This window comes from Shewanella sp. MBTL60-112-B2, from assembly GCF_019655055.1.
Classification (GTDB): domain Bacteria; phylum Pseudomonadota; class Gammaproteobacteria; order Enterobacterales; family Shewanellaceae; genus Shewanella.
The window spans coordinates 57,672-115,342 of sequence record NZ_BPFA01000003.1 but is presented as its reverse complement, the minus strand read 5'-3'; the positions used below and the strand labels follow the sequence as shown (position 1 = coordinate 115,342).

General features: G+C 45.0%; 48 protein-coding genes (2 of these 48 cut by a window edge). 21 read left to right on the top strand and 27 right to left on the bottom strand.

Going from position 1 to position 57,671, the window contains the following annotated elements:
• Positions 1-201, bottom strand: partial view of a DUF5062 family protein gene (locus K5Q73_RS02885; RefSeq protein ID WP_220759030.1) — the 5' portion only. It extends 60 nt beyond the left edge of the window; only the first 201 of its 261 coding nucleotides appear in the window; it begins with the start codon at positions 199-201; its stop codon lies beyond the left edge, outside the window.
• A gap of 232 nt (positions 202-433) precedes the next feature.
• Between K5Q73_RS02885 and K5Q73_RS02880 the strand changes: the two genes are divergently transcribed.
• Positions 434-1,312: a universal stress protein gene (locus tag K5Q73_RS02880; RefSeq protein WP_220759031.1), complete on the top strand. Its 879-nt coding sequence runs from the start codon at positions 434-436 to the stop codon at positions 1,310-1,312.
• Between the two features lie 74 nt (positions 1,313-1,386).
• Here K5Q73_RS02880 and K5Q73_RS02875 read toward each other — a convergent pair whose 3' ends face one another.
• The 8 genes from K5Q73_RS02875 to K5Q73_RS02840 form a co-directional block, all read right to left on the bottom strand.
• Positions 1,387-1,812 (bottom strand): nitrate reductase cytochrome c-type subunit, encoded by a 426-nt coding sequence (locus K5Q73_RS02875; protein ID WP_220759032.1) that lies wholly within the window; start codon positions 1,810-1,812, stop codon positions 1,387-1,389.
• Positions 1,809-2,717, bottom strand: coding sequence for a quinol dehydrogenase ferredoxin subunit NapH (gene napH, locus K5Q73_RS02870; RefSeq protein ID WP_220759033.1), 909 nt, complete (start codon positions 2,715-2,717; stop codon positions 1,809-1,811). The genes K5Q73_RS02875 and napH overlap by 4 nt, the downstream gene beginning before the upstream one ends.
• Entirely contained in the window at positions 2,714-3,448 is a 735-nt protein-coding gene (gene napG, locus K5Q73_RS02865; RefSeq protein WP_220759034.1) for a ferredoxin-type protein NapG, read from the bottom strand. Before napG ends, napH begins: the two co-directional genes overlap by 4 nt.
• Before the next feature lie 60 nt (positions 3,449-3,508).
• Complete coding sequence (gene napA / locus K5Q73_RS02860) at positions 3,509-5,989, bottom strand: nitrate reductase catalytic subunit NapA (protein ID WP_220759035.1); 2,481 nt, start codon at positions 5,987-5,989, stop codon at positions 3,509-3,511.
• A complete protein-coding gene (locus tag K5Q73_RS02855; RefSeq protein ID WP_220759036.1) occupies positions 5,979-6,254 on the bottom strand; it encodes a chaperone NapD in 276 nt (91 codons plus the stop codon). Before K5Q73_RS02855 ends, napA begins: the two co-directional genes overlap by 11 nt.
• Positions 6,255-6,747: 493 nt before the next feature.
• Complete coding sequence (locus tag K5Q73_RS02850; protein WP_220759037.1) at positions 6,748-7,845, bottom strand: lipocalin-like domain-containing protein; 1,098 nt, start codon at positions 7,843-7,845, stop codon at positions 6,748-6,750.
• Positions 7,842-10,379, bottom strand: coding sequence for an FtsX-like permease family protein (locus K5Q73_RS02845; RefSeq protein WP_220759038.1), 2,538 nt, complete (start codon positions 10,377-10,379; stop codon positions 7,842-7,844). The genes K5Q73_RS02850 and K5Q73_RS02845 overlap by 4 nt, the downstream gene beginning before the upstream one ends.
• A complete protein-coding gene (locus tag K5Q73_RS02840) occupies positions 10,372-11,040 on the bottom strand; it encodes an ABC transporter ATP-binding protein (RefSeq protein WP_220759039.1) in 669 nt (222 codons plus the stop codon). Before K5Q73_RS02840 ends, K5Q73_RS02845 begins: the two co-directional genes overlap by 8 nt.
• Before the next feature lie 407 nt (positions 11,041-11,447).
• Between K5Q73_RS02840 and K5Q73_RS02835 the strand changes: the two genes are divergently transcribed.
• Together K5Q73_RS02835 and K5Q73_RS02830 are read left to right on the top strand one after the other, a co-directional pair.
• Positions 11,448-16,757: a PAS domain S-box protein gene (locus tag K5Q73_RS02835; RefSeq protein WP_220759040.1), complete on the top strand. Its 5,310-nt coding sequence runs from the start codon at positions 11,448-11,450 to the stop codon at positions 16,755-16,757.
• 141 nt (positions 16,758-16,898) lie between these two features.
• Entirely contained in the window at positions 16,899-17,918 is a 1,020-nt protein-coding gene (locus K5Q73_RS02830; RefSeq protein ID WP_220759041.1) for a two-component system response regulator, read from the top strand.
• A gap of 64 nt (positions 17,919-17,982) precedes the next feature.
• Here K5Q73_RS02830 and ygfZ read toward each other — a convergent pair whose 3' ends face one another.
• Both ygfZ and serA read right to left on the bottom strand, forming a co-directional pair.
• Entirely contained in the window at positions 17,983-18,954 is a 972-nt protein-coding gene (gene ygfZ / locus K5Q73_RS02825) for a tRNA-modifying protein YgfZ (RefSeq protein ID WP_220759042.1), read from the bottom strand.
• Between the two features lie 186 nt (positions 18,955-19,140).
• Positions 19,141-20,370, bottom strand: a complete 1,230-nt coding sequence (gene serA, locus K5Q73_RS02820) for a phosphoglycerate dehydrogenase (protein ID WP_220759043.1) — start codon at positions 20,368-20,370, stop codon at positions 19,141-19,143.
• Between the two features lie 254 nt (positions 20,371-20,624).
• On the opposite strand from serA, the gene K5Q73_RS02815 reads away from it, so the two are divergent.
• The 7 genes from K5Q73_RS02815 to katB all read left to right on the top strand — a co-directional run bounded on the left by K5Q73_RS02815 (position 20,625) and on the right by katB (position 28,170).
• Positions 20,625-21,239: a DUF2238 domain-containing protein gene (locus K5Q73_RS02815; protein ID WP_220759044.1), complete on the top strand. Its 615-nt coding sequence runs from the start codon at positions 20,625-20,627 to the stop codon at positions 21,237-21,239.
• Positions 21,240-21,488: 249 nt separating this feature from the next.
• On the top strand, positions 21,489-22,163 hold the full coding sequence (locus K5Q73_RS02810) for a response regulator transcription factor (protein ID WP_220759045.1): 675 nt from the start codon (positions 21,489-21,491) through the stop codon (positions 22,161-22,163).
• A gap of 804 nt (positions 22,164-22,967) precedes the next feature.
• Positions 22,968-24,194 carry a NupC/NupG family nucleoside CNT transporter gene (locus K5Q73_RS02805; RefSeq protein ID WP_220759046.1) on the top strand — a complete coding sequence of 409 codons (1,227 nt, stop codon included), beginning with the start codon at positions 22,968-22,970 and terminating at the stop codon, positions 24,192-24,194.
• Positions 24,195-24,276: 82 nt separating this feature from the next.
• Entirely contained in the window at positions 24,277-24,990 is a 714-nt protein-coding gene (gene deoD, locus K5Q73_RS02800) for a purine-nucleoside phosphorylase (protein WP_220759189.1), read from the top strand.
• Positions 24,991-25,356: 366 nt separating this feature from the next.
• Positions 25,357-25,794, top strand: a complete 438-nt coding sequence (locus tag K5Q73_RS02795; protein ID WP_220759047.1) for a PaaI family thioesterase — start codon at positions 25,357-25,359, stop codon at positions 25,792-25,794.
• 192 nt (positions 25,795-25,986) lie between these two features.
• Positions 25,987-26,241 (top strand): YgjV family protein, encoded by a 255-nt coding sequence (locus tag K5Q73_RS02790; RefSeq protein WP_220759048.1) that lies wholly within the window; start codon positions 25,987-25,989, stop codon positions 26,239-26,241.
• 465 nt (positions 26,242-26,706) lie between these two features.
• Entirely contained in the window at positions 26,707-28,170 is a 1,464-nt protein-coding gene (gene katB / locus K5Q73_RS02785) for a catalase (RefSeq protein WP_220759049.1), read from the top strand.
• Between the two features lie 288 nt (positions 28,171-28,458).
• On the opposite strand, the gene K5Q73_RS02780 is transcribed toward katB, so the two are convergent.
• Positions 28,459-29,013 carry a TMEM165/GDT1 family protein gene (locus K5Q73_RS02780; protein WP_220759050.1) on the bottom strand — a complete coding sequence of 185 codons (555 nt, stop codon included), beginning with the start codon at positions 29,011-29,013 and terminating at the stop codon, positions 28,459-28,461.
• A gap of 686 nt (positions 29,014-29,699) precedes the next feature.
• Here K5Q73_RS02780 and K5Q73_RS02775 point away from each other — a divergent pair.
• The 3 genes from K5Q73_RS02775 (at position 29,700) to K5Q73_RS02765 (ending at position 34,524) form a co-directional block, all read left to right on the top strand.
• Positions 29,700-30,899, top strand: a complete 1,200-nt coding sequence (locus K5Q73_RS02775) for an amino acid permease (protein WP_220759051.1) — start codon at positions 29,700-29,702, stop codon at positions 30,897-30,899.
• Positions 30,900-31,182: 283 nt separating this feature from the next.
• Positions 31,183-33,339 (top strand): S46 family peptidase, encoded by a 2,157-nt coding sequence (locus tag K5Q73_RS02770; protein WP_220759052.1) that lies wholly within the window; start codon positions 31,183-31,185, stop codon positions 33,337-33,339.
• A gap of 693 nt (positions 33,340-34,032) precedes the next feature.
• A complete protein-coding gene (locus K5Q73_RS02765) occupies positions 34,033-34,524 on the top strand; it encodes a hypothetical protein (protein WP_220759053.1) in 492 nt (163 codons plus the stop codon).
• Between the two features lie 763 nt (positions 34,525-35,287).
• Here the strand turns inward: K5Q73_RS02765 and K5Q73_RS02760 are convergent.
• The 3 genes from K5Q73_RS02760 to K5Q73_RS02750 all read right to left on the bottom strand — a co-directional run bounded on the left by K5Q73_RS02760 (position 35,288) and on the right by K5Q73_RS02750 (position 38,243).
• Positions 35,288-36,025 carry an RNA pseudouridine synthase gene (locus K5Q73_RS02760; protein WP_220759054.1) on the bottom strand — a complete coding sequence of 246 codons (738 nt, stop codon included), beginning with the start codon at positions 36,023-36,025 and terminating at the stop codon, positions 35,288-35,290.
• Between the two features lie 13 nt (positions 36,026-36,038).
• A complete protein-coding gene (locus K5Q73_RS02755; protein ID WP_220759055.1) occupies positions 36,039-36,752 on the bottom strand; it encodes a DUF998 domain-containing protein in 714 nt (237 codons plus the stop codon).
• A gap of 138 nt (positions 36,753-36,890) precedes the next feature.
• Complete coding sequence (locus K5Q73_RS02750; RefSeq protein WP_220759056.1) at positions 36,891-38,243, bottom strand: Na+/H+ antiporter NhaC family protein; 1,353 nt, start codon at positions 38,241-38,243, stop codon at positions 36,891-36,893.
• Between the two features lie 410 nt (positions 38,244-38,653).
• Between K5Q73_RS02750 and K5Q73_RS02745 the strand changes: the two genes are divergently transcribed.
• The 3 genes from K5Q73_RS02745 (at position 38,654) to K5Q73_RS02735 (ending at position 42,856) form a co-directional block, all read left to right on the top strand.
• On the top strand, positions 38,654-39,178 hold the full coding sequence (locus K5Q73_RS02745; protein WP_220759190.1) for a DUF3087 domain-containing protein: 525 nt from the start codon (positions 38,654-38,656) through the stop codon (positions 39,176-39,178).
• A 398-nt stretch (positions 39,179-39,576) separates the two neighbouring features.
• Positions 39,577-41,466 (top strand): tetratricopeptide repeat-containing diguanylate cyclase, encoded by a 1,890-nt coding sequence (locus tag K5Q73_RS02740; RefSeq protein ID WP_259650683.1) that lies wholly within the window; start codon positions 39,577-39,579, stop codon positions 41,464-41,466.
• Positions 41,467-41,689: 223 nt separating this feature from the next.
• Complete coding sequence (locus K5Q73_RS02735; protein WP_220759057.1) at positions 41,690-42,856, top strand: porin; 1,167 nt, start codon at positions 41,690-41,692, stop codon at positions 42,854-42,856.
• 161 nt (positions 42,857-43,017) lie between these two features.
• Here the strand turns inward: K5Q73_RS02735 and K5Q73_RS02730 are convergent, their stop codons facing one another.
• The 3 genes from K5Q73_RS02730 to K5Q73_RS02720 form a co-directional block, all read right to left on the bottom strand.
• Entirely contained in the window at positions 43,018-43,728 is a 711-nt protein-coding gene (locus K5Q73_RS02730; RefSeq protein ID WP_220759058.1) for an oxidative stress defense protein, read from the bottom strand.
• 157 nt (positions 43,729-43,885) lie between these two features.
• The gene (gene bluB, locus K5Q73_RS02725) at positions 43,886-44,527 is read right to left on the bottom strand and encodes a 5,6-dimethylbenzimidazole synthase (RefSeq protein WP_220759059.1); all 642 of its coding nucleotides are present in this window, start codon (positions 44,525-44,527) and stop codon (positions 43,886-43,888) included.
• Positions 44,528-44,660: 133 nt separating this feature from the next.
• The gene (locus K5Q73_RS02720; protein WP_220759060.1) at positions 44,661-45,977 is read right to left on the bottom strand and encodes an anaerobic C4-dicarboxylate transporter; all 1,317 of its coding nucleotides are present in this window, start codon (positions 45,975-45,977) and stop codon (positions 44,661-44,663) included.
• 348 nt (positions 45,978-46,325) lie between these two features.
• Between K5Q73_RS02720 and mpl the strand changes: the two genes are divergently transcribed.
• The 5 genes from mpl to K5Q73_RS02695 all read left to right on the top strand — a co-directional run bounded on the left by mpl (position 46,326) and on the right by K5Q73_RS02695 (position 50,770).
• Positions 46,326-47,711 (top strand): UDP-N-acetylmuramate:L-alanyl-gamma-D-glutamyl-meso-diaminopimelate ligase, encoded by a 1,386-nt coding sequence (gene mpl, locus K5Q73_RS02715; protein ID WP_220759061.1) that lies wholly within the window; start codon positions 46,326-46,328, stop codon positions 47,709-47,711.
• Between the two features lie 6 nt (positions 47,712-47,717).
• Positions 47,718-48,371, top strand: coding sequence for a flavin prenyltransferase UbiX (locus tag K5Q73_RS02710; protein ID WP_220759062.1), 654 nt, complete (start codon positions 47,718-47,720; stop codon positions 48,369-48,371).
• Positions 48,372-48,378: 7 nt separating this feature from the next.
• On the top strand, positions 48,379-48,912 hold the full coding sequence (gene hpt / locus K5Q73_RS02705; protein ID WP_220759063.1) for a hypoxanthine phosphoribosyltransferase: 534 nt from the start codon (positions 48,379-48,381) through the stop codon (positions 48,910-48,912).
• 140 nt (positions 48,913-49,052) lie between these two features.
• Positions 49,053-49,997, top strand: a complete 945-nt coding sequence (locus K5Q73_RS02700; RefSeq protein WP_220759064.1) for an ABC transporter ATP-binding protein — start codon at positions 49,053-49,055, stop codon at positions 49,995-49,997.
• A gap of 2 nt (positions 49,998-49,999) precedes the next feature.
• Positions 50,000-50,770 (top strand): ABC transporter permease, encoded by a 771-nt coding sequence (locus K5Q73_RS02695; protein ID WP_220759192.1) that lies wholly within the window; start codon positions 50,000-50,002, stop codon positions 50,768-50,770.
• Positions 50,771-50,858: 88 nt separating this feature from the next.
• Here the strand turns inward: K5Q73_RS02695 and K5Q73_RS02690 are convergent, their stop codons facing one another.
• From K5Q73_RS02690 to sfsA, 9 genes are all read right to left on the bottom strand, one after another.
• Positions 50,859-51,185, bottom strand: coding sequence for a DUF4144 family protein (locus tag K5Q73_RS02690; RefSeq protein ID WP_220759065.1), 327 nt, complete (start codon positions 51,183-51,185; stop codon positions 50,859-50,861).
• 123 nt (positions 51,186-51,308) lie between these two features.
• The gene (locus tag K5Q73_RS02685) at positions 51,309-51,824 is read right to left on the bottom strand and encodes a DUF4124 domain-containing protein (protein ID WP_220759066.1); all 516 of its coding nucleotides are present in this window, start codon (positions 51,822-51,824) and stop codon (positions 51,309-51,311) included.
• Positions 51,825-52,173: 349 nt separating this feature from the next.
• The gene (panC, locus tag K5Q73_RS02680; RefSeq protein ID WP_220759067.1) at positions 52,174-53,025 is read right to left on the bottom strand and encodes a pantoate--beta-alanine ligase; all 852 of its coding nucleotides are present in this window, start codon (positions 53,023-53,025) and stop codon (positions 52,174-52,176) included.
• A 70-nt stretch (positions 53,026-53,095) separates the two neighbouring features.
• Positions 53,096-53,890, bottom strand: coding sequence for a 3-methyl-2-oxobutanoate hydroxymethyltransferase (panB, locus tag K5Q73_RS02675; RefSeq protein ID WP_220759068.1), 795 nt, complete (start codon positions 53,888-53,890; stop codon positions 53,096-53,098).
• 130 nt (positions 53,891-54,020) lie between these two features.
• The gene (folK, locus tag K5Q73_RS02670) at positions 54,021-54,515 is read right to left on the bottom strand and encodes a 2-amino-4-hydroxy-6-hydroxymethyldihydropteridine diphosphokinase (protein ID WP_220759069.1); all 495 of its coding nucleotides are present in this window, start codon (positions 54,513-54,515) and stop codon (positions 54,021-54,023) included.
• Positions 54,515-55,819 (bottom strand): polynucleotide adenylyltransferase PcnB, encoded by a 1,305-nt coding sequence (gene pcnB, locus K5Q73_RS02665; RefSeq protein ID WP_220759070.1) that lies wholly within the window; start codon positions 55,817-55,819, stop codon positions 54,515-54,517. Before pcnB ends, folK begins: the two co-directional genes overlap by 1 nt.
• A gap of 180 nt (positions 55,820-55,999) precedes the next feature.
• Positions 56,000-56,878, bottom strand: a complete 879-nt coding sequence (gluQRS, locus tag K5Q73_RS02660; RefSeq protein ID WP_220759071.1) for a tRNA glutamyl-Q(34) synthetase GluQRS — start codon at positions 56,876-56,878, stop codon at positions 56,000-56,002.
• 58 nt (positions 56,879-56,936) lie between these two features.
• On the bottom strand, positions 56,937-57,380 hold the full coding sequence (gene dksA / locus K5Q73_RS02655) for an RNA polymerase-binding protein DksA (RefSeq protein WP_220759072.1): 444 nt from the start codon (positions 57,378-57,380) through the stop codon (positions 56,937-56,939).
• A gap of 158 nt (positions 57,381-57,538) precedes the next feature.
• Positions 57,539-57,671, bottom strand: partial view of a DNA/RNA nuclease SfsA gene (gene sfsA, locus K5Q73_RS02650; RefSeq protein WP_220759073.1) — the 3' portion only. 572 nt of this gene lie beyond the right edge of the window; the window shows 133 of its 705 coding nt (coding positions 573-705); the start codon falls outside the window, past its right edge; its stop codon occupies positions 57,539-57,541.

The window sequence follows — 57,671 nt, the reverse complement described above, 5'->3', positions numbered from 1 at the left end:
CTTCATATTCGGGCCGTCTTCTTTGTCTTTTGAAAGAGCTTGAATAAGCTTGTCTTGCACTAATAATCGATAGATACATTCGACTTTATCTTTAGGAGAGATCCCTTGCTCAAAATCGCCAAAGCCTCTTTTCTTGGCGTAGCCAACACCAATTTCTAACGCGAGCTTCAGTAGTTGTGCATCGTGCTTACCTGACTTCATATAGACGCTTCTTATGTCGATTAATGTAGTTATAACGTTACCTGAAATAAGCTCGAAGGCAATAGCTTTCTTGAGCAATTTCAAAGTGGAACAGGATAGATTCGACTAGGTAAGATTCGTTATGTTTACTCAGAGTTTTCTCTTGATGCAGATCATAATTTAAGCAACTTTTTAACTGTTAATGGTTAAGTTTAGCTAAGCTAAGAATAGGTAGTTGCAACTGGAGAGTGCGATGGACAAAGTATTTATTATTTCCCCTAGAGATGAGGCGCATGTTGATGCTATTTCGGCAGGAGTTGAGCTTGCCAGAGTATTAGGCAAACGTGCCGAAGTATTTGCTTATAGCTTTGAATACTTTGGTAATGCCGAGTACTACAATCCTAAGTTTGTCGCGGTTGCGCAAAAGCATGTGATGAAGCAGCGCATGGCTAAGGTAGAGTTGGAGCTAGAGAGTATTCATGCCGAAGATACGCCAACTCACAGCGTATGGAGTAAAGATCTTTATGAGCATGCTTGTCATCACTCAGACCGCCATGGTTTCGATCTTATCGTTAAAGCCGTGCACCATGCCGATCATTATCTACCCGTAGATTGGAACCTTATTCGCCATACCCGAGTGCCATTAATGCTGCTGACTGACAACCCAGTACAGAAGAATAACACCGTAATGATGGCATTAGATCTCGATAGCAAAAAAACCTTAAAGCAGCAATTGAACCAAGCCGTTATTCGTCAAGCTCGCGAGTTGGCTACAGCAACTGGTTGCGAACTACATCTGGCATTTGTGGTTCGCTTACCTCAAGTTATCCATGATATGGAGATAGTTGATACTCACGCCATGGTCAGAGAGGCAAGAGCGAAGCACCAAGCCTTGTTTGATGAGCTAAATATCGATGCTAAGTGTCTGCATATCACCGTGGGTGATCCGGATCTTTGTATTTATCAATTGGCTTGTAAGCACAAGGTGCGTTACTTAGTGCTGGGAGCGGTGCAGCGACAAGGTCTGTACGCCTTTGTGGTGGGTAATATGGCGGAATCAATTTTGAGCCGCATTCGCAGTAATGTGCTGGTGGTGCCTGCGCGCGAAGGGCAACTGTTACCGATAGAGTGAGCATTCCATAAGATAACAAACAAAAAAACCACCTCAAATGAGGTGGTTTTTTATGTTTTAAAACCCGCTAGCACTTACTGAGCTGAAAAGTCGTTCTCGACTAATTCTTGCTTATTTTCAGCTTGAGGCGTGTGGCACTGAGTACAGTTGTAGTACTCGTTGTTTAACTTGCCGTCGGCCAACATATGCGATGGATCAACCGCAGTTGCCTTCATACGTTTTGCTTTTGCAGGGCTATGACAGCTGATACAACCATTACGCTTAAGCGTAATTGGGTAGTCTGCTTTGTGCGGGATCATCGGTGGTTGATGTACAAAAGTACGTTCAATTGATTTACCACGTTTCGGATAAAGCGGCGCCGGATCGGCTGCACGAATATCGGTGATTTCAGACTTACCCAATGAGCTGATGTTTACAGGCTCTGCTTGAGTATTTGCTTGCTGACCAGAGCAAGCACTAAGCGCCATTACTAGCGCAGCTAAGGTGAGTACTTTTTTCATTGGTTGTTCTCCGCCTTTAGGGCAATTCGATTTTGATTCTTTCGATTCTGAAACTGGAAAACGCGTTGGGCGCAAACGTCGATACAACGGCCGCATTGAGTGCAATCACTGTTGGTGATCATAGGCTGCTTACCTTTGAGTGCAGGCTTTAATACCTGTCTTTCAGGGCATACAACAAAGCAATCCATACAGTTGTCGCAATCTTTTGCGTTTACAGCAGATACTTTTACCGGACTCACTTTGCCAAGTAGGCCAAAGAGTGCACCTGTTGGGCATAAATGCCCACACCATGCTCGCTCACTGATAAATAAGTCCAGCAAGAAGATAGCGGCCAAAATCCATAAACCGCTGCCAGCGCCAAATAGTGCCGCGCGGTACAATACAGGAACGGGGTTAACCCATTCCCATACCGTTAGGCCGGTAACTACAGGCAATAGCAGTACGAGCGCAAGTAGGTAATAACGTAAGTTTCTTGGCATCTCTGAGGTGCGAGGCAAGTTCATCTTACGGCGTAACCAACTCGCTAAGTCTGTCACCATGTTCACGGGGCAGACCCAGCTACAAAATACTCGGCCACCTAATACTGCGTAAAACAGCGCAATAATAACGGCACCTAGTATTAGGCTTAACTCGGGTAAATGGCCTGTCATCAACACCTGAAAAGTGGCAAGTGGATCAGACAAAGGCACAACGCCGAAGAGTTCGCTGGCAGAAAGATTACCTTTAAGTAACCAAACGCCAGCCCACGTTGCGATGAAGGGGCTAAGGGCAAACATGGCAAAGACACTGACTTGGCTTACACGGCGTAAGAACAAGAACTTGTGGACGCGCCACCAGCCGAGTTCTTTCACTGCCGCATTAGCAAAGCCATGTGTTGTCGGTTTTTGCTTTAGTGTTTGGCTCATAGATCAAGCCCCTTGTTTAACATCTCAAGCGTGGTCTCTTCGGTGTTGATATAAGTATCGTGTGCAGCAGCTTTACCAACAGCAATATGAGGCGGTAGCACTTTGATCGCAGCTTGTTCAAGCACGCAAGCATGTTCACATTTACCACAGCCCGTGCAGCTATCGCTGTTGACTGTGGGTAAAAACATAGCGTGATGACCACTGCGTTCATTGTGCTGCATTTCAAGGGTGATTGCGTCGTCGATTAGCGGGCAAACCCGGTAACAAACATCGCAACGTAGCCCTTTAAAGTTAAGGCAATTTTTCTCGTCTATTAAGACCGCAATCCCCATCTTAGCGTCTTCAATATCCGTTAAAGCGTGATCGAGCGAGCCCGATGGGCAAGCTTTAACACAAGGGATATCTTCACACATCTCACAAGGGATAGTGCGCGCAGTAAAGTAGGGCGTACCCGTTGGAACACCTTCAAACCAGCGAGCCAGTTTTAGGGTGTCGTAAGGGCAGGCGTCTACACACAAACCGCAGCGTACACAGGCCGAGAGAAAATCGTTTTCACTTAATGCGCCTGGCGGTCGAATCGCGAGCGGGTCTAACTGACTAGATTGCTTAGCAACTGCCGTTAATCCCATTCCTAGCAAGCCCATCGCACAGCCTGCTTTTGCCGATGTGGCTAAAAACTGGCGGCGATTGACGCCTTTAGATGCGAACTTACTGTGATTGACCGTACTCATTTGCGTTAGTTTTCTCCGCTTTTGCTCAAGCGATTAAAGTTAAATTTATTAGTGACAAGCTTATGCTTTCATCACTTTAACTGGACACTTCTTGAAGTCTGTCTCTTTTGACAGAGGATCAGTTGCATCAAGTATTAACTTGTTGACCAGCTGGCGCGCATCGAAGAATGGCATAAACGCCACGCCTCTTGGCGGCTTGTTACGGCCTTTAGTTTCAACACGGGTTTTCACTTCGCCGCGAGGTGAAGCTACGATGACTTCATCACCACGTTTTAGACCACGTGCTTTAGCGTCTTCAGGATGCATAAAGATCTGTGCATCTGGGTAAGCGCGATAAAGCTCAGGTACACGAGCAGTCATTGAGCCAGTGTGCCAATGTTCAAGAACACGGCCAGTTGATAACCAGATATCGTATTCTTCATTCGGCTCTTCAGCTGCAGGCTCATATGGTAGGGCGAAAATAACCGCTTTACCGTCAGGCTTACCGTAGAAGTCAAATTCCTTGTCGCCTTTCACATAAGGGTCACCCTTAGAGAAGCGGCGTAAGGTTTCTTTACCATCAACTACTGGCCAGCGTAGACCGCGAGACTCATGGTAAGCATCGAAGTTAGCTAAATCGTGAGCGTGACCGCGACCAAATTGAGCGTATTCTTCGAATAGGCCTTTTTGCACGTAGAAGCCAAATGCATCAGACTCGTCGTTGTACTCACCTTTACATTCGCTTGCTGGGAACTTGTTGACTACGCCGTTGGCATAAAGCACGTCAAATAGGGTTTTATCAGCCAGTTCAGGTTGCTTCGCAATCAGCTCTGCAGGCCATACTTCAGATACTTTAAAGCGCTTAGAGAACTCCATTAGCTGCCATAAGTCAGACTTAGCGCCTTCTGGTGCTTTAACTTGCTGGTGCCACATATGAGTACGACGCTCTGCGTTACCGTAAGCCCCTTCTTTTTCTACCCACATAGCTGTTGGTAGAATCAAGTCGGCTGCCATTGCAGTCACTGTTGGGTATGGATCAGACACCACGATGAAGTTTTCTGGGTTACGGAAACCTGGGTACATTTCGTCGTTAATGTTCGGGCCGGCCTGCATGTTGTTGGTACACATGGTCCAGTAACAGTTCAGCTTGCCATCTTTAAGCATACGGCTCTGTAGTACCGCGTGGAAACCAGGCTTTGGCGGAATAGTGCCTTGTGGTACTTGCCATAGCTTCTCAGTAATTTCACGGTGCTTAGGATTCATCACCACCATGTCTGCTGGCAGACGGTGGGCGAATGTCCCCACTTCACGTGCAGTACCACAAGCTGATGGTTGACCTGTTAGTGAGAACGGGCTGTTACCTGGCGTGGCAATCTTACCGGTTAACAAGTGGATGTTGTAAAGCATGTTGTTGGCCCACACACCACGGGTGTGTTGGTTAATACCCATGGTCCACAAGCTCATCATCTTCACGTTTGGATCGGCATAAGCTTTTGCCATAAGCTCTAGCTTTTCAGGCTCAACACCACTCATTTCAGCTGCGTATTCAAGCGTGTAAGTGCTTACGAATTTAGCGTACTCGTCAAAGCTAATTGGTGCGAACTTACCGTTACCTGGGTTCTTGGCTTTCTTTTCAAGCGGATGGTCTGGACGTAGACCGTAACCGATATCGTCAGTACCCAAGGCAAAGGTGGTGTGCTTGTTAACGAAGTCTTTGTTTACTGCATCGTTTTGAATGATGTAGTTAGCAATGTAGTTAAGGATCACCAAGTCAGACTGTGGACGGAATACCATCGCGTTGTCAGCCAAGTCGAAGCTACGGTTTTCGAAAGTCGAAAGTACGTGTACGCGGCTTGTTGGGCTGCTTAGGCGGCGGTCAGATAAGCGCGCCCAAAGGATTGGGTGCATCTCAGCCATGTTGGCGCCCCAAAGCACGAATTGGTCTGCCGCTTCTAAGTCATCGTAACAACCCATTGGCTCATCAATACCAAAGGTACGCATAAAGCCAACAACCGCTGATGCCATACAGTGGCGCGCATTCGGGTCGATATTGTTAGTTAAGAAACCGGCTTTGTGCAGTTTAGAAGCGGCGTAACCTTCCCAAACTGTCCACTGACCAGAACCAAACATACCAACTGCTGTTGGGCCTTTAGTTTTAAGAGTGTTTTTCCACTTGTCAGCCATGATGTCGAAAGCGCTATCCCAGCTGATTGGGGTGAACTCGCCTTCTTTATCATATTGACCGTCTTTCATACGTAGAAGCGGTGTAGTGAGGCGATCCTTACCGTACATGATTTTAGAAAGGAAGTAGCCTTTAATACAGTTAAGGCCTTTGTTCACAGGGCTTTCAGGGTCACCTTTGGTGGCGACCACTTTGCCATTGTCTGTGCCCACTAGAACACTACAACCTACGCCACAAAAACGACAAGGTGCTTTGTCCCACTTGATGCTATCTTTTTGCTCTGCAGCTTCAACTATCTTAACTGGCAGAGTCGCGCCTACGGCTGTTGCGGCTGCAACGGCGGCGTTGGCTTTTAGAAACTCGCGACGGCTAATGCTCATGGTGTTCCTCACTCTTTTTTTCTACTGGATCGACTTGATGATAAATAAGACTGCTATTAAGCACGCCTTCTAGGGCGTTAATTGCTTCTACGCTATCGAGGATGGCGCGTTGGGTGTCACCTTCAACGGTGACCACAAACTTACCTTCGTCAGTAACGGCATGGATTTCGGTGCCTGACAGTGCTGAGATCCTGTTGTTAATCTCAGCTACAGCATGTGGTGCGGCGTGCACTACTAGGCTGGTAATATGAAATTCTTGGCTCATCTGGTTACCTTTTATGATTTAGCAAATAACACTTATTTGAGTCGTGCTGCGGTTACTTACCAAGGTTTATATCGAGTCTAGACCTCATGAAAATTGTGGGTATACCTCACAAGGGGTATTGGTGGGTTTTGTAGACTAAGATCAACTTTTTGAGGGTGATCTAGTTCTCAAATTGACCAATAAATATTAGGGGGTTGTTGGAATTTTGTCCATCTAGAATGTTAGCTTGCGCTACATTAAAAACCAAAGATATTCAAAAGCTTGCTTAATGAGAATGATTCTTATCTGTTGCTGGTTTTTACTGATAAAAACACATGGTGATTAACCCTGTTTTCCTGAGAACTATCGAAGAATTCCCCTAATGTTGATGAGTTCTAATCCGCCGAATAACTTAATGAAAGTGGCTAACTTGGTATTAACTGCCAATTAAGAAATAGACTCGCAGCCTCGGGCTAAAGTTGCTGTAGCTGAGATAAATTCAATGGCTTGCGAGCTAGTAACCAGTCAGTTCCATATAACCTAAACCACTATGACTACCGCTTATGCTAACTGGTCCCTCCCAATATGGAATGGACAATGGCATGCTGGCATTAGCGTTAAGCGCTTGAGTGGAGAGCTCAATGTTTTGTGAGGGGATAGATATATCCCAAGCTACCGGGTATCTACCTGAATCTGTTTGCTGCCATGCTGTAGCAGTCATTGAGATCTGCTCGCTGCTAATTTGTGTGCCGCTGCCGTCTGGGTACATGCGCCTGCCGCTATAAAAGTCTTGTTGTTTGCCACTGTTGTCTCGAAGCTGAAACAACATAAGCGCCGAGCCATCATCTAGTCTAAAAGCAAACCAGTCCCAGCCTTGTTGGGTTTTCGATAAAAACTGTGAACTCCACTCTCTGTCTAACCAGGCATTACCGCTGACCTTAATGGTTTTGCCATCTCGTTCGATAGTGCCACTGACCTCGATAAAAGGCTGGCTGTAGTAGTAGCTTGCTACCGTGCCAGTGGCATTTTTGCGGCTATAGCCATTATCGCCTTGCAGTTGAAACGGTGCTTTACTGTCGAGTTGCAATTGATAGCTAAACTCTGCGGTATTAGCTGACAAAGTTGCAGGGAACAGCTGCGGGCTGTCACTGCGCCACTGCCAATCGTCTTGTTGGATAACTAATGGATTAGCTTTAGTGCCAGCAAAATTGGCGTTGCCTCGGGTCCATTTTTCTTCAGCTTGGTGTTGTTGCTCGCTGGTTATGGCTGTGTGCGACATATACAACTGCTCGGTCTGCCAATCCGATGTGAATTTATCTTGAGTCGGTGATGGTGGCGCAAGCGCAATCCGAAATTGGGTCCATTGCAGACCTAATGGTTCACCAGTTTCCGTTATGAGGTTGGCGGTTAAATACCACCACTCCTGTCTAAAGTCGTCGTGGGCCATATGATCTGCTGGAAAGGTGAGTCTCTTTCCTGGAACAACAGGGGCGTAGTGAGTCGTGTCTCCATCTAGCAGTTGTCCCATCCCCCGAGAAGAGGTTGAGGGTGAATCAAAGAAACACCCTCCCAGAAAGAGGCAAAATATTAAGCTGTAAATTCGTAGTTTCATAATGCCTCCTGCTGCAAGCTGCTTATCAAGGGGCGGCGTGTTTGCCACAATAGTGGCAGAATAACCGCCACGGAGCTGACAACTAAGGCGGTCACTAATACCCTGAAATACGCCTGCCAGTCCCACACCATGGCGATACTCCAGCCAAAGGCCTGTAGGGTGACTTTATTAATCAGTAAATAACCCAGTAGCGCGCCAGTTGGTAGGGCGAGTAAGCAGGTCAGTAGTACGATTAACAGCATCTGCCCCGACACTAAGGTTCGCAATTGCATTCGACTGACACCCAGCGCATACAGCCTAGCGAGTGGAGCCTGCCTTGCTTGGGTTAGCATTAAACAGGCGCTAAATAAGCCTACAGCCGCTACTAGTAAAGTTAGGCTGTTTAGTACTAAGGTAATTGAAAAGGTGCGTTTAAAGATCTGCATGGCACGTTGTTTTATCTTGCTCTGGTTATACATTTGCGCCGCAGAGAGTGGTATCTGGCTTTGTAGTATCGATTCTAGTTCGCTAATCTCATTATCATAATCTGCGGCAATACTGCTTGGGGGAACGGGTAAGCCCAGCTGCTGCCACGTCGTCTGGCTGATGATTACTTGCCCTTTAGGGCTGCCATAATCATAAAAAATGGCCCCAATTGGCATCGGGGGAAGCGAAGCATTGTCAAATTCGGCTAGAGCGATTCTATCGCCCACATCGAGTTGATACTTGATTGCCATTGGCTCGCTTATCATCAACACCTCTGCATTGAAGAAGTCTTGCCAATGATCGGCCTGTTGCGCCTTTATCTGATTACTGTTTCTCAGCGAGTGGGCATCACGGGTCATTAAACTGACCGGAGCGTTTTGGTAATGGCTGGAATGAAGCCATTGACCATAAACCGCGCTGACTTTAGGCAAGTTATTAAGTAAGGCTTGCGTCTCGAGCATTTTATCGCTGGGAGGGCGGATATAAAGGTCTGCATATAGCCTGTCATCGAGCCAATGCTTTAAGGTGATCTCAAAGCTCCCCACTAAGGTATTCATCGAGATGTTGGCAGTAAGCGCCAATAGCATCGCCATCATGGCAAGAGAAAGCGGCGCGATAAGCTCCTTGCTCTCGGCTACGGCATATTGCCATAACCCCGCCTGAGTCACCCGCTCTACAAGCGACAAACTAACTTGCAGCACCATTGGCAATAACAATGGCATGGCAATGGTGACTACACCTAATAAAACTAAGCTATGTTGATAGTCCTGCGTCAATGGAAACAATCCCGCAGCGACGGACAACAATATTAAGCCAATGATAAAGAGCTTTAGTTGCTGCTTCTTAGCGTGGCTTTGCTGTTCGAAGCGGCTCGCACTGCGGGCTAACGGCTGCTTGGCTAAGGTTTTAAATAAGGGATAGCAAGCCAATAACGCCGCGAAAAATGTTAGACCGATAGCTTGATACAGCCAGCTCCACTGCCAAACTCCCGGCATGAGCCTTGCGCCGTAGAGTTGCTCAAGGGTGAGTGCAATCATGGGTTGCAGCCAATGGCTAAGCTGTAGGCCAAGAATGAAGCCAACTAAGGAGCCTACTAGCACCAATATAAGCAGTTCAAAAAGCAGGGCGAGTAGCAGGGACCGTTGGGGCACGCCTTGCTGCTGTAGCTGCACTAACAGTTTTTGGCGTTTGAGTAGGCTGTAGCGCACGCCGTTATAAGCGATAAACAAGCCGACGATAAATGCCAGTAGGCTCATGGCCGTGAGATTGAGGTGAAAGCTTCGTGTCAGACTAGTCAGTCCCTCGCCATCATCTTGCTGAGTAAAGATAAAGTGCTGCTGGGTTTGTTGATTAAACAGTTGCTGGATCTGCTTGGTCAAATTGTTGGGATTATCAAAAAGAGCTATATAGCTCAGCTCTGCGGCTTGATTCAGAATTTTTTGCCCAAGGGAGATATCCATCAAAATAGCGTTGCCGAGCCCAAGCTCATCACTTAGGGGGATCACATTCAGTTGATAGCCGTTGAGTTCAATGCTGCCTTGAGGGGCGACTTGGGCACTAAAGCTTTCGCTCATTAAGATGTAAGGGGCTGCCGATAATAGCTTAGCGAGTGGAAGGTCAGCAGATAGAAGAGAGAGTTCTTTCGAGCCTGTAGCGGCATGTGTTGACGTTGATTGCTTGGATTGTATCGACAGCGCCGCGACCAGATCGCTGGCCTGAATATCCCAACGCTGACCCATTTCGTCACTGACTGTGCCAGTCAATACGGCTAAAGCCTGAGTGAGCCCCGCTTGCCGAAGAGTAAAGTAAACCGACTCATGTAGTGATTTTTTGCCGCTAATGGGGGTGAGTAGTAATTGTGCCCTCTGACTTAATAATTCGGTGGCCTCAGAGTAACTACGAACTGCATTTTCATTGGTCGCTCTAACGCCAATCAACAGGGTGACGGCGAGTATAACCCCTAAGATAATCGCACCTGCTTGCAGTGGCGACTTAAGGTAATGACGGGCAAAGACACCTAAGCTTAAGCGTACCATTAGGCCGCTGTCTGCCATCGTATTGTTACTCATGGATCTTTCCCTGCTCTAAATGCCAGCGCCTCTTCATAAAGGCGGCGCAGTCACTGCTGTGGGTGACCATTAAGACACAGGTTTTAGATTCTGCAGCAAGCTGAGTGAGCAGGCTCATCACTTGATGACCAGCTTTCTCATCTAAGTTTCCCGTTGGTTCATCGGCCAGTAATAGTTGCGGCTTGTGCGCGAGGGCGCGAGCGATGGCAACGCGCTGCTGCTGACCGCCAGAAAGCGTTTCGACATTGCGGTTTTTAACTTCATCAAGCCCAAGCTGACTAAGTAGATAGTCGCACCAAGGGCTCCACTTTTGCTGATTTAAGCGTAATGAAAAGGCAATATTATCGCGGACGTTGAGCGGGGTAAGTAGATTAAACTGCTGGAAGACGACGCCTAAATGCTGGCGTCTAAATTGGCTCCACTGTTTATCTTGCCAGTTTGTGGTGTCATGTTTATTAAGCAGTAACTGGCCTTGCTTGATAAATTCAAAGCCACCAATGATATTGAGCAGGGTGCTTTTACCGCTTCCACTCGGGCCAGTTAATGCCACAGTGTCTGCAATATTGAGTGTAAGGTTAATATCATCTAGCACCTGATGATATTTATCGCCATCGTTAAAGCCTTTTGAGACTCGATTAAGTCGGACAATCTCTATACTCATTACTTCCCCTGTTATAAAGGCAGTGCCGGCAGACTAAGTGTTAATCTATCATGATTTTTAGGCCTATACGTATTTGTCACGCATTAAGATCTTCGCTTTTATAAAGGTTACCTCCTCAAAAAAACTCCCTGAAGGCTAGAATTAATTTACTAATTAAGGTGTTAATTTTATATTGAATCTGGGGACGCAAGGGGATATTTGTTGCTATATTATTTCAATGTCATCATGTGTTTACTGGGCGCTGTTGCTTGGTTTGGTTTATCTGATTGTGGCTCACGTAACCTACTTTTATGTGCAGAATGAAGCTATTGCATTGCTTCGAAAAACTAGAGTAGTTTGGTGTTGTGGCTTTTTTGACCATGAACACCTTTGACCACCCTCAATATAATAATTAGTTACTGTGGATTATGGATATGAGCAGACTTCGTACCTTTCGTAGCCGAATTTTATCGCAAATGGCACTGCCTTTGATTGCTATCATGGCTGTAGTTTTTAGCGTTAATGCTTGGTTTAATTACCAAGATGAAGAGCAAGATATTTATCAATATATCGGCCAAAAAGCCGAGAGCGCTGCCCTGCATTTACAGCATTTCCTCGTGACAGCCGAAACCGATACTCGTTCATTAGCAGAACTGTTGAGTGAAGCTGGCAACATAGAAGTGTTTACCGATGAAGCTAAGCTGCAACAGTTGTTAACTCATCGCCTCGAACTTCATAGCGACTTTTATGGTAGCGCCATCGCATTTAGGAATAATTTTATTGAGGGGAGAAAACTCTATGCTCCCTACGCATTTCGAGATGAGAACAAGATCCGGGTGATGGATATTGGCGCCGATGGTTATGACTATACCAATGGCGAGTGGGATTGGTGGAGCCGAGCTATTAATGATGCCAATGGTTATTGGTCTCCGCCTTATCTTGATGAGGGCGCGGGAAACGTCTTAATGGTGAGTTTTTCTCAGCCATTTGGTGATAAGAGGCCCTTTACAGGAGTGGTCACTGTCGATCTCGCACTCGACGCCATTCCACAAATGGTGGGGGTTTCAGCTAAGCGCATCGTAGTGATTGATGATAAGGGACAGCTTATCTATCACCCTAATAAGAGCTTACTCCTTAAAAGTGGAGCTGATAAATGGTTGGCACAATCTGAGCAAAATCAGGAGTTTTTAGACTTAGTTAAGCGTCGAGTGACGGGGTATTCATATATAGAAGACAGTCAGGGTGATAAGTACCTCGCAAGCCTTGGCGTCGTGTCAGCTTTAAATTGGCGTGTTGTCATCATGACCCCAGAGACTCAGCTGCATCAAGCATTTTTCAGTGACTTCTCCGCTTTAAGTCTCAATTTACTACTACTTTCTATTCTTTTGTTACTTACAGGCTATATCACTGCTCGCCGTTTGACACGTCCAATAGAAGAGCTAGAGGCAGGTATTGTTGCCTTTGCTGCCGGTGAGAAAAAACGTATAGACAAGCCCCGCGGAGCTGGCAGTGAAATAGCAACGCTCACAGAAAAGTTTAACGATATGGCTAAGGTGTTAGAGGAGCGGGAGCAAGCGCTGTTAGATTCTCGAGGTAATCGCTTTGCTAAGTTGATCGATGGTATGAGTGATAAGTCTTTTTATTGCTCTGTCAGCCCTGATGGAATGCTTGATCAGGTCAGTGATGGGGTTGAAAAGGTATTGGGAGTCGCACCTGAGTTACTGAAACGTAAGTACCAGAGAATGTTCTCAGACAATCCTATTAATGAACTTAATTGGCTGTTTATGGATCAAGCACTGCTTGGTGAAAATGTGCCGCCACACCAAGTTGAGATGATTGATGCGGGAGGTAAGCTAAGACAATTAGACGTATTTATGCAGCCCTTGATATCAGATAATCAGGAAGTACTTTCGATTGAAGTATTGTTTAATGATGTGAGCGAACAGTTTTCTGCAGTGGCTTGGTCAAATGCGGTGCTCGAGTCTGCGCCAGAGGCTATGTTGATTGTCGAAGAGTCAGGGCAGTTAGTATTCACTAATAGTCGCTGCCAGCAGTTGTTTGGTTACACAGAGCAACAGATGTTGGCCATGTCCGTTGATGAATTGGTGCCAAATGCTGTTCGAGGCGGGCATGCTGAGCAACGGGCTCAGTTTACGACTGAGGGGCGGGATCGCAAAATGGGCATGGGGGAGCCGCTCAATGCCCGTAAGAGTGATGGTACTGAGTTCCCGGTCGAAGTGAGTTTGGGGTTACTGCCCATTACCGAAGAGGGCAAGCGCCAAGTGGCGGCGACGGTTAGAGATATGACCCTAGAGCTTGAGATCGCGCAAAAGGTTAAAGATAGTGAAAACCGTTTTAGGGGCTTGGTAACCAATATCCCCGGCGCCGTCTATCGTACTCGTATTGATGATATGTGGTTGATGGAATATGTTAGCGACAATATTATTGATATTACTGGGTTTCCGGCTGCAGATTTTATTGAGCATAACGGTCGTAGCTATGGCAGCTTGGTTGTCGAACAAGACATTGAATTGGTGACCAAAGCGATTGATGAAGCGCTGCTAGAGCAAAAGAGTTTCGAAATACAATATCGTATCAAGCACCGAGACGGCAGTATTCATTGGGTTCATGAGAAGGGCAAAGCTATCTATAACGATGATGCGGTTGCGCTTTGGTTCGACGGCAGTATTAACGATATTACCAGTAGCAAATTAGCCCAAGAGGCGATAGCCCAGTCTCAGCAGCAGTTGGAAACCATTACCGAATCTATTCCTAGTACTGTATATCAAATGCATTGGTGCAGTAATGTTGAGCGTAGATTTACATTTCTATCGAGTGCTTGTATCGCAACTTTAGGTTTCCATCGCGACGAAGTATTGGATCATTTTGAACGAGTTGCCGAGTGCATTATCAGTGAGGATCGGACTGTTATCATTGAGGCACTATCGGGAAAAAGTCGTAAAGGGCTGCAGTGGACAGAAGAGTTTAGGTATCGTCATCCGATAGGTAATATTCGCTGGCTTCAGGCTGGGGCTCATGGCGATCTGCAAAGCGATGGCTGTATTATCTGGAACGGTTATTTGATGGATATTACCGATCGTAAACAGATAGATAAAGAGCTCGAAGAGCGAGAAGCCCACTTTAGGGCCTTGTTTGATAATGCAGGGATCGGCATTGTTAATGTTGATGATCGAGGGAATATTCTCGACTGTAATGAGCAGTTTAGTCTATATATGCAGCTTGATGTTGACCATATAAAAAGCTGCTCTTTCTTTGACTTTCAGCACCATGAAGATCGCGACAAGGGCAGAGATGTTTTCGCCAAGCTCAGCGAAGATGGCACAGATAATATTTGTACCGACCTTAGGTTGCTCAATCAGTCAGGGGAGTGTATCTGGATGGATATGACGCTGACTAAGTTGCAGGATAAACACGGTGAACTCACTTCTATTGTATTGTCTATGGCTAATATTACCTCGCTCAAGCTGCTTTCAGAGGAGTTAAAGCTAGCTAAAGATAGTGCCGATGCGGCGAATCAGGCCAAGAGTGACTTTTTGGCTAACATGTCTCATGAAATACGCACACCTATGAACGCTATCATCGGTATGTCGCAGCTTTGTCTACAAACCGAACTAGATAGTAAGCAACAAAACTACGTGCAAAAAATTGATAGAGCTTCTAAGTCCTTGCTGGGGATTATTAACGATATCTTAGACTTTTCCAAGATCGAGGCGGGCAAGTTAGATATCGAGTCAGTACCTCTACAGCTAGATACCTTGCTCGAAGATCTCAGTGATATGTTCTCCGTTAAAGCCGCCGACAAACGTCTTGAGTTGTTGTTCGCGGTAGCCCCCAATATTCCAAGACAGTTACAAGGCGATCCACTACGTCTAAGCCAAGTGCTAATCAATCTGATGAGTAATGCCATCAAGTTTACCGATCAAGGAGAAGTGTTACTGTCAATTAGCCTACTTGAACAAACCGATGACGACATACTGCTCAAGTTTAGTGTGCGTGATAACGGTATCGGCCTTACCGAAGAGCAGCGCAATAAACTGTTTAAGTCTTTTACTCAGGCTGATACCTCAACCACCAGAAAGTATGGTGGTACAGGGCTGGGTCTTGCTATCTGTAAGCAGCTGGTGGAGCTAATGGGCGGTGAAATTGGGGTTGAGAGCCAGTTTGGCAACGGCAGCACCTTCTTCTTTACTGTGAGATTATGTATTACAGATAAGAAACTACTCAAGGTTAAGCAAGAAGTGGAAGGAATGCGAGTCTTGGTTGTGGACGATAATGCCACCGCTCGAGACATCATGCGCACAACTTTAGAAAGCATGGGCTTTAAAGTTGATTCGGTTAAGAGTGGCGCCGAGGCGATTGAACGGTGCCAGCAGCAGGATTACCCCGTGGCGCTGATCGACTGGTTAATGCCAGAGATAGATGGCCTAACGGCAGCTGAAACAATTCTGTCTGAGCAAGATAATCCACCGAAAATATTAATCGTATCGGCCCATGTTAACAGTGAATTTATTGAGAGAATTGAGCATAGCCAAATAGCAGGGTATATCACTAAGCCTATCAGTGCTTCACGACTGTTAGATGGCATCATGTCTTCATTGGGCCGTGACGGCACTATGCCTGTTAGGCGCCAAGGGAGCGAAATTGGTCAAGAGTTATTGGCGCAACTGCGGGGTAAGCATATCTTGCTAGTTGAAGATAATGACATGAATCAAGAAGTGGCTACAGAGTTTCTTGAGCAAGTCGGTGTGGTGCTCTCTATTGCAGATAATGGTCAAATTGCGCTAGAGAAATTGGCAACACAAAGCTTCGATTTAGTATTGATGGACTGCCAAATGCCAATAATGGATGGCTATCAAGCGACCCAGAAGCTTAGGCAAATGCCAGGCTTAGATAAACTACCTGTGATTGCTATGACAGCCAATGCGATGGCGGGTGACCGGGAGATGTGTTTGCGAGCCGGTATGAATGATCATATCGCCAAACCCATCGAAGTGGCTCGACTCTATCAGGTGTTACTAGAATATTTGGGTAATAGTGACAAAGTTTTTTCGTTAACGGATTTTGAGTCTAACGAGAGTGAAGAGGGAATATTTTGGCCGCAACATGAGGCACTCGATATTGATAAAGGCCTGCAGTTAGTACAAAACTCTGTGCGGCTTTATCGCAAAATATTCGATCGCTTCTATAGTGGCAAAATACATATTGCCGAGGAGATAGGAGCTGCGCTTAGCCGAAATGAGGTTGATGATGCTATTCGTTATGCCCATACCCTAAAAGGGGTTTCAGGTAACCTCTGTTCGCCTGAGTTAGTGTCTTTAGCTGCTGAAATCGAGTCTAAACTCATTGATTCACCTACGGCAGATGTGAGTGGTGAGCTGGCTAAAGTCGCCGAGCTTACTGCATCAATATGTCAGGCGATTGCAGCTTGGAAAGCAAACTTAGAGGGGGCGGCACAAGGTGAGCTAGCAGATGTCGATGCGCTAACACCAACCTCTTTACTGTCAGATGATGATCTCGCTAAAGAAGTTAAATTGTTGCTGCAGATGTTAGAAGACGCCGACTCCTATGCGGTTGACAAGATGGAGCACATTCGAGGGCAGGTCTCAGACTCATTGTGGCAGAAAATGAGTCCCGCTATGACGATGGTAAATAGCTATCAATATGATGAAGCCGTCGAGCTTATTCAGGCTCTATTTAAAGACGAGTTAGCTGATTAACACTTACGCCATAGCAAGGTTACCCGACTAACCTTGAGTGAGCGCAATGGCATTAAACTGGTTTAGCGCATGCTATGCAACTGAGCAAGAATGCTTGGCTATACTTGATAAACTTTTAGCATTAAGAGGAGTGATGGTTTAATGGACAAGGCCACCATTTTAGTTGTGGATGATACCCCCGAGAATATTGATATTCTGGTTGGGGTTTTAGGCGGTGATTATCGAGTAAAGGTGGCCATCGATGGCCCTAAAGCGTTATCGTTGGCCAGCAAAACTACACCCGATCTTATTTTACTAGATGTGATGATGCCGGGAATGAATGGTTATGAGGTGTGTAAACGGCTTAAGCAAGAACCATTAACGAGTCATATTCCGGTTATTTTTGTCACTGCATTGACTGAGGTTGCCGATGAAACCCAAGGGTTTGAGCTTGGCGCAGTCGACTACATTACTAAACCCGTGAGTGCACCTGTGGTTAAGGCAAGGGTGAAAACTCACTTAGCCCTTTATGATCAAAAACGTTTACTTGAGCAAGAAGTTAAAGCCCGCACAAAAGAGCTGGAAGAGACCCGCTTTGAGATCATCCGTCGTCTTGGACGAGCAGCAGAATATAAAGATAATGAGACAGGCCTGCACGTCATTCGAATGAGTCACTATGCCCGCTTATTAGCTATTCAGTCAGGTTTACCCGAGCGCTACTGCGAGCTTATCTACAACGCAGCGCCGATGCATGATATTGGTAAAATAGGCACACCAGATTCTATTTTAAAGAAGCCAGCTAAGTTAGATGATAGTGAGTGGCAGGAGATGCAGCTTCATGCCGAAATAGGCGCTGAAATTATTGGTGAACACAGTGATCCACTATTAGAAATGGCACGCCGAATCGCTCTGACTCATCATGAAAAATGGGATGGAACAGGTTACCCTTATGGTTTAGCGGGGGAAGATATCCCTATTGAAGGCCGTATTGTCGCAATTGCTGATGTATTTGATGCGCTAACGTCTGTGCGGCCCTATAAGAAGGCGTGGACGGTTAAGGCAACCATGGAGCTAATTGAAAGTGAGTCGGGTAAACACTTTGATCCAGAGCTGGTGAGTCACTTTACTCAACTTACAGAAGCCGTCACTCAGATCCGCGACGCACACCATGAAACAGAATAACACCAAGGAAAGAGCATAAAAAAGGCGCATTAAGCGCCTTTTCTGTGATTAGCAGCTCACTGAGTTATTCTTGCTCTTCAAGCGAGTACGGTAGCGCAATCAGTGTTAAGTCTGACTCGGCATCATCGGCAAATCTAAGCTTGGCATCGAGTTGAGTATCGTTAGCCAGCACGGCTGTTAATAATACTTGGCCATCACGTTGCACTGCTTCGATGATGGTACCTGCACGGCGGAACCCTTGCCCCTCTTCTAAGGCAATTTCAAGTTGGCTATCGGCAGTTAGCGGTGAAGATACTGAGCCGCTAACAATGTAAAGCGCACGCTTGTTACCACCGCGATACTTCATTCTGGCGATCGTTTCCTGCCCCATGTAGCAGCCTTTGTTAAAGCTGATACCATTAACGGCTTGGACGTTACACATTTGCGGAACAAACTGGCCTTGGTGGCTGGCACCTAAGTTTGGATAACCCGCTAAGATCTCTAGAGCTTGCCATGCGCTAGCATCAAAGATTGGCTGCTCGATTTTAGCAACTAATGTATCTGCATGAGTTGCTTCAATGGCAAGAATATAACGACCTGCATCATGAATAATCATGCCGTTATCAACTAAGGTTAGTTCATCGTTAAGCTCACCAAACTGCGCGGTTAGCCAAGCCTGAGCTTGCTCACCAGCAACGCCAAGTAGTAACCAAGTATCAGTCACATCGGCTAATTCTGCTTTGCTAAATACCGCATACTTTTGCAGTTGCGGTAAATCCAATGCCAAGGTGTCTTTCGGCATAAGTAAAAATAGGCTGTCGTCTTTAGCAAAGGCTCTAAAGCTGGCTAGCATCTTACCTTTAGGATCGCAGTGCGCGCCCCAACGCCATTGGTCATTTTCAAGTGAGCTGATATCGGTTGTGACTTGGCCGTGAATAAAGCTGCGACCTTGCTCTCCGGTCACTGACATTAAGCCTAGGTGGGTTAACTCTGAAAAAAGTAGGTCAGGCTGTTGTCCGTTAAGAGGCCAAGTTGGCTGAGAAGTTGACAGCGTCATGAGAAAGTCCAAGAAGTAAACCAATAATGACAATGATTGTACCGCTAATTTTTTACCGTGCAAGCGCAGTAGTTCAAACTATTTAAGCTTATATAAATAAAAGCAAAGGCCGTATAAACGATTTATACGGCCTTATTTCTGTGCGCGGTTCTAGTGGAGATGAGCGCTTAGATCTTAGTCACTGATTTAGTGAAGCAGTCGAGTTCTAATCGTGCCTTCAATTGCTTGCAATTCAATTAACGCATCTTCAGCCTGATCTGAGTCGACTTCCATTACCACATAACCGATTTCAGACGTTGTCTGTAGATACTGAGCAGCAATGTTGATGCCTTTCTCTGCAAATGCCGAGTTAATCTGGATCAGAATACCTGGACGGTTGTGGTGAATATGCAGTAGGCGCGAGGTGCCAGAGTGCTGTGCTAGAGAAACTTCTGGGAAGTTCACTGCCGTCATGGTTGAGCCATTGTCCGAGTACTTAGCCAGCTTACCCGCAACTTCGATACCGATATTTTCCTGTGCCTCAGCCGTACTGCCGCCTACATGTGGGGTTAGTAGCACGTTATCTAGGCCGCGAAGTGGGCTTAGGAACTCATCATCGTTCGACTTAGGTTCTACAGGGAATACGTCGATTGCCGCACCTGCAAGGTGTTCTTCTTTAAGTGATGCTGCTAGAGCATCAATATCGACTACAGTGCCACGAGAGGCATTGATAAGAATGCTGCCTTTACGCATGCAGGCAAGTTCATCAAAGCTAATCATCTCTTTAGTTTGTGCGGTTTCTGGCACATGTAAGCTGACTACATCGGCAAGGGATAATACTTGCTGTAATGAATGCACCTGCTGCGCGTTACCTAATGGTAGCTTGTCTTCGATATCGAAGAAGATCACGCGCATACCAAGGGTCTCAGCCAGAATACCAAGCTGTGTGCCAATGTGTCCGTAACCAATGACACCTAAAGTCTTACCGCGAGCCTCAAAGCTGCCTGAAGCACTCTTTAACCAGCCACCACGGTGAGCTAGAGCGTTACGTTGCGGGATCCCGCGCAGTAGCATGATGATTTCGCCTAAGACCAACTCAGCCACACTACGGGTGTTAGAGAATGGAGCGTTGAAAACCGGGATCCCCAGCTTTTCAGCCGCAGACAAGTTAACTTGGTTAGTACCAATACAGAAGCAGCCGATACCGACGAGTCTCTCTGCGTGGGACAGGACTTCTTCGGTGAGTTGGGTACGGGAGCGAATGCCAACAAAGTGCGCATCTTTTATTGCAGAGGATAGTTCTTCTTCCCCTAAAGAGGCTTTGTGATACTCGATGTTGTTATAACCTGCACGTTCGAACACATCCACCGCAGACTGGTGAAGGCCTTCCAACAGCAGGATCTTAATCTTATCCTTGTCCAGCGAGTGTTTCGCCATGATTTATGTACCCTTTCTGTTTAGTTTTATTATGTATACTTAATGCCACGGCAGAGACGACTAAACTCTACTTTTACAGTGGTTTGGGTATAGACTGTCAATTTACTAAGGACTAGATGCCTTTCATAGCAAAAACTTTGCTTGAAAGCGCAACCGCTCTCACAAAGTAGCACTTTTTTTACTTGCTGTGGAGGGCTAGATGGCCAAAGTGTTTATTCTGAATTTAGAACAATATCTTATATAGGGGCGATATTTTGAATAAAAGAGCTGCGTGGCTAGTGATATTCTTCGTTGTATTAATCTGGTCAGGGATTAATCCTAAGGATCAATTTACCTGGTTTTTAGAGGTAGCTCCTGCCTTAATTGCACTACCGATTTTGATTTATACCCGTAATAGTTTTGCCTTGACGAGCTTAGCCTATGGCTTGATCTTGATTCACTGCATTATCTTGATGGTGGGCGGGCATTATACCTATGCCGAAGTGCCGCTGTTTGATTGGATTAGCGAGTGGACTGGGGGCGCGCGTAATAACTACGACAAGGTGGGGCATTTCGCTCAAGGCTTTATACCGACAATCTTGGCGCGCGAGGTGTTTATTCGCTTAAGTGTGGTAAAGATCGGCGCCTGGTGTAACTTCTTAGCCATCTGTTTTTCTTTAGCATTCTCCGCTTTTTATGAGCTTATCGAATGGTGGGTAGCAGAGCTTACAGGTGAAGACGCCGAGGCATTTTTAGGTACCCAAGGTTACGTGTGGGATACCCAGTCAGATATGGCGATGGCGTTAGTAGGGGGGATTTCTGCGGTGCTTCTCCTCAGTCGTTTGCATGATAAGGCGCTACGAGCAAAGCTTAACTTAGCCAAGCTATGATAAGCTTGCTGGCGATAGGGATTACTCGCTTAATCTAGGTTGGTTATGCGGCTGTATTTCAGTGCTAATGGATCACAGAAGTGCCTTGTTAGCTCGAAAAAAGTATTAATAAAAAAGTATCAATAAAAAATTATGCCCTAGTCCGCTACTTAGGTGACAAGCTCTGTTGTTTTCTCAGATTGACCTCTGAATTAACCCCAGAGCTTGTTCTATTTAGCGTACAGGCAAAACTTTTCAGGGAGAAAAGTGATGAGTAAAATTGATGAGGTTATCTTTCTTCATCAGGTGGCATCTCCTTGCCACTTAGCGATTCTCGCGGAGTCAATTGGACTGAAAACGCGGGTTATCTCCAACGTAGAACAGCTTGACCCTAATAGTCACAGTAACTGCTTTTATCTTGTATCTCAGCAAGGTGCTGCACTGGATATTAATGGTGTTCCGCTGGTGGCCAGTCAATTAGTTAAGCATGTGCCTGTGGCGCTTTATCAAGTCGATCGTGAAGGGATTGCAGCAGAAGATGCCTTGTTACAAGGGATCCGTGGTCTACTATTTATTGATGAACGTATGGACTTGTTATTAACGGGCTTACGCAAAATGCTCGGTGATGAGCTTTGGTTCGACAGACCATTGATGAGTAAAGTTCTGCGACAATTAGTGACTAAGATGGGCGTTTCAGAAACTTTGACAACTGAGGACTCTGAATCACTCGAAGGGCTTACCAATCGTGAAAAAACCATTATTCAATTGGTATCCAGTGGCGCACGTAATAAAGAGATCGCCGATAAGCTGTGTATTAGTGAGCATACGGTAAAGGCGCATATTTCCTCTATATTCAGAAAAACCCAAGCAAGAAATCGTGTAGAGCTTTTGCGCTGGGCGCAATCATTTGAAAGCCAACTTAATTTATATGGCCTTAGCCACTAAATAAAGTCTTTTATTCACCATTTTCAAAGCAATATGAGCGGCTAATACCAGTCACTAATACCAGTCACTAATAGCAGTTACTAATACCAGTTACTTAAGGTGGATACTCAGAAAAATCTTATGACTTTGAAAGATAAGAATGGATCACTGAGGTCACAATGAGCACGAAGAAAAAGCCACTCTAAGCTTTTTCTTTTCTTCGTGTCCTCCGTGTAGCAAACGTAGTGAGCGCTTGGTGGTTTATGGCCTTAAAGGCAAAGAGCCCTGCTTGTGCTGGGTTCTTAGAGTTCTGTTTTTAATCTGCTTTGGTTTTTTCTTGCACCATCTTCTAACTCTCCTCCTTTGTTATGGCGCTAATTTTTACAGAAATCAGCCTTTTTTAATCCCGGTTTAATCGTTAGCCGTTTAAATGTAGCGTGATAATTAGACTATTTGAGCCATTAATGGGTATTTCATCAAGAATGACTCAAAACCTATCGATTATTTAAGTTGTAAACTTTCAGTTATGTATGTTTCTGATCTAATTTTGGCCTTTGCTCGCATGAATTTCATCATCTTAAAGCGGTACTTATTTTGCCTCTTATGTTGAAATTCGCGCCTGAATGCTTCATAGGTGTTGGGTTGGTGTTTAAATTGTGTTTTGCTAATATTAAGGTTTCATTGCTTTTCCCTCATCTCATCGCTTATTACTCCTCAAGGCGATAAAAAGTTTGTTTATCTTCGCCAAAATCAGTCAAATTCCTTGCGGCAAAATAGCGTCTGTATACACTGCGCTCATATCAAGATTTTAACGGTAATAAATGTATGGAAGTTTTCATCAGTTTGTTCGGCATGCTTTGTCTTATGGGCTTAGCGGTTGCACTATCAGAAAATAGAAAAGCAATTAATCCTAGAACCGTACTCGGTGCGTTAGCGTTTCAAGTCGCCTTTGGCGCATTTGTTATGTATGTGCCTATGGGGCAGGCGGTACTTGATGGCGCATCAAATGGCGTTATGCATGTTATTGGCTACGCTAACGAAGGCTTAGCCTTCTTATTTGGCGACCTCGCTAAATTTGGTGTTGGCTTTATCTTTGTAATTAACGTGCTATTTGTGGTGGTCTTCATCAGCGCATTAATTGCCGTACTTTATTACCTTGGCATTATGCAGTTGGTTATTGGCTTAATTGGTGGTGGCTTATCTAAGCTGCTGGGTTCAAGCCGTGCAGAATCTCTCTCTGCTACAGCCAATATCTTTGTTGGACCAATTGAAGCGCCTTCAATGGTACGTCCCTTTGTTAAGCACATGACTCGCTCAGAGCTGTTCGCGGTAATGACCGGCGGCTTAGCTTCTGTGGCTGGCGGCACCATGATAGGTTATATCCAGATGGGTGTTGACGTGAAATACGTACTAACTGCAGCGTTTATGACGGCGCCAGCTGGTTTACTGTTTGCTAAGTTGATGTGGCCAGAGACTGAAACGCCACAAAACGACATCAAAAAAGTGATGGATGATGTGACAGACAAACCGGCGAACGTACTCGACGCTGCAGCCAGCGGCGCAGCAATGGGTATGCAGCAGGTATTGTCAGTGTCAGCGCTGTTATTGGCATTCGTGGCACTTATCGCCATGGTTAACGGTATGCTTGGCGGCATCGGCGGCTGGTTTGGTATTGAAGGCCTAACTATGCAAGCTATCTTAGGTTACGTACTGGCACCACTAGCATGGGTCATGGGTGTACCTTGGAGCGAAGCAACACAGGCGGCATCATTTATTGGCCAGAAAATGGTCATTAACGAGTTTGTTGCTTATATCGACTTCTTGAAAGTAGCTGACCAGCTATCAGAAAAGACTCAAATTATTATCAGTTTTGCACTGTGTGGCTTTGCAAATATCGGCTCATTAGCAATGGTGATTGGTGGCTTAGCGGCACTTTGCCCTGAGCGTCGTCACGACTTAAGTGCATTGGGTATGAAGGCGTTAATCGCTGCAGCTCTAGCTAACTTAATGAGCGGTACTATTGCTGGTTTGCTATATAGCTTAGCTGGTTAATTTTGACCGCAGCTTAATCTTATTTTTATCAATGAGTACTTGTTTACTAGCGCAAACAATTACTCAAACTTTTTAAGGATGTATCATGACTCCACATATTAATGCCGAAAGCGGTGCGTTTGCTAAAACAGTTCTAATGCCTGGTGATCCGCTACGTGCAAAGTATATTGCCGATAACTTTTTAGAAAACGCAGTTCTAGTAACCGACGTGCGTAACATGTTGGGCTACACCGGCGAATACAATGGCAAAAAGATCTCTGTTATGGGTTCTGGTATGGGTGTGCCGTCTATCTCTATTTACGCTAAAGAACTAATCACAGATTACGGTGTTGAAAACATCGTACGTATCGGTTCATGTGGCGCCATCAGCGATAAAATCAAGCTAATGGACGTAGTTATTGCTATGGGTGCAAGCACAGATTCAGGCGTAAACAGAACACGTTTTGCTAACACTGATTTTGCTATGATTGCAGACTTCAACTTGCTTAAACGTGCAGCAGATTCTGCTGAAAAGCTTGGTGCTAGCTACCATGTAGGTAACTTGTATACGTCTGATCTGTTCTACTGTGCAGATGAAGCGCGTTACGACCTAATGGAAAAGTACGGCATCTTAGGCGTCGAAATGGAAGCTGCAGGCCTTTACGGTGTAGCAACTGAATTTGGCGCTAACGCATTGGCCATGATGACAGTAACAGACCATATTCGCCAAGGGCTGCATTTAACTGCAGAAGAGCGTCAGCAAACGCTGAATGACATGATTAAGCTCACATTAGACGCAGTTGAAGAACTTCTTTAATCGCGATTAATAGTCGCTTAAGTTTACTTAGGTATCTTGCGCGTCATTAATGCTGCTTAGTAGCAATTAGCTTGATTGTAACGCTTTACCCTATGGCCGCGGCTAGGCACATTAAGTTGGACGCACTAGCGTCATCGACAAAAAATACTAAGCCTAGTCGCGCGCCAATTCAGCCCAAATAGCAAACTGCTATTTGGGCTGTTTTATTTTAGTTTCTAACTCCCATTCAGCTTCGTTTCAGCCTCTTCTAGCAGTACTAATATATCTACTCGTTAGCAAAAACTGGCAACTAAGGTTTTGATAGGTTTAAAGATCTATGCAGACAAAGTAGACTAGTTGCACTAATAGTCTTTTTGGAAAGAGAAAATGTCGATTTGGTTTAAGCCTGTAAGCCTCGAAGTCTGCGCTACAATGGATGCTGGGATGAATGGTAAGGGCACCTTGATGCAAACCATGGGGATCACTATTTCTGAAATTGGTGACGACTATATGAAGGCGACTATGCCAGCAACACCTGCAGTGCATAATCCACTGGGCATAGTTCATGGCGGTGCTAATGTGGCATTGGCCGAGACAGTTGCGAGCTATGCGGCGAATTTTGCGGTCGACTTTGAAAACTATTACTGTGTTGGCCAAGAAATTAACGCTAATCACTTAAAAGCCTCACGTAACGGCATACTAACTGCGACAGCTAAAGCGATACACCTGGGCAAGCGTAGCTCGGTTTGGGAAGTGCTGATCCATAACAGCGCCGGTGAGTTATGCTGTATCTCTCGTATGACCGCAGCCGTGGTTAAACGCTAGAGCTGCTACATTTGTTCTATCGCTCCCATGATCGCTGCCGTGGTTGTTTTCAGCGATAAATATCCGCTCAAGTATGAGTAATTTTATTTAGCTAAGGCCTGTTTTATTGGTTAACTTTTGCTCATACTTATTGCATTACTTTTATCAGCCTAGGGTATTGCTTAGGCCTAATATCAATAATTAGGAGTGCGAATGGATAACGCAACAATATGGGAGTGGGTCGGATACCTAGCGTCAGTCGTCGTCGCGATATCTTTGATGATGTCTAACATCAAAAAATTACGTTGGTGGAACCTGGTTGGTGCAGCATTGTTTGTGGCCTACGGACTGGCTATCGACGCGATCCCTGTGGCTCTAGTAAACTTCTTTATCGTACTGATCGACGCCTATTATTTGGTTAAGCTGTATAAGGCTGAAACAAAAATGAGCGAAAAGACGGAATTGTAAAGATTATAACTAAGGAGGGATCTTCGATTACCTCCTTTTTAGCCAATTTCAATAGCGTTAAATAGCTCGCCTGCAAATAATTCAGTACATTTCATTACTATTCGTATACTTAGTTAGCGATGAATGCCTACAAAGCTACTTACCTAGTAGCGATTAAATCTGAACATTTCATTTATTGATACGCATCAATAATACCAATTTGATTCAACATTATTCTCCAAGCCTCTAATTGAAGTGAAGTTTATTCCTATCGATTTACCCATGGATTTTTAATCTGTAAATGCGTTTAGGCTTATCGTCTTTAATCGTTTTATTGTTTTCGCTTCAGGGTCTATTCTTATCTCATCGACAAGCGGTTAGTTGCCGCGTTGCCATAGCGTATCGCAGATAGAGGATAAACCATGGCTACCCTATTTGATTTAATCGAAACTTGGCTGGGATCACGCCAAGATTGAGGAGTAATGTATGAGTCAGCAAAACCGAGTTCTTACCGCACAAAATGGCGCACCAATTAGCGATGACCAAAATTCACTGTCAGCTGGTGAGCGCGGACCGCTTCTACTGCAAGATTGGCACCTTATCGAGAAACTAGCTCACTTTAACCGTGAGCGTATTCCAGAGCGTATCGTACATGCTAAAGGTACCGGTGTTTACGGTAAGTTTACCCTGACTCGTGACATGAGTGATTACACAATTGCCGATCACTTTAACGGTGTAGGTAAAGAAACTGAAACCTTTGTTCGTTTCTCTACAGTTGGTGGTGAGATGGGCTCTGCAGATGCTGAGCGCGATCCACGTGGTTTTGGTCTACGTTTTTATACCACTCGTGGTAACCACGATATCGTAGGTAACAACACGCCGACTTTCTTCTTGCGTGACGGTATTAAGTTCCCAGACTTTATTCACACTCAAAAGCGTAACCCACAAACTAACTTGAAAGATCCGCATGCTATGTGGGACTTCTGGGCACTGAATCCTGAAGCTATGCACCAAGTTACGGTATTGATGTCAGATCGCGGTATTCCAGCTAACTATCGTCAAATGCACGGATTTGGTTCGCACACCTTCTCTTTCTGGAATGCCAAGGGTGAGCGTTTCTGGGTCAAGTTCCACTTTAAGACTAAGCAAGGCATCGCTAACTTAACGGCTGAGCAGGCTGATATTCTTAAAGGTATCGACCCAGATTCATCACAGCGTGACATGGTTGCGGCAATTAACGACGGCAACTTCCCTAAGTGGGCGGTAAAAGTACAGATCATGCCAGAAGCTGAAGCAAACACTTATAAGATCAATCCGTTTGATTTAACTAAAGTGTGGCCACATGCTGACTACCCATTGATTGAAATTGGTGAGTTAGAGCTAAACCGTATGCCGCAAAACTACTTTGCTGAAGTTGAGCAAGTCGCATTAGCACCAAGCAATTTAGTTCCTGGTGTTGGCGCATCGCCAGACAAAATGCTGCAAGCGCGTTTGTTTGCCTATGCTGATGCACAGCGCTACCGTATCGGAGCTAACTATAACCAACTACCGGTTAACTGCCCACATGCAACAACGGCTAACCATCACCAGCGTGGCGGCGCAATGGCAGGTACACAGTGCCCGTTCTCAGGTAGCCAAACAGGTGGCGACCCTAGCAGAAACTATGGACCAAATAGCTTTGACGGCCTACAAGACCAAACGCAATTTGCTGAGCCACCACTGCGTTTAGATGGTGAAGCAGATCGATACAGCCGTTATGACCAAGATGACTTTAGCCAAGCTGGTGACTTATACCGCCTACTGCCAGAAGATGAGAAAGCGCGTTTAATTGCTAACATCGCAGGCACATTAAGTGTGGTAAGCGAAGCGACACAAACTAAGATGGTTGAGCATTTTACTGCCGCTGATAGTGATTATGGCCGCCGAGTAGAAGAGGCGTTAAAAGGTTAATCTGGCTAAGAAAGGTTCTAGATAAAAGCAGGTCCTAGGTTCTAGGAAAAGCAGGTGCTAAGATCTTAAAAGCTAAAATTAAAGGCAAAACAGTAGATGCTGTTTTGCCTTTTTGTATTCTGTTTGTGCTAGAACCTAGAACCTAGAACCTAGAACCTAGAACCTAGAACCTAGAACCTAGAACCTAGAACCTAGAACCTAGAACCTAGAACCTAGAACCTAGAACCTAGAACCTAGAACCTAGAACCTAGAACCTAGAACCTAGAACCTAGAACCTAGAACCTTTCTTTAAAAAACCAAAGTCGCAACGCCCAGTAGCGCAAATAGTACCGCGCAGCCGCGGTGTATCCAGCTCATCGGTAGCTTCTCGGCGCTAAAGTGTCCGGCAATGACCACTGGCACATTGGCTATAAGCATACCTAAGGTGGTGCCCATAACAACCATGGCTAAGGCATCATACTTAGCCGACAGCACGACTGTGGCTATTTGGGTTTTGTCCCCCATCTCGGCGATGAAGAATAGAATGAATGTGGCTAAGAATGGTCCCATGGCATAGAAACGACTCTCTTCGGCATCGACTTTATCAGGGATTAACACCCATAACGCAATGGCAAAAAATGAGGCGGCAACTAGATAGCGTCCCATTTCCGGGCTGATCCAAGAGATAGCCCATTGTCCTAGCCAAGCGGCTGCGAAGTGATTAACTAAGGTAGATAGGAAAATACCAAGAATAATGGCGGTTTTGTTTTTAAAACGCGCGGCTAAGATTAATGCTAACAATTGAGTTTTATCGCCGATTTCAGCAATGGCAACAGTAAAGGTAGAGGCAAGTAGTGCTTCCAAGAGTTAATCCTAAATGGGGACGTATTAGCAATAAACTAAGCACAGCAACTCTTCCCCAAATTTAAGAGGTGCGGTGCTCAGGTCTTGCTGGGCGGGCTCAAAACTGGCGTATTGAGCTGCTGTATGTACCATGGCATGTGGCCAATTATGTTGATACATACTCAGTAAATGACGCTGGCAGGCATTTAATGCCCTTTTGTCGCCTTACTGATAGCTACTCCCCTGAAGCGAGGCGGCATTATAGCGGCTACGCTGTTTTTTTCAACGTCAAAAGCAAACCAGTGAGTAAATTAATCGGTAATTTAGACTTAAGTAACATAACTGTCGTACTGGCTTTGCGCTTATGTTAATAACTCGTGCCGAGTTGATTTTAACTGCTCTAGAAGGCTTGCCCACGGGGAATACTGCTGTTAATGTCAGTGCAGTCATTTTTTAGAGTAAGAGCCGTAATGAAACAATTCACTCTGTATTTTCCACGATTTATCAAGCCTCAGTGGCTAAGTTGATAAGGTGAATACACGTTTTATTTAACTAGCCGTTGAGGCCAATTGGAATCGTAAGGTCGAAGATGACCGGATTCGATTGGGGGCAGTTATTGATATTGTTAACTTGCAACATTCTCTCCCTCAAAGTCGTTCTAAATCTGACCTATCTAAATAAAAAATAAAATTTAACAGGACAATTTTGTGAACTCAAAAATACTTGGCTCAGTTGCCATTGTCGCAGGAACGGCAATTGGTGGCGGTATGTTGGCTTTGCCTTTAGCAACAGCTTCATTAGGTACCATTCCCGCACTGCTTTTACTTATCGTAATTTGGGGTATATCCATTTATACCTCACTACTAATGCTTGAAATTAACCTTCGGGTAGGTGTTGGTTTAAATCTGCACAGCATCACAGGTAAAACCTTAGGTAGAGTAGGGCAGCTTATTCAAGGCGGCTCATTCTTGAGTCTGCTGTTTGCACTTACCATGGTGTATTTGATGGGTGGCTCGTCGCTGCTTGAATCAAAGATGGCAATGGTTGGTATGGACGTTGATAGTCAATTCGCGGTGTTACTCTTTACGCTGATTTTCGGTGGCATTATCGCGATTGGCGTTAGCTGGATTGATAAAGTGTCACGGGTGCTGTTTACCTCAATGATCACGCTACTGGTGATAGTGGTTGCCTACTTGCTACCAGAAGTTGATATGAGTCTGATGATGAATAACTCAACCGAAGGTATGGTGACTAGCAGCGACTTAACCAACCTATGGTTAGCGGCTATTCCTATTGTGTTCACCTCGTTCGGCTTCCATGTATGTATTGCCACCATAGTGCGCTATTTAGATGGCGACGCCATGTCGTTGCGTAAGGTGTTAATTATAGGTTCAACCATTCCGCTTGTGTGCTACATCCTTTGGCTAGTGGTTACCCTAGGCACTTTAGGTGGTGATACGGTACATGAGTTTAATGGCTCTTTGCCATTGCTTGTTACGGCGCTGCAAGGTGTTGCTGAGTCGTCAGTGTTGAAGTCTTTCATCGACCTATTCGCTAACTTCGCCTTGGTTACTTCGTTCCTAGGCGTGACCATGAGTTTATTAGATTATGTTGCCGAGCTAACACGTGCTAAAGAAAATGCATTAGGCCGCGTACAAACATGGCTGCTGACCTTTGTACCACCGCTACTTTGTGCATTGTACTACCCAGATGGTTTCTACAAGGTGTTAGGTTTTGCGGCGATTCCGCTAGTGGTGATTATTATCTTCTTGCCTATCGCAATGGCACTGCGCCAGCGTAAGCAAAATTTAGGTGGTTATCAGGTTTGTGGTGGTAATACCGCCCTCGGTCTAGCAGGGGTTGCAGGTTTAGCGATTATCTTAGCTCAGCTATGGGTTGCACTCTAACTAGCGTTTTAACCAGAGCGCGGCATACCGTACGCCTGTTAACGTGTATGCCTGCAAAGGCTATTCTACAAAAGGTAACAGCTTTGTAAGAGATTAATTCAGAAACTGTTATCAGCGCCTCTTCTTATGATAAAGTCGAGCTCGAATATGAAAATATTGGGCTCGACTTTTTTGTTTTCCGTCCTAAGGAAATTGAATATCGAACCACAAGCAATCAACAAAAAATCATAAAAAATACTCTTATTAAAGCTCTTAATAAGAGATAAGAAATGGACTTATAAAAATGAAAAAATGGCTTTTGACAGCGGCTATGGCGACCTCTTTTGGCGCTCTAGCTGACGAAGGTATGTGGCAGCCTTATCAACTTCCTGCCATGGCAGATGAACTAAAGGCGAAAGGGTTAGAAATTGATGTTAACTCGATTTCAAAACTGACCGAATTCCCAATGAACGCAGTGATAAGCCTTGGCGGCTGTACCGCGTCATTCGTATCACCTAAGGGCCTAGTTGTAACTAACCATCACTGTGCTTACGGCTCTATTCAGTACAACTCAACTCCTGAGAAAAACCTACTACGTGACGGCTTCTTAGCTAAGTCATTTAGCGACGAGCTACCGGCAACACCGGGCTCGCGAGTTTACGTGACTGAAAGCGTTGTTGACGTAACCGACAAGGTTAAAGATGGCCTTGAGAGTAAAACAGGTAACGCGTTTTACAAAGGCATTGAGCAAAAAGAAAAAGGCCTAGTGGCCGAGTGTGAGAAAGAAGACGGTTACCGTTGTAAGGTATACAGCTTCCACGGCGGCCTAGAGTATTACCTAGTTAAGCAACTAGAAATTCGCGATGTGCGTTTAACATACACACCAGCAGCCAGCGTGGGTAAGTATGGCGGTGATATCGATAACTGGATGTGGCCACGTCACACCGGTGATTATGCTTTCTACCGCGCTTACGTATCAAAAGACGGTAAGCCTGCAGATTTCAGCAAAGACAACGTGCCATTCGAGCCAAAGAGCTTCTTAAAAGTATCGGCTAAAGGCGTTAGTGAAGGTGACTTTGTGATGGTTGCTGGTTATCCGGGGCGCACCAACCGTTACCGCACAGCTAACGAAGTCGAAAACCAATTTGAGTGGTCATATCCTGAAGGCAAGATCTTACGTGAACGCCTAATTGAGATCATTAAAGAGACCGCGCCAGAAGGCAGCGATGAGCGTATCAAGTACGAAAGCTCAATTGCAGGTTTAGCTAACTATGCTAAGAACTTTACTTCTATGATCGAGTTCTATGGTAAATCGACCATGCTTGATGACCGTAAAGCACTAGAGCAGAAGCTAGCTAACTGGATTAGCGCCGACAGCAATCGTAAGCAGCAATACGGTAAGGTACTAGCCGAGCTTGATAAGCTCATTGCTAAAGGTCAGCAAGGCCAAGAACGTGATTTACTACTTAGCTATATGGGTTACAGCACCATGCTAAGTACTTCTGGTCGCCTGTACAGATTAGCTAATGAAAAAGCCCTAGCGGATATGGATCGTGAGCCAGGTTATCAAGAGCGCGATATGACACGCTTTACATCAGGCATGGAGCGTATTGAACGTCGTTATGCCGCCAGCGTTGATAAAGCCATGCTATTAGAGCTTATTACTCGTTACGCAGCGCTACCAAAAGATGAGCGTCTACCAGCGTTTGATAAAGCCTTTGGCATTACTAACAACTTTGATGCGGCTAAGTTAAGCAAGACGCTTGATAAGATGTACGCCAACACTAAGCTGTCAGACAAAGAAACCCGCCTAGCTTGGATGGACAAGTCAGTTGCCGAGTTTAAAAAGTCAAAAGACCCATTCATTCAGTATGCCGTTGCGACCTATGACGAGCGCATGAAGCGTGAGCAGGCTGAAAAGCAACTAGCAGGTGAGTTGATGAAGGTTCGTCCTATGTATATGGACGCTATCATCGCTTATAACCGTGAGCAAGGTAAGCCAGTTTACGCAGATGCTAACTCAAGCCTGCGTGTCACAGTGGGTCATGTGAAAGGTTACTCGCCAGAAGATGGACTTTATGCTGAGCCATTTACTCGCCTTGAAGGGATTTTGGCGAAAGACACAGGTGTAGAACCATTTAATGCGCCAGCTAAAGAGCTAGAGCTTATCGCCAACAAGCAGTACGGTGATTACTATGTGAAGTCATTGGACTCAGTGCCAGTTAACTTCCTATCGACCCTCGATACCACAGGTGGTAACTCAGGTTCGCCAACCTTAAATGGCCGCGCCGAGCTTGTTGGTCTGTTATTTGATGGTGTATACGAGAGCATTATCGGTGACTGGGGCTACGATACTGAGACTAACCGTTCTATCCAAGTAGATAGCCGTTACATGTTATGGGTAATGAAGTATCTTGATAATGCCGATAACCTGTTAGAAGAGATGGAAATTGTGCATTAATCATATTGGCTATGATTAGCTAGCCTTTTGCATGCAAAAGCCGAAACATGAAAGTGTTTCGGCTTTTTTGATTTTTGGTGGTTTGTTTGGTTTTGCCATATTGGAAGGTTATCAGGCTGCGCCTGACCAAAGTCATTAAGTTAGACTACGTCTAACAACCAAAGTCGTGAGCTTCCAGCTCACACTCGGGCAAGAAGGGGTCAACAGCTACCCCCTCTTGACCATTTTATTTATAAAGAGTCCCAGTCGCCCCGACGAAGTTGTCTCCCTCGTACTTATTAGAAATAGTCTAACGCTTCCGATGGGGAACTGGTGTTTTCTGTGAGTTTCGTAACTCATTTTTGCCCCTTTATCATTTAGAAGCAAAATAAATAGAATATCTTCCTCTCTAATTTTACCCTATTAAACCTTATCTGAAATAGAGAGAAAGCAACGCCCACATTTGTAAAATCAGCAATCATATTCTTTCAAAAGTCTGGCCATTTATTGCTCGATAAGTTGTTATCGCATTTTAGAAACGCTCCTCATGAGACCCACAATATGTTGAGTGACACCCTTTAATTTATTGTTTACAAAGAATAAAAGTGGTAAAAATGCCTAGATGTAATATTCGGTTTTTGGGGATGTTCTTGTTTTTACAAAAAGTCACCCAAACGGGTCTAGTAAGCTCTTATACGGAAAGGTGACAACTTCATGAGTTTAGTTAAAGGTGCAGCCCTATTCATTACGATATTTTTAATGGGCTATGTAACGAACAATATTTTTTCACAACCTACAAACTTAGAGCTCATTCTTAGCTATTTAACTTCATTTTCAACCATTTGTGCAGCTATAGTTGCATGCCTCGCACTAAATAGTTGGCGAAAACAACTCAAGTTCAGTAACATTTTTAGCACTGCAACCGAACTTGAATATGCATTATTCCAGCAACTAAAATTGGTTTGTGATGATGAGCAACTACAAGGAAAGGAGGCTTTTGGGGTGTATGGACTGCAAATTCAAACCTTAACATTTAGATTAAGACAGCGAAAATATCAGCCAGAAATATTAACTGCTATTGACGTAAGTTACGACCAAGGACTCAATGAGGCTAGGGTATCAGGTCAATTTTCTAAAAAATCAGTAGAAGAACTTCTATCTGCATTGAGAAGGTTAACGAAAGCAATTAATCAAGACTTCAGATAAAGGGATCGGAGCGAATTAGGGAGCTAAGATACTTGTTCTAATCAATGCTAGGCTAACTAGAGTGGTTGCACTAACTGATTAATGTCTAAAAATGAGTTTGTAACATCTGAGAGAACGAATTAGGAAGGAAGATGATTCAGATGTCGGTACGGCTGTGGGCTTCGGTTTCAGGGATGAAATCGCAGAGCGGCCATGGATGGCTTTATAGTGTTCCACAGAAGTTGCGACAGCTGAGCTTACTGCGAACTGTAGCCTTTTTTTCGTGGTGAATAGCTTTTGTCCAGAAATGAGCTTGCCACACCTGAGAGAACTAATTCGGAGAGATGATGATTCAGATGTCGGTACGGCTGTAGGCTTCGGTTTCAGGGATGAAACTGTAGAGCGGCCAAGGACGGTTTTATAGCGTCCCACAGAAGTTTCGACACCTGAGCTTATTGCGAACTTTAGCCTTTTTTCGTGGTGAATAGCTTTTGTCCAAAAGCTAGTTAGGGCTTTAGCTGCAACTCTAAACATTAAAGAGTGTGCTGTTCCAACTTGGTGTAGATAGGGCTGAGACCGTCGAAAACATGGATGTTTTCGTTGAGCTCACAGGGATGTGCTTGCAGCGAGTCTCAGAAGTGTCTGCACATACGCCGGCCGCAGGCCATTGGAACCACTATTGTTGGATGCCACTCTCAGTCAAAAATATTTAGAGTCTTTGCGACCTATGCTCAGGCTTAGCCTGATATGTGGCAAAGCACATCTCTTAGCCGATAAGGCTAAATCAATCAGCGCTACTTTCTGGACAAGCAACAGAATTCAGCAAATCAGTTAACTCTGCGGAACTCAAAGGTCTCATAGAACCCTCTGGCAAATCCCCTAACTGCAAACTCTGAATCGACAGCCGTTTAAGGTCGATAACCTTAAACCCCAAAGCCTGTGACATACGGCGTATTTGCCGATTCAGCCCTTGAGTCAAGGTAATCTCATACTTATCAGAACCTAAACGGCTCATCACACAAGGCAAAGTCGTGACATCTTTATAGCTCACCCCAGCGGCCATGCAGGCAAGAAAAGCATCATCAAAAGCCCGGTCAACTTGCACATGGTAAGTTTTAGCATGACCAAAATCTGGGTGCATTAGCTTATGAGTTAACTCACCATCGTTGGTTAAAATCAACAGACCACGGCTGTCTTTATCCAGACGGCCGACAGGGTAGAGACGTGGTGACTCGGGCAACAGGTGCAATAAGCTGTTTGGCAGATGCGCTAGCAGACGACTGTCGGTGCCGACCGCTTTATTAAACAGCCAATAGGCTTTAGCTTCAACAGCACTAATTGGCTCATCGTTAACATAGATCTGCTCGGCGCAGCGCTGACCGTCGGGGGTGTCGATTAGGGTCACACTGTCTACGTGATTAGCGAGTCGATCATCGATACGAACTTGACCATCTCTGATTAAACGAGTGGCGGCGCGGCGGGAACAACAGCCGGTTAAGGCAAGGTATTTTGCAAGTCTCATGAATTTGGGATAATTATTCTTTAGCTAAATATTGCTGTGTGAGTTCACGATAATTATTGATAGCCATTTGGCGTATGCTCCAAGCATGAGCAAGGCACCAGAGCATCACAATATTGGTTTGTGCCCAGAGAGTAATTGCCACCCAGCAGTAATTAGCCTGGGGAAAATGTTTGTCGCATGGGTCAAAGTCCAAGGTATGCCAGTTTAACTGAAAAACCAGTGCCGATGATGTAATAAAGCCTAAAACGCTAATAAAAAATACAGGCCAGCTACAGGCTGAATGATGATTAAACTTATCGGTGATACAAAGAAAATACATCACAACGGTACCCACTAAGAAGCAGGTTGATACCAGACGGTGAGTGTCTAAATAGTTTATAGGGAATATTCCCATTAGCACCACGCAAGCGCCGACCCAAATCCCTATGCATGATAAGTAATGGCTAAAATTGCCTAATTTTAATAAGAATAAAGTAATCATGGATAGCAGGATGCATAATCCGGCTACCATCAGAGACATGTTGTAAATGTAGGCGTAGCGGGTGTAAGTGTAATCACCGAGCAAGTCTGCTCGCTTGTTTATAACGTCAAAGCCTATCTTTTGATATTCAAACCAGACAGATATAGACACACCTATTGCAGCTATGATGGCCCCGAGAAAAATCAACATTACCACTAAGCGGTGCAGATCATACTGCATTGATTGTTCCCGCAATTTATCGTCCATGTTGGCTTCTATCCCTGTTATGGTTAATTTTCCCAAAAAAAAGGAGTACATATAGATGTACTCCTTGATTATAGAATGCGCTTAGTTAGAACTCACTTTTATACCAAAAAAGTATTAAATGGGCTAACTGTTTACGAGCTACTTACGCTTACGGAAGATGACTATCGCAACGGCTACAACCGCTAAAATCATGCAGTACCAAGCGTGAGTGACAACATCTAATGGCGATAGGCTAAAAGTTGAAGCCACTAGTAGTGCCTGGGCGCCGTATGGAATAAGACCCTGAATGATACAAGAGAAAATATCTAATATGCTGGCTGCACGCTTTGGCGTGACGCCGTGCTTTTGGGCAAGATCTTTTGCAATGTCACCAGTAACTACAATCGATACCGTGTTGTTTGCCACACAGGTGTTAGTTGCCGCAACAATACCAGCCATGCCAAGTTCTGATGCGCGGCATGATGCTTCGCCTTTGGCTTTAGAAAAACGTGTAATCAGTTTTTCAATCTGCTGGCTAACAAATGCTAGACCACCTTGCTGCTGCATTAGCGCCGCTAAACCACCGACTAGCATAGACAGGATAAAGATTTCTTGCATGCTACCAAAACCGGCATAGATGTCTTTACCGAATTGGATCACGCCGTAATCCATGGTGGCGATGCCGGTAATACCCGCCAATAATATACCTATGGTTAGCACTACGAATACGTTAAGACCAGCAACTGCCAAGAACAAAATGGTTAGGTAAGGAATCACTTTAACAAAGTCGATCTCTTGCGCTGCTACATCAGCTTGGCCTTGGCCTGCTAAAGTGAAAATCACTAAGGTAATGATTGATGCTGGGATGGCGAAGATCAGGTTTTCTCTGAACTTGTCTTTCATCTCACAGCCTTGAGTACGAGTTGCGGCAATGGTGGTATCAGAGATAATCGATAAGTTATCACCAAATAGTGCACCTGATATCACTGCGCCCGCCATAATGGCCAAGTCGATTTGTGCTTCGTTAGCTACACCCAGTGCAATTGGCGCGACTGCGGCAATCGTACCCATTGAGGTACCCATTGCGGTTGCAATAAAGGCGGCTATCACGAAAAAGCCCGGTAGCAATAGGTTTGAAGGCACTAACGATAAGCCTAGTGCAACGGTAGCATCAACACCACCTGTCGCTTTTGCTACGGCAGCAAAGGCACCGGCTAACAAATAAATCATACACATAGCGATGATATTTGAGTGGCCAATACCGTTTAAAAAGGTTTCTATTGATTGGTTAAGCTTTTGCTTTGAAATCAAAATTGCAAAGATAATGGCGGGTAGAATCGCCACTACGCTTGGTAATTGATAAAAGGCAAAGTCTACACCTTGGCTTTGAAAGTAAACGCCTGCACCAATAAATAGGGCTAGAAATAGAAATAGCGGCGTTAGGGCTAAAAATGATGGCGCCGTAGTAGCGGCTGCGCTTTGGGCTTCTGGGGCATTACTGGAAGTTGTCAATGTTATCTCTCTTATCTTCAATCAGTCTTTGAACCATTGTTCCCATCGCCCTCCTAGCTGGAACAAACTACTTATTAGCTGCCGCTAAATCATAGAATGGTACATCTCAATAGTTGAGAGGATATGAGATTGAAAGACGTCTGTCAATTTAGACGTCTAGATGTTTTTACTGCTAATCTGGAGTTTACCAAAAACTGTGAACTCGGTTGGCTTAGTAGTCACTATTTAAGGTTTAGCTTAAGTTGCCAAGATATAAGTGCGAAATACAAATCAATTCGAGTGGTTGTACTGCTGATATTTCATCTCGGGTTTATCGATAAGTGGTAAGCTTGAGCCCATTGGCGCTTGTTGCCGAGCAAACCATAAAAGTAACCCGAATAAATACCGACTTGATAAGAAAGAGAGTTAGCATGCAATTGATGGATATTGATAAAGCGACCTATAGGCAGAATACCAATAGGGTGATCATGGGCTTTGTGGCTAGCCTGGCTATTTTGGCACTGGTCTTTGGCACAATCTTAATTCACTTCTTTGGTGCGCCAGTAAGTGTTAGTGGTGAATCAACCGGTAACTTTCACCTCAATGTTATCGGTGTCGTGCTTGCTCTGGCGGTGTGTAGCGCGGTATTGAACAGTCAAAAGCATAAGCCATATATGCGCGAGGTGTATTATGTGTGGCGCTTAAAGCAGCTGCATAACCAGATCTACCGTAAACTGGCCAAGATAAAGCTAGCTGCAGATAATGAAGAGCTCAATGCGTTTATTATCTTGAGCTTCTACTTTGCCAGCCTTAAGCAGGTCTACACTCTGGATAACAACACACTCACGATATCGACGGTGGAGCAAGATCTGGCGCAGCTAAATGACAAAGTCGCGGCGCTGGGTTTAACGGCTTCGGCTGAGCAATTTGAGCCGAAAATGCTTGATGAGATATAAGCTCCCGCCACGTAATAGTGCTATTTAACTCTGTTAGCTAGCACTGTTTCTATTTCACTTAGATGCAATAACATATCCTTAGTCAATTGCTGAACAAACAGAGTGGTGGCTAAATATATGGCGAAGCGCTGCACCGCTATAGGCGGGCGGATTAGCGGTAGCGGCAAGTATGCTGGTTTACAGGCAGGCTTTACTGACTAGCCTGTTATGCTTTAATTTGGGCGACAGTTTGTGGCTTTTCGCTATTTTTGCTACAAAATCTAGCACTTTAGTTGGGTTTTTTCTGGTTGGCTTCAATCATATTCGCCATGGAATCATCTGTGAAAATCAGCTCTGTAAATCTGTTAATTCAATGTGTTAAGCTTATTGGTGTCGATTGTAAATAAACTGGATTTCGGGTGTACATTGCAAAACAGTGGCTAAAGATCATTACGCTCTTTATGGTGGCAATTTTTGCCTCTGCTATGAGTCATCAGGTACACGCAGCCGATCCCTTGCTTAAGTTAGAGCAACAGCTTTCTGACTCATCTCCAAGTGATGCCTTGGCACTGCTCAACAAATTCCAACTAGAGCCTATTAGCTCTACAGCGTACGACAAAGCTAAGTTAGATTTTCTCTACGGCAAGCAATACGCACGTAATCGCCAGCTTGAGCAGTCGATTGCAAGCTACGACAGAGCAATTGTGCAGGCTGAGCCACTTATGGGTTCTGAACTACTCATTGAGAGTTATCTAGGGCGCTCTTTTACACGCTACCTACAGACCAACGATCCCGAAGTTTATTGCCGCGATAGAGAGCAAGCGCTGCTGCTTGCGAGGAAGCAAAGCAATAGAGAGCTATTAGCTAAGAGCTTAACTCAGAATGCTTTTTGTTTTAATAAGGTCACCAATGTGCACCAAGGTATTGCACTGCTCGATGAGGCTATGCTGTTAATCGATACCGAGGACAAAGCAAACTATAACCGTAAGGCAATGATTTTTAATGCCACCGGTTCACTCTACCGTACGGTAGGTTTACATAAGCGCGGCTATGTGAACTTTGAGAAAGCCTATCAAAACTGGCGTGAAATAGACGATACCCAAGACATGTTTAATATGCTGCATAACATGATCAGTGAAGCGGTTAAGTTGGGGGATTGGGATAAGGCGCGAAAAAATATTGAGCAGCAGTTTTTACTCGCGATTAAAGGGGAGAAACTTAACGACTTTGGTTTCTTCGCTAACCTAAATGCGGGGCGAGTTGAGTTAGCCACCCATAATTATGCCGGTGCGATTGAATACTTAGAGCAGGCCATCGCGCTAAAAGAGACCACCCGCGAACAATATTTCATTAGTAGTAGTTATTTGTTTCTGGCTCAGGCGTATTTACGTACTGGTGATGTAGAAAAAGCGGCGGCCATGGCTCGCATTTTTAAACAAGATACCACTTTCCCTCAGAATATGAGCAGTATGAGGCTAAAGGCTGATGCCATCATTGCTCTAGAGCAGCAGCAATATTTATCCGCGATAAACGCCTTATTTGAGGTGATTGATAAGGAGCGGGAAACCAATAAGCTGATCATAGATAATGAGGTGATCGACTCGGCATTAGAGCATAACTCAGCTCTTGCTGAATTTGAGAATCAGCTGCTAGCGAACAAGTTGGCCATTAATGAGTTGAGCCTAGCGGCCGTGGCAGATAAAGAGCGGATCTATGACTTAAGGGTGAGTCTTTTCTTCTTGGTGGCGACGGTACTTTTGATTACTATTTTATTTTTATGGCAATCCCGTAAAGCCTTTAAACACAGTGCTCAAACAGATTTCTTAACGGGTATAGCCAATCGCGCCCATGTGTTTAATCGAGGTCAGCGAATGATCGACAGGGCAATCAAAAAACAACATCCTTTGGCAGTGATAATTTTTGATATCGATAACTTTAAGTCCATCAACGATCAACACGGTCATCAGGTGGGCGATCTAGCGATTCAAGCCGTTGCTAAGCGCGGAGAGCGCTGGCTTAGAGAGTGCGATCTGATTGGTAGAATTGGCGGCGAAGAATTTTTAATTGTGCTGCCTGATGTCACTGAGGCTGACGCTATCCTGATCTCTGAGCGTTTGCGAGAAGGCATTGCTTCTCAAGCGTTTAAATTCGATGACGTGGCTATCGAGTTAACTGTAAGTATTGGTGTCGCAGCATTAAGGCCCCCCAAAACTCGGTTAACCGAACTGGTTAATCAGGCCGATAAAGGACTCTATAAGGCTAAGTTCTCAGGTAAGAATAAAGTCTATCTCATCGAGCATTTTGCTTAAGTCTAATTCCCCCACCGCCTAGTATCGCAATAGGCGGTTTTTGCTTGCCTCTACTGGGGCTTGCAGTTGCCCATTTTATTGTTTTCCTCGGTTTCAAACTTGTATTCAGTCATTTGTTTGCTATGTTTTTTGTTTAGCGAGTGATGAATTTTGTTAGCTTATGAACGCTACTAAGCTGCTCGCTTAATGGAATGATGAATTGATAACTAAGGTTGGAGATCCCATGAAAAAAGCGCTAGCAATATTGCCCTTTACCGCATTGGCCATTGCGCCAACTTGTTCAGCCGTAGATGTTTTTAAGGATGATAAAAATGTATTCCAGATCGGCGGGTATGTAGATGCCCGTGTCATCGATACCCAAGGTGTGACTGAGGTCGTTAACGGTAGCTCGCGTATAAATTTCGCCTTTACTCGGGATATGTCAAATGACTGGACAACCTATGCAAAGTTGGAGTGGGGCGTCAATCCATTTGGTAACAGCACTATCGCTTATAGCAGTGAGAGTAACTTTGAAACTAAAAGCGGTGACTTTCTAAATAACCGTCTTGGTTATGTGGGACTCAGCCATGACGCATATGGCTCTATCACTATAGGTAAGCAGTGGGGAGCCTGGTATGACGTGGTGTATAACACCAACTATGGCTTTGTTTGGGATGGTAATGCATCGGGAACTTACACCTATAATAAATCTGACGGTGCCATTAATGGTGTCGGTCGAGGTGACAAGGTCATCCAATACCGTAATCGCTTTGGTGATTTTAGCATGGCGATTCAGATGCAGCTCAAAAATAGCGTTTCAGAAGTCGAAGATGATGGCTCCAATAGTCCTAACCGATTGGTAATGACAGAATATGATAATACTTACGGAATAGGTCTAACCTATGAAGCAACCAAGATGCTGACCTTGACCGCTGGCGGTAACATTGGTGAGCCTGAGGGAACAACGGCTTCAGGGACGGTGATTTCTGAAACTGACTATATCTATGGCGTAGGAGCTAGTTGGGGCAACTGGGATAGCTTCGGGCTTTATCTTGCGGCAAACGTTAACGCCAACGAATATCACGATACAGACAACATAGGTCGTTTCTTACAAGAGGCGGTCGGCTTAGAGTCAATCGCATCCTATCTATTCGACAATAATGTGAAGATTTTGGCATCTTATAACATTTTAAAGGCGGGCGATAAGTACGAAGCAGCTCATCCCGGAGATGTGTTTAAGCGCCAATTCGCCTTTGCCGGAGTACATTATATTTGGGATAACAGCGTTATATTCTATCTAGAGGGGCGAGTAGACTTTAGTGACTTCTCTAGCTCAACCCCTGGGCTAGAAGCTAGGCAAGCACTGACAGAAGATGACGGTGTGGCAGTAGGAGTGCGTTATACCCTGTAATGTTTGAGACCAGAACAGAGGAAAGGCTTACCTATGGGGTAAGCCTTTTTATTTGGCCTATTTTAAGGTCTTGTTTTAAGAGCCTATTTTAAGAGCCTATTTTAAGAGCCTATTTTAAGAGCCTATTTTAAGAGCCTATTTTAAGAGCCTATTTTAAGAGCCTATTTTAAGCGATAGGTCACTTCGACTCTATCTTGGATCATCACTTGGCCTTGCTGGTAACTTTGACCAGCATCGAAACTTTTAGCTTCAGAGTTCATTCTAAGCATCACTGGCTGAATAGGACGCTGCTCAAAATAGCTGATTTCCCATACTCCATCTAGCTCTTCGCCAAAGCCTTGTGCCAACATTTTAGCTTTTTGCTGGGCATCTTTAATCGCCGCTATTCTAGCTTGCTCGACATACTCAGCTTCTTTGCTCGATTTAAGCGCGATATTATTGATGCGATTGATCCCTTGTTCTAACGCCGAATCAAGAATGTTATTGAGCTTGGCAAGATCCATGACCGTGACTTTGATGCGGCGGTTAGCGCTATAGCCGATAAGTTGATTTGGTTTATCTTTCTGATAATGATACTGAGGTTGAAGATTGATATTGGCGCTTTGAATAAGTGCTTTATCGATACCAGCCTTCTCAAGACGGGCTAAAAAGTTAGCTACCGCTTTATCAGACTCACGTTTGGCATCTTTAGCCGTTTTCGCTTTAATCACCACTTCAACATTTACCTCGGCCATGTCGGCGGTAACTTTGAGTTGGCTAGTGCCGACAGTGTTTAAATGTGGAAAGTCGACATCTGCGGCTTGAGCCGTGCCAAGCATGCTAGTTGAAGCGATAAGGCCAGAGATAAGGGCCGCGATAATTGATGATTTCATAATGACTCCAAAAATAATAACTAATTCAAGTATGAGTGACTTGTCTTATTAGGTATAAACGCAGCAGTTTTGAAAAAGGGTTTTATTTTTAAATTATTTTCGTTTTATCCAAAATGTCGTTATTAGGTTTGTTAAAAATAGCTATTTAAAACATGTGTTAAAAGCTCTCATTAAACACTACTTCGCTTTTGACTTTTTGTTGTTCCCATCCCGCAGTTTTTAGTTCTGGCTCATCGAGAAACTCATCCACATAGCCAATACACAAATAGCCGATTAACTCGCTTTCCTTTGGGGCATTTAAGATTTGCTTTACTGCGTTAGGGTCAATAATACTGACCCAGCCAACTCCAATGTTAAGCGAGCGGGCCATCAGCCATAAGTTTTGAATGGCGCACACCACGCTAAAACGGCCCATATCAGGCATGCTGGTTTGCCCGAGCACTGGAGTGGACGGGTTTTGATAAAACACCGCAAGGTTAACTGGCGCCTCTAATATGCCTTCTAGTTTGAGCTTGCTGTACTGGACATTTTTGTCACCAGTAAATAGCGCTTGGCCAGCGGTATTAGCTTGTAAAAACGATTGTTGCACCTGCTGCTTGATTTTCTCTGAGCGGATCACCACAAACTGCCAAGGCTGTGAGTAACCAACTGAAGGGGCATAAAGCGCTGCATCGAGTAGCTTATCTAGGATGCTGTTATCAACTGGCTTAGGCAAAAAGTGATTGCCACGCACATCACGGCGTAGACGCATAATATCGCTTAGTAGCTGGCTGTTATCAGTAGTAAATTGATGGCTCATGGTGGTCTCGAAAAAGGCTGTTTATTGTGAAAAGGGGGAATTAACACAGCAGTGAAAATGCAATAAAAAAGCGCCATTGATACTCAGTATCAAATAGCGCTTTTAGCATAGCGTTTGTTTTTGCTATTTACAGCTAATTAATCATCATCGATATCGCATAGCCTATAACGGTAGCGGTTACTACGCCGATAAAGCCGGGCACGATAAAGCTATGATTGACGATGTATTTACCAATATGGGTGGTGCCTGTTCTGTCAAAGCTAATCGCCGCTAAATCACTTGGATAGAACGGGAAGAAGAAATACGCATAACAGGCAGGTAGCACGCCGATAAGCACTGGTGCTGGAATACCTAGAGAAAAGCCTAATGGCAGCATAATGGTTAAGGTTGCCGCTTGGCTTTTTAAGAATACCGAGGCGGTAAACATAGCGATGGCAAACGACCAAGGGTGGGCGTGCACGATATCGCTAACAGACTCGATTAAATACGATTTGTGATGCCCTATAATGGTGTCACTGAGCCAGGCAATACCAAAGATGATAATCACCGCGGTCATACCAGCAATAAACACATTGCTGTGAACGATTTTCTTCGGGTCAATCTTGGTGGCGAGTAGAATAATCGCGCCGACCGATAGCATCATAAATTGAATGGCTACCGACATTTTTACGCCTTCTGGTAGCAGTTTATCGCCAAACATGGCTAGTGCAATCACTGACAATATACCCAGTAGGAAGATGCTTAAGCCCTTCTTGGCGGTGCTATCGTTGTGATTCGAATCACTTGTTTCAACTTCACTATCGAGCAGGCTGTTTCTGAACTCTTCATCTTGCATACGAGCTTGAAACTCTGGGTCTTTATCGAGATCTTTACCGCGATTAAGACTCCAAGCGGCAGCCACTAATACACCTATTAATGTCGATGGAATAGTCACTAAAAGTACGTCGACTAGGCTGATATCTAAGTTATTTTCCATTGAGGTCGCAATCACTACCGCAGCCGCTGCAGCAATTGGGCTAGCAGTAATGCCCATTTGAGAGGCAATAGTCGCTACGGCTAAAGGACGCTCAGGGCGGATGCCTTTCTTGTAGGCGACATCATAGATAACCGGCAATAGTGGGTAAACCGAGTGACCTGTACCGACTAATACCGTTAACGAATAAGTGCAAAGTGGGCCGAGAAATACGATTTGATTAGGGTGTTTACGCAATAGTTTTTCAGCGTAGCGGACCAGTAATTTCAGGCCGCCAGTCGCTTCAAGGGTGGCAGACGCCGCGACCACAGCTAGAATAATCAACATCACGTTGATAGGCGGGTTACCCGGAGCAATGCCAAACACAAATGCGAGAATCGATACGCCTAAACCGCCGAGTAGACCAAAGGCCACACCACCATGGCGGATCCCCACAAAGATAACAGTTAACAGCAACAGCATATGGACGAAGAACATTGGGGTTCCTTTATAGTTCAGGCGAAACAATGAATAGTGGTGCAGTGGCGATTGCGAGCAACAGCCTTGATGACACTGTTATACCGTATGTCACTAAGTGCTTAAATAGCGAGGAGGCTGCAAGGTGATGGGGCGCGTTTATTTGTCAAATTTTTAGCGAAAAGTGTGAACTTAAACCAAGTGGAACACAGATAGGAAAAGCTGAATTTAATAAGTCTAATCAAGCTCGGTGAGCTGCAGTAACTATCGCTCACAGGCTAGCTCAACAGAACGCTGCGATGTTAACTAACAAACTAGTTTGGAATTGGGTAGAATGAGTCAGATTTTTCATTCACTAGAGTGACTGGCATGCACGTACATATTTTAGGGATTTGTGGCACTTTCATGGGCGGCTTAGCATTATTGGCTAGAGCAGAAGGGCACAAAGTCACCGGCAGCGATGCCAATGTTTATCCGCCAATGAGCACGCAACTCGAAGAGCAAGGCATTGAGCTTATCCAAGGGTTTGATCCATCACAACTTGGCAGCAATGAAGACGATGCGCCAGATTTAGTGGTTATCGGCAATGCCATGAGCCGTGGTAACCCTTGTGTTGAAGCGGTATTAAACCGTGGCATCAAATACACCTCAGGCCCACAGTTTCTAGCTGAGCATATTTTACCTCAGCGCTGGGTGTTAGCGGTATCAGGTACTCATGGTAAAACCTCAACTTCAAGCATGCTTGCATGGATTTTAGAAGATTGTGGTTATGAACCAGGGTTCTTAATCGGTGGGGTACCGCAAAACTTTGGTGTGTCGGCGCGTCTTGGCGGCTCACCTTTCTTTGTGGTAGAAGCTGATGAATACGACAGTGCGTTTTTCGATAAGCGCTCTAAGTTTGTCCATTATCAGCCACGTACGTTAGTGATTAACAATTTAGAATTTGACCACGCTGATATTTTTGATGATTTAAAAGCGATTCAACGTCAGTTTAATCATGTCATTCGTACTGTACCGGGCGAAGGTAAGATTATCTGGCCTGCTGATGCTAATAGTGTGCAGCAAGTCATCGACATGGGCTGCTGGAGTGAGCAAGAAACCTATCATCTATCGGCAAATCAGCAAGGTTGGTATGCGGTGAACTTGACTGAGGATGGCCACAAATTTGAAGTATTCTTCGACGGTGAGTCACAAGGTATTTTAGATTGGCAATTAATCGGTCAGCACAATATTGAAAATGCGGTAATGGCGATAGCTGCAGCGCGCCATGTGGGGGTTAAGCCTGAAGCGGCCATAGCAGCACTGACGCAGTTTGCACCGCCAAAACGCCGCATGGAGCTGCTTGATACGGTAAATGGTATCGAGGTCTATGATGATTTTGCTCATCACCCAACAGCGATTACCACTTCACTTAGCGGTATGCGCGCCCGTGTTGGCGAAGGTAAGGTGACAGTGATTTTAGAGCCTCGCTCTAACACCATGAAAAGCGGCGTGCACAAAGACACCTTAGCCAATTCTTTGAGCTTGGCGAGCAATGCTTTTCTGTATCAAGCGGGTAATATAGATTGGGATATTAGCGCAGCGATGAGTTCAGCTTCGGTTCCTGTTGAGGTCTTGTTCGATATTGACGAGATTGTTGATAAGGTCGCAGCCCAAGCAACTAGCACAGATACTATTATTGTAATGAGTAATGGTGGCTTTGGTGGTTTGCATCAAAAGTTGCTTGCTAAGCTTCGCAATCAAACAGGTAAATGATTAACCATGAGTGTTAAATATCGTAAAGCAGACAAGTCGATTAGTTTAGCTTGGACCGGTGCCTCCGGCGCCCCTTATGGCTTAAGGCTGCTTGAAATTTTATTAAAAAGTGATTATCAGGTTTTTCTGATGATCTCTTCTGCCGCTCGTGTGGTGTTGGCTACCGAGCAAGGTTTGCAGCTAAGCGCTAATAGCGATAAAGCCAAAGAGCAATTGCTGGCACAATTCGGTGAAGTCGCTGGTGAGCTGATTGTTTTAGGCAAAGAGGAATGGTTTTCACCACCGGCTTCGGGCTCGGCAGCGCCTAAACAAATGGTCATCTGTCCTTGTAGTACAGGCACTTTAGCCGCAGTTGCTACGGGTATGAGTAATAATTTACTCGAAAGAGCCGCCGATGTTGTAATAAAAGAGCGCGGTCAATTAATCCTGGTTCCGCGAGAAACTCCTTTTAGCGCCATACACTTAGAACATATGTTGTCGCTTTCTAAGTTAGGTGCGACCATCATGCCTGCTGCACCAGGCTTTTATCATAATCCCAAATCGGTTGAAGATCTGGTAGACTTCATGGTCGCTCGAATTCTTGACCATTTGGGCGTTAACCATGCACTAACGAATCGTTGGGGTTATGACAAGCATAACGTAAGCGATTTCGACAACTGAGAGTTTTATGAAACACACCACTGAAGTGATGATCACTGCTGAAGAGATCAATCAAAAATTGGATATTTTGGCTGAGCAGATTAATGCACATTATGCCGATAGCGACCGCCTATTGATGGTAGGTTTACTGAAAGGTTCTGTTGTTTTTATGGCAGATCTTTGTAGACGTATTAAAGGTCATGTTGAGATCGACTTTATGTCGGTATCAAGCTATGGCAATGAAATGAGCAGCAGCCGCGACGTAAAAATTCTTAAAGACGTACAGTCTGAAATTCAGGGTCGTGATGTGTTGATCGTGGAAGATCTTATCGATTCAGGCAATACCTTGAACAAGGTACGCGATATGCTGCTACTGCGTGAGCCAAAGAGCCTAGCACTTTGTACGCTATTGGATAAGCCTGAACGCCGTGAAGTTGACGTACCTGTCGATTTTATTGGCTTTACTATCCCTGACGAATTCATCGTCGGTTATGGTATCGACTATGCAGAGCAGTATCGTAATCTGCCGTATATTGCTAAAGTTGTGCCACTAGAAGACTAAATTTCAGCACTAAGTGTAGGGTGTGGGTATTACGCTGCTATAGCCAGCTTATACTCGCCCATTCTTAGCAATGTAATTAGACTATCGACTCCCGCAAATGCGGGAGTTTTTATTTACTTTTCAAATGGATTGGAATAACCATGGCAAATTCACAAGCAGCCCTCGTTATCGACTCCCTACAAAAAACCTATAAAGGTGGGGTAGAAGCAGTAAAAGGGATTAGCTTAACCGTTAATAAAGGTGACTTTTTTGCACTTTTAGGCCCAAACGGAGCAGGCAAGTCGACCACCATTGGCGTGATTAGCTCACTGGTACAAAAGACTTCAGGTAGCGTTTCAGTGTTTGAACATGACATTGATACCGAGTTAGAGCTGGCAAAGCTTTGTATTGGATTAGTGCCGCAGGAGTTCAATTTCAATCAATTTGAAACGGTACTGCAAATTGTGGTTAATCAGGCTGGCTACTATGGCGTTAAGCGCGATGTAGCGATGGCTAGGGCGGAAAAATACTTAACTCAGCTAGATTTGTGGGAAAAGCGCAATAGCGCCGCTCGGGAGCTTTCAGGCGGTATGAAGCGCCGCTTAATGATTGCTCGCGCATTGATGCATGAGCCAAAGCTACTGATTTTGGATGAACCGACAGCGGGTGTGGATATTGAACTGCGTCGCTCGATGTGGACATTTCTAACAGATCTCAATGCTGAGGGGGTGACGATTATTCTCACCACTCACTATTTAGAAGAAGCAGAAATGCTGTGCCGTAATATCGGTATTATCGACAAAGGTGTGCTGGTGGAGTGCACCAGTATGAAGTCGTTACTAAGCCGTCTTAATATGGAAACCTTCGTACTTGATTTAAAAGATGACTTAACTCAAGTGCCAGTGCTTACTGGCGTGCAAACGCGTTTACTCGATAGTCATACATTAGAAGTCGATGTGGCTAAAGAGCAGGGCTTAAACAGCGTCTTTGTACAGCTTAACGAGCAAGGTGTTCAAGTCTTGTCTATGCGCAACAAGGCTAACCGTCTTGAGGAGCTATTTGTTGAGTTAGTCGAGAAGGGTAAAAATAGCGGAGACGTGAAATGAACATGAAAGCGCTGTATTTCACAGCTTTTAAAAGCATTTTAACCAAAGAAGTAAACCGTTTTACCCGTATTTGGGTGCAAACTTTAGTGCCGCCAGCAATTAGTATGACATTGTACTTTTTGATATTCGGTAATTTGGTGGGTAAGCGCATTGGTGATATGGGCGGCGTGTCCTATATGGAGTTTATCGCACCGGGCCTTATTATGATGGCGGTGATCACTAGCTCATACTCTAACGTAGTGTCATCGTTCTTCAGTGCTAAGTTTCAACGTAACTTGGAAGAGTTGATTGTCGCGCCTGTGCCACATTACGTGATTATTGCCGGTTATGTTGGCGGTGGTGTTGCCCGTGGTTTGTGTGTCGGTACTATTGTGACCTTAGTGGCGCTATTTTTTGTCGACATTAGCATTCATCATTTAGGGCTAGTGGCGGTAACCGTATTACTGACAGCGATACTGTTCTCCCTCGGTGGTTTAATCAATGCCGTATTTGCTAAGAGCTACGATGATATCAGTATCGTGCCGACGTTCGTATTAACGCCGCTGACTTATTTAGGCGGTGTGTTTTACTCGCTATCGCTTTTGCCTGAGTTTTGGCAAGGCGTGTCGGCATTAAACCCTATCGTGTATATGATTAACGTATTCCGTTACGGTTTCTTAGGCTATGCAGACATGAGTGTACCGTTATCAATCGGCATCATGGTGGCTTTCTGCGCCGCTCTTTGGAGCGTTGCCTACTACCTGATCTCTCGCGGTATAGGTTTGAGAAGTTAGGTTGTAGCACAGCTCTAGATCAAGAAAAGCCAGCAGTTAACATGCTGGCTTTTTTATTTTAAGGCGCTGATGAGTCTGCTGATGCTGACTATTGCTCGATAAAATCGACTATTTCAAACAGCTGGGCAATATTGTTGGCGCTTAACTTACTGGTGCAGCAATGGCCTGCTTGGCTTGCGTGTAAACGCACCCAGTCTATTAGTGTGGCAATAGGCAGTTGAGGTGAGCATAGGCTTAGCCGGGAGTCAGATTCAAGCTGATAGCTAGTGCCTTCACTGTCGATAATAACTAGGTCATTGAGGGGGCCAAGAAAACTCAACTGCTCGATAAGCTCCTCAGTGGAACCTAGATAAAGAAGCTCATCTTGCTGGGGCTGTTTAAGCAAAATTGGCCAAGTTAGCGAGTGGGTATTCAACAGGAACGGCTCTCCTTGAGTCAGCTTTCTAGCCTAGCTCTAACTCATAAATTGATATCTGTCAGTATGGCGAACATCATTATAATGGAGCTCTAAGGCTAGGGTCTAGGCGTCGATATCACTTTAATCGGACTGAGTATTCTCAGTGGTCTCATTTGCTATCTGCTGCTTTCTATCATTGAGTAAGCCAATGGTGCCAGAGTTAACCTTTACTAGCTGGTCAAAATGCAGATTCATCTCTTTGATAGATTCTTGATATTCAGGATCACTAGGGGCTTTTTTCTGCCAGTAGCGGTCGCGCTCTAGCTTTTGTAGTTCACTGGCTCTGAGGATTTCATAATAACTATTTTCTTGGCGCAGCCGATACACTTCGCTATCTAGCAACTGCAGTAAACGCTTCTTTGAGATGGTTTTCTTGTTAAGCAGAGCTTGTAGCGGATCTTGGGTCTTGATACGTTTATCTGAATCAGTTTCTGTGGTGATCCCTAGCTGGTACTCAATTTTGTGCTGGCGAAATTCTTCAGGGCATGACTGTTGACTAAAGACAATTTTGTCGTCTTTTATGCACTTAAAAATACTGTTTGCCTGAGCAGAACCTGCAACAACGAGGCAGAGAAGAGTGAAAATAACTTTCGCCATCCGGCTAACTATCCTTATTGACCGTTTAGTAGATAAAGTACTTGGTTTATAGTAGTAAATTGCTATCGAGGAACCGTCACATTCTGTTTATGGTTAATAAGAATGTTAAATATTTAACAACAGTGCACACTATGGCTTAAGTTGATACAGAACACCAGTTTTTTGACACTAAATAATTGCACTTTAAAAGTGTTGTTAACTCATATATATAGGCGAGAAGCGGGCGAGTTAATCTGCTGATTTATATCATTGAGAAGACAATAAAAAACGGCTCAAAACACTGTTTTGAGCCGTTTAAATTTCGAACGCTAAATAGCCTTAAAATTGATTTTTCGCGCAAGAGTTAATCTTAGTCTGCTAATTTAACTACTATATTGTCAATAAGTCGTGTCGAGCCCATATAGGCGGCGACTAAAATGACCAACTCTTTGTCTGCAGCCGTCGCGATGGCAAAAGTGTTGGCGTTTCTAACATCGAGATAATCGTTTTTAAAGCCGACATGCTGCAGTTCTGTTTGCGCCTTGGCGACCACATCTTCAATCAGTAAGCCCGCCTTAAGTGATACAGCCATGCCATCTAAGGTGCGCTTTATTTGCGAAGCCTGCTCTTTTTGCTCTGCACTTAGGTAGCCATTGCGAGAACTCATGGCAAGGCCTGATATTTCACGTATTGTCTCGACACCGATAATCTCAATTGGCATCGATAAATCTTCCACCATGGTGCGGATCACGAGTAGCTGCTGAAAGTCTTTTTGGCCAAAAACTGCAATGTCAGGCTGTACTATGTTGAACAGCTTGCAGACTATGGTTGCAACGCCTCTGAAGTGACCTGGACGACTGGCGCCACAGAGTTCATCAGAAATACTTGGCACTTCAACAAAGGTTTGTGCATCCATGCCTTTAGGGTAGATGATGTCAGGTGTTGGGGTGAAAAGTAACTCGGCGCCAGCTGCAGTGAGTGCAGCCTGATCATCGGCTAAGGTTCTTGGATAAGCATCAAGATCTTCATTTTGACCAAACTGCATCGGATTAACAAAGATAGAGGACACTACGTGATCGGCACGCGTCTTTGCTTCTTTAACTAAAGTGATATGACCTAAATGCAAGTTACCCATGGTTGGGACAAAAGCAACGGTCTCGCCTTTTAGTCGCCATGCGCTTACTTGTTTGCGGATTTCAGAGATTGATTGAGTCGTGATCATGGTTTTACAGCTCTGGTACTCAATGTAAAAATGGCTCTCAACTCATAGGTCGAGAGCGTGTGATTAGAAATTAATTAAAGGTGTGCTCGCTGCCAGGGAAAGTCCCTTCGGCCACTTCATCTATATAGGCTCGAACGGCGGCGCGGATCTCACCTGTCTGCTTGAGATAGTTTTTAGAAAAACGCGGAATATAGCCGCTAGAGATCCCAAGTACATCGTGCATGACTAGGATCTGGCCGTCGGTATCTTTACCGGCACCAATACCAATAACGGGAATGCTCAAGGCTTCGGTAATCGCTTTGGCTAAGGGGGCAGGTATGCACTCAACCACTAACAATTGAGCCCCAGCAGCTTCTAGTGCCTTGGCTTCATCAAGAATTCTCTGAGCATTGTCGGCATCGCGACCTTGCACTTTAAAGCCACCGAAAACGTGTACAGACTGAGGCGTTAAACCTAAGTGGGCGCAGACCGGGATGCCACGCTCTGTCAGCATAGCTACACTTTCGAGTAACCATTTACCGCCTTCAACTTTAACCATGTTTGCACCTGCTTGCATCAGCGTGGTGGCGTTAATCATGGTTTGCTCTGGAGTTGCGTAGCTCATAAATGGCATATCGGCGATCAACAGAGCGCGCTCAATGCCGCGACGAACGCAACGTGTGTGATAGGCAATATCGTCGACGGTCACTGGCAGGGTATCGCTATGTCCTTGCAGTACCATTCCCATAGAATCGCCGACGAGTAGCACGTCAATGCCTTCACTGTCGAACGCGCCGGCAAAGCTGGCGTCATAGGCGGTTAATGCGGTGAACTTCTTACCTTCTTGCTTGAAGGTACGTAGTGTAGAACTTGTAATTTTGGACATAATGGTAACTTTCTAACCCAATTTGTGAAGTGGTTATAGGCCAACTAGGCTCACTTCCATGCTCTCGGTGTTAAACCTTTAAAAACGGATGCGATTATACTAACAGAAAATCGCAACGGCTGAATGTCACTTATTCAGCAGTCGCAGCATGAGCTAACACTAGCTCGGCTCTTAAAGAGTCGTTGAGCAAACTTGAAAGCGGAGTATTGTCCGGCAAGATAAGCTCAGGTGCAATATCGGCAAGCGGCACCAATACAAAGCTGCGCTCACGCATCCCATAATGGGGCACAGTTAGGCGAGGGGTATCGATAAACTGCTTGTCATAAAGCAATAGATCTAAATCGAGTGTTCTTGGTCCCCAGCGTAACTCTCTAACACGCCCTTGCAGATTTTCAATACTCTGCAAGGCATCGAGTAGCTCAATCGGTGCGAGGTCAGTCTGAAAGCCTGCAACTGCATTGACATAGTCAGGCTGCTCGACGTCACCCATAGGGGCGGAACGATAATAGGAAGAAACACTAAAGGAATCAGCATTCGCCAAACTCAACAATGCATCACAGGCATTATTGAGTTGGCTAATTGGGTCGGCTAAGTTAGCGCCCAAGGCGACATAGACTTGCGCCATTATTCTGCAGATTTTGGTGCCGAGTTAGCGCTTGGCTTACGGCGGCGACGTTGGTTCGAGCTGCGGTTTCGGCCGCCTTTATTGGCTGAGCGAGCAATTACATTGCGTTGATCTTCATTGCCTTCGACAAAGCTCTTCCACCATGCAGCACTCTTAGCCAAAACACCACCTTCGGCATGGGCGCGGAGTAATAACAGATCGTACGCGGCTCTAAACTTAGGGTGTTCGATAAATCTAAAGGCCTTGGTGCCTTTGTTTCGATCGAACCTAAGTTGTAGCTGCCAAATATCTTTACTGATAGTGCTGAAGCGGCGTGGAACACTAATGGTTCGACATTGCTGCTCCATAACATCACCCATGGCGGCATTATAAGCGTCGTAAGAGCTGAGACCACTCTCTAGTGCGATATCGTCTGCACGCTGACTCAATGGGTACCAAAGTAGTGCAGCATAGAAGAAGGCTGGTGTAACCGGCTTATCTTGCGCAACGCGCTCATCAGTATTTGCCATCATCTCTTGCAATAACTTCGAGGTTTCACCGTTTGGATATTCTTTTAACAACGCTTCGACTTGAGGGAATAGCGGCTCAAACAAACCAAACTCTCGAAGCATATGGTAGTTTTCAAGCGCTTTTCCTGCGAAAAACAGCTTCAATACTTCTTCATACATACGCGCGGCAGGAATATCTTTAAGTAGATGCGCGAGGCCTTTAATTGGCTCGGCTGCCTTGGGTTCAATGCTCATCCCAAGCTTTGTCGCGAAACGCACTGCACGAAGCATACGCACAGGATCTTCGCGATAGCGAGTTTCTGGGTCGCCAATCAAACGAATGGTACGGTTTTCTAAATCTTGTAATCCACCGCCATAGCTGTGAATAGAGAAATCACTAATATCGTAATATAGGGCGTTAACGGTAAAGTCACGACGTTCGGCATCTTCATCGATGCTGCCGTAGACATTGTCACGCAGTAGTCGACCGGATTCATTGGTCTTAGAGATTTTTTCACCGCTATCGACGTGGTGGCCACGCAGAGTTGCAACTTCAATCACATCGCGTCCAAAAACGATATGAGCAAGACGGAAGCGACGGCCAACGAGTCGGCAGTTGCGGAACAGGCGCTTAATCTCTTCAGGCGTTGCATTGGTTACGACATCGAAATCTTTCGGTTGTAAACCCAATAAGATATCGCGTACACCGCCACCGACTAAGTAAGCTTTAAAGCCTGACTTATGTAGTCTATAGAGTACTTTGATCGCATTTTCACTGATCTGTCTGCGAGAAATTGCGTGCGCATTTCTAGGCACGACCTCTAAACTAAGACCTGTCTGTGTGTGTTCTTCAGCTTTTGGACTGTCTTCAAAAAGCTGTTTACAGAATTGGCTAATACGGCGAAAAATGGGACACCTCTGATTTGGATCTTAATTTGGGTAAAAACAAGTGGGCTATGATAACTCAATTAAAGCTTAATGAGTATACGATTGAGCTCACGTATCAAGGAGTATTTCCGATTGCTTAGGTACCTTGGAGAGATCAAATTGACTCACGGCCTGTTCAATCATCTTGCTGACCTGAGATTCAGCTGTCACAGGCTGTTGACCTAAGAAGCCTAAAGCAGCGTTAATACTGGCTTGCGGATACTGGTTATCGATTGCAGCTGCATGATTCTGCTTAGATAACTTTCTACCTTTTTCGGCACAGGCCAACGGTAGGTGCAGCCACTTTGGTGCTGGTGCTTTTAAGATCTGATATAAGCTTTCTTGACGACAAGTAGGCTCAAGTAGATCACAACCTCTAACGACTTCGGTAATTTGCTGATAAATATCATCTAGCACCACAGCGAGCTGATAAGCATATAAGCCATCACTGCGCTTGATGATAAAGTCTTCTGCAGCAAATGCGCTATCGACAGATACTCGCCCCATATGTTGGTCAACAAAATGCTCGACGGCAAATGGATTGCGTACTCGAATAGCCCCTTGGCTGAGTGGCTGTAATAACTGACCGCAACGGCCATCGTAACTGCCGCCCATGGCTTGGATCTGCTTGCGGGTGCATTGGCAATAATAGGCTTGATTATCTTGCAGTAATTGCTCAATTCGAGCTTGATATACATCAAGTCGTTGGCTCTGATAGAGCACAGAGTCATCCCACTCTAAACCATAGGCTTCAAGGGTTTTCAAAATGGCACTGCTGGCTCCTGCAATTTCACGTGGCGGATCGATATCTTCGATACGAAGCAACCATTTACCACCTAAAGAGCGGGCACGCAAAAAACTGCCGAGGGCAGCAATCAATGAACCAAAATGAAGAGGACCAGATGGGGAAGGCGCAAAGCGGCCTATATATGGAGTCGTATTAGCCATTTATAGCAGTCGTAAAACAAAAGAGCGGAGCTAAAAGCTCCGCACCTTAAGATGGCATTTAGCCTGCCATCTGCTTTTCTTTGATTTCAGCTAACGTTTTACAATCGATACACTGATCGGCTGTTGGACGTGCTTCTAATCGACGAATACCGATTTCGATACCACAAGATTCACAGAAGCCAAAATCGTCTTCTTCAATCTTTTGCATTGTCTTTTCGATTTTCTTAATTAGCTTACGCTCTCTATCACGAGCACGTAATTCTAAGCTGAACTCTTCTTCCTGAGCTGCACGATCGACAGGATCAGGGAAATTGGCAGCCTCGTCTTGCATGTGATTCAGAGTGCGATCAACTTCTTCGCGCAATTGGTTACGCCATGCTTCAAGAATCTTCTTAAAGTGACCCAATTGAGCCTCGTTCATGTACTCCTCACCTGGTTTTTCCTGGTAAGGATCTACACCTGCGATAGCGAGCACGCCAAGTTTTCTAGTGCCTTCTGGCATAACGCATCTCCTGTTAATCATTTGCGTTGTAGGGCGTCTTAAATAACGGCCGCTATCTATACCAGAAAGCTTTATACTAGGCAAATAATTTGTGTTAATCGGGGTCTATTCTTTGACTATGTCCGCTATTACGAACAATTTCAACCCTATCTTTTGATTTAAAGCCTAACCGGACAGGATTTAACCAGACTTGCTCCCGAAGGCGATGAGTCGGTGCAGTAGGCTATTATCTCGACACCTTTGCGATATGCCTTGCTAAGTAACTCGGCATACTCGGCATCGATATGCGCA

Coding starts and splice junctions, on each gene's coding strand:
- K5Q73_RS02880 (WP_220759031.1), top strand. CDS start 434: ATGGACAAAGTATTTATTATTTCCCCTAGAGATGAGGCGCATGTTGAT.
- K5Q73_RS02875 (WP_220759032.1), bottom strand. CDS start 1,812: ATGAAAAAAGTACTCACCTTAGCTGCGCTAGTAATGGCGCTTAGTGCT.
- napH (WP_220759033.1), bottom strand. CDS start 2,717: ATGAGCCAAACACTAAAGCAAAAACCGACAACACATGGCTTTGCTAAT.
- napG (WP_220759034.1), bottom strand. CDS start 3,448: ATGAGTACGGTCAATCACAGTAAGTTCGCATCTAAAGGCGTCAATCGC.
- napA (WP_220759035.1), bottom strand. CDS start 5,989: ATGAGCATTAGCCGTCGCGAGTTTCTAAAAGCCAACGCCGCCGTTGCA.
- K5Q73_RS02855 (WP_220759036.1), bottom strand. CDS start 6,254: ATGAGCCAAGAATTTCATATTACCAGCCTAGTAGTGCACGCCGCACCA.
- K5Q73_RS02850 (WP_220759037.1), bottom strand. CDS start 7,845: ATGAAACTACGAATTTACAGCTTAATATTTTGCCTCTTTCTGGGAGGG.
- K5Q73_RS02845 (WP_220759038.1), bottom strand. CDS start 10,379: ATGAGTAACAATACGATGGCAGACAGCGGCCTAATGGTACGCTTAAGC.
- K5Q73_RS02840 (WP_220759039.1), bottom strand. CDS start 11,040: ATGAGTATAGAGATTGTCCGACTTAATCGAGTCTCAAAAGGCTTTAAC.
- K5Q73_RS02835 (WP_220759040.1), top strand. CDS start 11,448: ATGGATATGAGCAGACTTCGTACCTTTCGTAGCCGAATTTTATCGCAA.
- K5Q73_RS02830 (WP_220759041.1), top strand. CDS start 16,899: ATGGACAAGGCCACCATTTTAGTTGTGGATGATACCCCCGAGAATATT.
- ygfZ (WP_220759042.1), bottom strand. CDS start 18,954: ATGACGCTGTCAACTTCTCAGCCAACTTGGCCTCTTAACGGACAACAG.
- serA (WP_220759043.1), bottom strand. CDS start 20,370: ATGGCGAAACACTCGCTGGACAAGGATAAGATTAAGATCCTGCTGTTG.
- K5Q73_RS02810 (WP_220759045.1), top strand. CDS start 21,489: ATGAGTAAAATTGATGAGGTTATCTTTCTTCATCAGGTGGCATCTCCT.
- K5Q73_RS02805 (WP_220759046.1), top strand. CDS start 22,968: ATGGAAGTTTTCATCAGTTTGTTCGGCATGCTTTGTCTTATGGGCTTA.
- K5Q73_RS02795 (WP_220759047.1), top strand. CDS start 25,357: ATGTCGATTTGGTTTAAGCCTGTAAGCCTCGAAGTCTGCGCTACAATG.
- K5Q73_RS02790 (WP_220759048.1), top strand. CDS start 25,987: ATGGATAACGCAACAATATGGGAGTGGGTCGGATACCTAGCGTCAGTC.
- katB (WP_220759049.1), top strand. CDS start 26,707: ATGAGTCAGCAAAACCGAGTTCTTACCGCACAAAATGGCGCACCAATT.
- K5Q73_RS02770 (WP_220759052.1), top strand. CDS start 31,183: ATGAAAAAATGGCTTTTGACAGCGGCTATGGCGACCTCTTTTGGCGCT.
- K5Q73_RS02765 (WP_220759053.1), top strand. CDS start 34,033: ATGAGTTTAGTTAAAGGTGCAGCCCTATTCATTACGATATTTTTAATG.
- K5Q73_RS02760 (WP_220759054.1), bottom strand. CDS start 36,025: ATGAGACTTGCAAAATACCTTGCCTTAACCGGCTGTTGTTCCCGCCGC.
- K5Q73_RS02755 (WP_220759055.1), bottom strand. CDS start 36,752: ATGGACGATAAATTGCGGGAACAATCAATGCAGTATGATCTGCACCGC.
- K5Q73_RS02745 (WP_220759190.1), top strand. CDS start 38,654: ATGCAATTGATGGATATTGATAAAGCGACCTATAGGCAGAATACCAAT.
- K5Q73_RS02735 (WP_220759057.1), top strand. CDS start 41,690: ATGAAAAAAGCGCTAGCAATATTGCCCTTTACCGCATTGGCCATTGCG.
- K5Q73_RS02730 (WP_220759058.1), bottom strand. CDS start 43,728: ATGAAATCATCAATTATCGCGGCCCTTATCTCTGGCCTTATCGCTTCA.
- bluB (WP_220759059.1), bottom strand. CDS start 44,527: ATGAGCCATCAATTTACTACTGATAACAGCCAGCTACTAAGCGATATT.
- K5Q73_RS02720 (WP_220759060.1), bottom strand. CDS start 45,977: ATGTTCTTCGTCCATATGCTGTTGCTGTTAACTGTTATCTTTGTGGGG.
- mpl (WP_220759061.1), top strand. CDS start 46,326: ATGCACGTACATATTTTAGGGATTTGTGGCACTTTCATGGGCGGCTTA.
- K5Q73_RS02710 (WP_220759062.1), top strand. CDS start 47,718: ATGAGTGTTAAATATCGTAAAGCAGACAAGTCGATTAGTTTAGCTTGG.
- hpt (WP_220759063.1), top strand. CDS start 48,379: ATGAAACACACCACTGAAGTGATGATCACTGCTGAAGAGATCAATCAA.
- K5Q73_RS02700 (WP_220759064.1), top strand. CDS start 49,053: ATGGCAAATTCACAAGCAGCCCTCGTTATCGACTCCCTACAAAAAACC.
- K5Q73_RS02695 (WP_220759192.1), top strand. CDS start 50,000: ATGAAAGCGCTGTATTTCACAGCTTTTAAAAGCATTTTAACCAAAGAA.
- K5Q73_RS02685 (WP_220759066.1), bottom strand. CDS start 51,824: ATGGCGAAAGTTATTTTCACTCTTCTCTGCCTCGTTGTTGCAGGTTCT.
- panC (WP_220759067.1), bottom strand. CDS start 53,025: ATGATCACGACTCAATCAATCTCTGAAATCCGCAAACAAGTAAGCGCA.
- panB (WP_220759068.1), bottom strand. CDS start 53,890: ATGTCCAAAATTACAAGTTCTACACTACGTACCTTCAAGCAAGAAGGT.
- folK (WP_220759069.1), bottom strand. CDS start 54,515: ATGGCGCAAGTCTATGTCGCCTTGGGCGCTAACTTAGCCGACCCAATT.
- gluQRS (WP_220759071.1), bottom strand. CDS start 56,878: ATGGCTAATACGACTCCATATATAGGCCGCTTTGCGCCTTCCCCATCT.
- dksA (WP_220759072.1), bottom strand. CDS start 57,380: ATGCCAGAAGGCACTAGAAAACTTGGCGTGCTCGCTATCGCAGGTGTA.